The sequence below is a fragment of the uncultured Sneathiella sp. genome, assembly GCF_963973085.1.
Lineage (GTDB): Bacteria > Pseudomonadota > Alphaproteobacteria > Sneathiellales > Sneathiellaceae > Sneathiella.
In genome coordinates, this window is record NZ_CAXAXA010000004.1 from 400,213 (window position 1) to 457,883 (window position 57,671).

Sequence of the window (57,671 nt, forward strand, 5' to 3'; positions counted from 1 at the left end):
GCATGTCGCTCGCATCGCCGTTTGTCGGGGCATGCCACCCCGGAATTCCGCGGCGCCCGCGCCTCTTTACCTGCGGGCGCCTGATGCGAAGTTACCCGGCGGCCGGACCCCTGTTTCCCTTAATCGTTAATCCAATGCAAGAAAACGACTTTTCAGTTGAGTTTTTCGAAAGTATATCCGCTGCGCCACTCGCCGCCGCCATACATGGCCGATGCTTTATGCCAGGCTGGAGCGAATCTGATTTTGTCTCGACACTCAGCATTCCTGGGACTGTGCTTGAAGTGCTTAGCCTTGCCAACGCCCCAGTAGCAATTGCACTTTATCGGCAGGTTACAGACGAAGCGGAAATATTGACCCTGGGTACACTGCCTGCCCATCGCAGAAATGGAATAGCCGGCCAACTTCTCGAAAATGGCTTCAATTATTTACGCCATAACAATGCAACATGCCTCTTCCTGGAAGTCGGGACCGACAATATTCCTGCGTTGCGTCTTTACAGGTCAAACGGTTTTGTTGAAACCGGACGGCGCCCAAATTATTACAATCATGGCACAGGATATGAAGACGCGCTTATGATGAAACGACTACTTTAACCTATAAGCAGGCAAATAAACGTTAATTTCGAGACAAACGTTGATTTGCCGAATTTTTTTTCTTTATTCTATTTTACATTCTATTTTTGAACATATATTGACTATACACTATAAGACATTCAATTTTAATGGAGGTTTGTTCACGATGTCTGAGAAAATTGAAAAGCTGGAACTTCTCGCTCTGACAACGGACATTGTGACGTCCCATTTATCACGCAACCCTGTTGGGGCCGGGGAAATATCCACATTAATCAAGGATGTGTACGCAACACTTTCAACCGTCGGTGAAATGACGGAAGAGGAAGAGAAGCCGGAACCGGTTGTTGCGATCCGCAAATCCATCCATCCGGACTATATCATCTGCCTTGAAGACGGAAAAAAGCTGAAAATGCTGAAGCGGCACCTTAAAACTTCGTATGATATGACACCCGAGGAATATCGCGAACGCTGGAACCTTCCGGCAGACTATCCCATGGTCGCACCGAATTATGCCGAGCAACGGCGAAATCTGGCCAAGAAGATCGGCCTTGGCACCCGACGCAAGAAAGCTCAAAGCAAGTAATTTTTACTTTCGCTGGCCCCAGAAAAATTATTTGTATAAAATCATGACTGCTGACGGGAGTAACAGCAGCCATTAGACTATATTGAGGATCGTATGCCTACTCGCCTGGAACAGATCTGCCTTGACAAGGGCCTCCGCATGACAGAACAGCGCCGGGTTATTGCGCGCGTGTTATCGGAGTCGCAAGACCATCCGGATGTAGAGCTCGTATATAAACGAGCCTCGAAGCTGGACGACACCATCAGTATTTCCACTGTCTATCGCACGGTGCGTATGTTTGAAGAAAATGGCATATTGGAGCGGCATGATTTTGGTGACGGCCGGGCCAGATATGAAGAGGTATCCGATGAGCATCATGACCATCTGATCAATGTTCAAACCGGTCAGGTGATTGAATTCACAAGCGAGCAAATTGAGAACCTGCAGACAAAGATTGCCAAGGAACTTGGCTTTGAGTTGATTGATCATCGTCTGGAATTGTATGGAAAGCCTTTATCAAAGTCGTCGATGACAGATGTTCCACCTGAAGAATCTGTTGTAAATATAAAGCAGACAGCTCACAGCAAGAAAAGCTGATGAATGGAACCTAGTAACACGCGACGTAGTTTATGAGTAACATCAGACCTATTATCACCGTGATTGCCGTCCTCCTCTGGACGGCCTTGCTGGTGCCCGCGCAGATTATTATCCTCCTGTTCTTCAAACAGCACCGTTATTATATCCCGCAGATTTTTCACTCGGGCCTTTGCTGGCTTATGAGGGTCAAAGTTATCGTTTCCGGAAAGATCGAGACCCAGCGACCCACACTTTTTGTGATTAATCATATCTCCTGGCTTGATATACCGGTGATTGGAAAAATCATGCAGGGGAGCTTCGTTGCCAAGAAAGAAGTGGAAGGGTATCCTCTTGTCGGTGCCATATCTAAGCTCCAGCAGACAATCTTTATCGAGCGCACCCGGCCCGCGATCAAGGGACATAAGGGCGAAATGCAGGAGCATCTCGAAAACGGTGATAACCTGTTCCTTTTTCCTGAGGGCACATCCTCGAACGGAATCATTATCCAGAACTTTAAAAGTGCCTACTTTGGGCTGGCGGAACGGGAAATAGACGGGCGCCACCTGACAGTCCAGCCGGTGACGATTGCCTACAGCCGATTAAACGGAATTCCGCTTACCCGTGGAACAATGGGCATTGTCGCCTGGGTCGGTGACGAAGAATTGCTGGGTCATATCTGGTCCCTTCTGAAGCGCGGTACGGTTACGGCAGAGTTAAGATTCCATACGCCCGTGACAATCGATGACTATGATTCTCGGAAAACCATGGCGAGCGATTGCCAGCTTACCATCGCCAAGAGCCTGAGCCGGGCCCTTACCGGCCGGGAAGAGTCTTGATCAGGGCAAATTTGTCGATTCTAGTGATTTTTTCCATTTTTCCCGTGAATTGCATCGCAAGCTTCTCTATTTGTCATATAACTGCTAATTTAATCATGATATGGAACGATTTTCATATCCACGGGCAAGCCCCTGGATTTCGACGAGGTTAACTAGGAAGCGTGAGCAAAAAACTCTATATCTCAACATATGGCTGTCAGATGAACGTGTATGATTCGGCCCGTATGGCAGACCTGATGGCTCCCCTTGGCTATACCCTGACAGATAAACCCGCGAACGCCGACATGGCGATCCTGAATACCTGTCACATCCGCGAGAAAGCCTCCGAGAAAACTTTTTCGGAACTGGGCCGCTTGCGCAAAACACGCGAAGGGCGGCAATCCCGTAACGAAGGCGATATGATCATCGCCGTCGCCGGTTGTGTTGCCCAGGCCGAAGGGGCGGAGATCATGAAGCGCGCACCTTTCGTCGATATGGTGTTCGGGCCGCAGTCTTATCATAATCTTCCTCAGATGGTGGCCGAGGCCAATCGCGGAGTTGGCCATATTCTGGATACCAATTTCCCGATTGAACCCAAGTTCGATCATTTGCCCAAAGAGGCAATCGATACAAACCTGAGTGCGTTCCTGACGGTGCAGGAAGGGTGTGACAAATTCTGCGCCTTCTGTGTGGTGCCTTATACGCGCGGTGCCGAATTCTCCCGCCCCGCTGCCGCGATTATTTCGGAAGCGAAGCGCATGGTCGCCGGCGGCACGCGAGAGATCACACTGCTCGGCCAGAATGTTAACGCATATCACGGCGAAGGGTTCGATGGAAAGCCGGTCAGTCTCGCGAGATTGATCCACCTGCTTGCTGAGATTGAAGGGCTGGAGCGTCTGCGGTATACCACGTCCCACCCTCTGGAAATGACGGAGGAGTTGTGCAAAGCACATCGTGATGTCGATGTTCTGATGCCCTACCTTCATTTACCCGTTCAGGCGGGGTCTGATCGTATCCTTGCGGCGATGAACAGACGCCACACGGCGGATGAATATCGGCGTATTATTGACAAATTACGGCATTACCAGCCGGATTTGGCTCTTTCCGGTGATTTTATCGTTGGTTTTCCCGGGGAAACGGATCAGGATTTCGAAGACACCCTGCAACTCGTCCGGGATGTCAACTATGCGCAGGCCTACAGCTTCAAATACAGCCCGCGTCCCGGTACCCCCGCCGCCGCGCTGGGCGACGAAATGATAGACGAAGCGGTGAAATCTGAAAGGCTGGCACGGCTACAGGCTTTGCTGAATGAGCAGCAGCTTGCCTATAATCAATCTTTTGTCGGACGGGAAATAGACGTGCTGCTGGAACGCGAAGGGAAGCGCGACGGGCAGATCGTTGGTCGCAGCCCCTATATGCAGTCCGTTTTCGTTCCCTCTCCCGCGCACCGGATTGGGCGCATTGCAACTGTCATCGTACAAGAGGGAAATGCGAACTCTCTGCGTGGCGAACTGAAACCCGGTAGTGTCGCAGACGCGGCATAGGAACAAATGTGGCAAAAAATCAAACGAGTTCTAAAACACTGAAACCCGACACAGACAAGAACAACTCAACTATTCTCGAATTTGACGACAATCATCTCCTTGCCCAGCTTGTAGGGGAACATGACCGTTATCTTGCACGTATTGAACAGGCCCTGGATGTGTCCGTTGCGTCGCGCGGGAATAAAATGGCTGTTTCGGGCTCGAAATCGGCACAGGCAACGGCCAAGACTGTTCTGCTTGATCTTTATGAGCGCCTGAAAAAGGGACTTGATGTGACGGAAGGCGAAGTCGACGGTGCCATCCGCATGGCGGGCGACGCACCTGCGCGAGATGGCAGCCGTGGATCAGTCTCAAGCGGGGCAGATATGATTGTCACCAAGCGTCGGCGGATTACACCGCGCTCCACCAATCAGGCCGTTTACGTCAAATCGCTCCGGACACATGAACTCGTGTTTGGTCTCGGGCCTGCGGGAACCGGTAAAACCTATCTCGCCGTCGCCAACGCCGTCGCCATGCTGATTGAAAACAAGGTGGACCGGCTCATCCTGGCGCGCCCTGCCGTGGAAGCCGGTGAAAAGCTCGGCTTCCTGCCCGGTGACATGCGCGATAAAATCGACCCTTACCTTCGTCCGCTCTACGATGCCCTCTATGACATGCTCCCCGCCGAGGAAGTCGTCAAACGACTTGAGAATGGAGAGATCGAGGTGGCCGCTCTCGCCTTCATGCGTGGGCGCACGCTCTCAAATGCGGCCATTATCCTGGATGAAGCGCAGAACACGACACCGGTACAGATGAAAATGCTGCTCACCCGAATGGGCGAGAATTCCCGCATGGCCGTCACCGGCGACCTCAGCCAGATTGACCTTCCCCTTGGCATGCGCTCAGGATTGCATGAAGCCGTAGATATTTTACAAGGCGTGAAGGGCGTGGATTTCATCAATTTCGGGGAATCCGACGTTGTTCGCCATCCTCTGGTAACCCGTATCGTTCGCGCATACGGAGAGCATGATCGGGAAAAGCAACTCGCCCTAAAAGCGCGGAAATCATGACCCGCTAATGAGCAGTCAACCCTTTTCAATTGATCTCGCTATCCGTTTCGAGAACGAGTCATGGCATGACCTCATCCCCGGCATCGAACAGAAGGCCGAAGAGGTCGTGCGTTGCGCACTGGATAGAATAAATCAGGAACTGGATCTGGCTCTCATCGATAGGGACGCTAAGCCAATTGTGGAAATAAGCCTGCTTTTCACGAATGATGAGCAAGCTCGCGAACTGAACCGGAATTATCGAGGCAAAGACCAGCCCACAAATGTGCTGTCATTTCCCGATACGCCACTCAATCAGTCTGAGCTTGATGACGCCATGAGGATGTCGGAGCCATTATTGCTGGGTGACATCGTTCTCGCTTATGAAACAATGGTTCGCGAGGCGGAATCTCAAAACAAGGGCATCTGGAACCATGTCGCGCATTTGATCACGCATGGCGTTTTACATCTTGCCGGATTTGACCATATGGAAGAAAATGAGGCGGAAGAGATGGAAAAACTTGAAATCACAATATTGGACAGCCTACATATCGCTAATCCATATGAACTTTTTGACCCGTCGCGACAGGAGACCCTTGACTGACAATGACCGATAATGTGTCGAGCGAGGTCCTTCCCGAAACCCCGGAAGAACCGACATCACAAAAGCCATCAAACGGCGTTCTATATATCCTTAAGCGTGTATTAGGTATTGGGCAGCAAACAGAAGGAAGTGTTCGCTCAACGCTGGAAGAACTGATCGAAGAACATGATGATCCCGAGCAATCCATAAATGCCTCTGAAAAGCTGATGCTGACTAATATACTGAGTTTCAGCGAGCTTAGTATCAGTGACGTGATGGTGCCCCGCGCTGATATTGAGGCGATCTCGGCAAATTCAACTCTGGAGCAGGTGGTGGACCGTTTTAAGGATACAAGCCACTCCCGCATGCCGGTCTTCAACGAGACACTGGATAACGTCACCGGCATGTTTCACATCAAGGATTTGATTAATTTCTGGGGGGATAAGGATCATGGCGACTGGCAGAAATTCCGTCGCGAAGTTCTTTTCGTTCCGCCGTCCATGTCCGTTCCAGATCTCTTGCTTAAAATGCGGGCGACGCATATTCACATGGCAACAGTCGTCGATGAATACGGCGGCATTGATGGTTTGGTGACGATCGAGGACCTTGTCGAAGAAATTGTCGGCGACATTGAAGATGAGCATGACGAGCAGGAAGGCCCGTTGATTGTCGTCGCGTCCAACGGGATGATTGAAGTTGATGCCCGCGCCTCAATTGAAGAACTGGAGGCGCTGCTCGAAGTAGATCTGCTGCCCGAAGACGAGGATGAGGAAGTGGATACCGTTGGAGGGCTCGTTTTTCAGCTTGCTGGCCAGATCCCGGCGCGTGGCGAAATTATTTCCCATTCCGGCGGACTTGATTTCGAGATCATTGATGCCGATCCGAGAAAGGTGAAGAAGGTTAGAATTCATCGACGCTCTCCCGATTTGGATGAGGCTGAATGAAAGCCGTTAGCAGCTGGATTTCGGCCCTTTCATTTTTAAAAAAATCACTTCTCGCATTCGTGCTGGGCTTGGCCGTCGCCGCCGCGTTACCGCCCCTTCATCTGATATTCCTGCTGCCTGTAAGCTTCACCGGACTTCTCTGGATTTTAAGTTCCGTATCGACCCGCAAGCAGGCCTTCTTCGTCGGCTGGTGGTTTGCCTGGGGCCAATTTATTGCCGGGCTATACTGGATTGGTGTCGCCTTTACAATTGATGCAGAGACCCACGCGCTTTTACTTCCATTACCCATTCTTGTGCTTCCCGCTTTTCTTGCGATCCTCTCAGGCGGGTCTACATTGGCAACACATCTCACCCGTGCGCGATCTCTTGCCCGAATTTTTGTCTTTAGCGGGAGCTGGCTACTTTTCGAATATATCCGCGGTGTACTCTTCACAGGGTTTCCCTGGAACCTAATCGGCTATAGCTGGAGCGCGTTTCCTCCTGTTCTGCAATCTACGGCCTATTTCGGAATATATGGTTTAACCCTTTTTACTGTTTTCCTCGCAAGCCTCCCCGCCCTTTTTGGCGAGACAGAGACGCCAAACCGGACGGCTGGGATTTCCTTGATTACGTGTGTTGGCGTTTTACTTGCAATATATGGCGCAGGCGCCGTTCGTCTTCATACTTCCTCTGTTACCTATTTCGCGGATGCACCAATCCGGCTCGTTCAGCCCAATATTCGGCAGATTGACAAGTGGAAGCCCGATTTGCTTCTGGATCATCTTCGAAAAATTGTGGCTCTCAGCGTAATAGAGGAAGGAGAAAAGCCGCGGTATCTCATCTGGCCGGAAACAGCGGTTCCCTATTATCTGACAACTGCTCCGGCTCTGCAGAAAGAGCTGGCCAGGATTGTTCCGTCAAGTGGCGCCATAATAACCGGTGCACCGCGCCGCGATCCGGAAAGCAGCCGATACTGGAACAGCTTGCAGGTATTGGGGGAGCGAGGCGACATATTGGATATTTATGACAAGCAGCACCTTGTCCCGTACGGGGAGTATATGCCGTTTCGATCCGTTATGGTTGCAACCGGGCTTACAGATGTCATTCCGGCGCTGGATAGAATGTCGGATTTCGCAACACCCGATAAATCTGCAAGGAAAGTTGTGTCCGTACCAGGGCTACCACCGGCGCGAGTCATGATTTGCTATGAAATTGCCTTCCCATGGGAAGTTGCCCCGAAAACCGCTTTTTCATGGATCATCAATATCACAAATGACGGATGGTTCGGCAACACCTCGGGACCCTATCAGCATTTCGCGATCACCCGGACCCGCGCCGTTGAACAGGGTGTACCGGTTGTCCGGGCCGCGAACACGGGAATTTCCGCAATCATAGATCCCTACGGTCGCGTCGAACAACAGCTAGCGCTCAATAAAGCAGGTATAATAGATGGAGAATTGCCATTGCCGATTGCCGCGCGAACCGTCTATTCGCGATATGGCGAAAAAATCCCTGTTATGATGGTTTTGATGTTTATCGCAACAGGTGTTTTTCTGGCATGGCGGAGTTCGAAAACATAAGTATGACTTCTTGACTAGCATCATTCTTTGGCGATACTTATTTAAACAACTTGAGGGTTTAGACTGACTTGGCGGCAGTATGGTTATGGTTGATCTGAACAGCTAAAATGTACGAGGAATTTTAATGCCAAATCATCCGGTGGATGTGCATGTAGGAAGCCGACTCCGGATGCGTCGGACGCTATTGGGACTCAGCCAGCAAAAGCTTGGAGAAAAGCTCAACCTGACCTTCCAGCAAATCCAGAAATATGAACGCGGCGCCAACAGGATTGGCGCCAGCAGACTTTTCGAACTCAGCCGCATTCTGGATGTCAAACCGGCTTTTTTCTTTGAAGAAATGCCGTCCGGAAGTTTATTGCAGTCAGTAGGCCTTCAAGATCCTGTAGATGAGTTTGAACATGAATTCCTGGGTAAGCGTGAAACGCTGGAGCTCGTTCGTGCTTACTATAAGATTGACAATCTTGAAGTCCGAAAAAGGGTCTTTGACGTCATCAAGGCGTTGGCGGCCGAAGAACTGCAAAAAGAGGTTTCTTCACCGAAATAGAAGTTACGACGCAGATTTTCTTGACCCCTTAACCTATTTTGCTAGAGTGCGGCAGTTTTCAAATCAAACAATCGCCGCCTTTTGCAGGCAGTTTACCCGTTGCCAACAATTGAAATAAAGGGATGTTCGCGTGCCAGCAAATAATTATCTTTTCACCAGTGAATCGGTATCTGAAGGACATCCTGATAAGGTCTGTGATCGCATTTCAGACAGCATCGTCGATTTATATCTTTCCGAAGACCCCTATTCCCGGGTTGCCTGCGAAACACTGACAACGACCAATAGGATTGTTCTTGCCGGTGAAGTTCGGGGCCCAGCCAGTATCACTAAATCCCTGATTGAGGAAACAGCGCGGGCTGCCGTGAAGGATATCGGTTACGAACAAGACGGCTTTCACTGGAAAAATGCAGCGGTTGACGTGTATTTACATGCCCAGTCCGTCGATATTGCGCAAGGTGTGGATGCCGCGGGCAACAAGGATGAAGGGGCTGGCGATCAGGGGATTATGTTCGGTTTTGCGGTGAATGAGACGGACGTCCTTATGCCGGCTCCGATATATTATTCACATAATATCCTGAAGGCTCTTGCCGATGCCCGTCACAGCGGAGCCGAAAAGGGGCTCGGTCCGGACTCAAAAAGTCAGGTCACCCTGGCATATGAAAATGGCAAGCCGGTGCGCGCAACTTCTGTCGTTGTATCGACCCAACACACGCCGGATCTGGATACGGACGCGGTTCGCGAGATCGTGCGGAAGCATGTGATGGACGTGCTTCCGGAAGGGTGGATGTGCCCGGAGGAAGAATTCTACGTCAACCCGACCGGTAAGTTCGTAATCGGTGGTCCCGATGGAGATGCCGGCCTGACAGGTCGTAAAATTATCGTTGACACATATGGAGGCGCCGCGCCGCATGGTGGCGGGGCCTTTTCGGGGAAAGATCCGACGAAGGTCGATCGCTCTGCCGCCTACGCGTCCCGCTATCTCGCGAAAAATGTCGTCGCGGCCGGTCTCGCAGAACGTTGCTGTATTCAGGTTTCATACGCGATTGGCGTCTCCAAACCTCTGTCGCTATATGTCGATCTGTATGGTACAGGAAACGTTGACGAAGACAGGCTCGCCGAGGTTTTAATGCAATCCATGGATTTGAGTCCGCGCGGTATTCGCGAACATTTGAAGCTCAACAAACCCGTGTATGCACGAACGGCGGCCTATGGCCATTTCGGTCGAGAGCCGGATGCGGACGGCGGGTTCTCGTGGGAAAAGACTGATCTTGTTGATAGCCTGAAGTCCGCTTTTTGATAGATTGATTTATGTCGGAACGGCACGAGAGGGAGGGGCGCATTCTCTATGGGCGCCGCCGTGGCAAGGCGCTTCGCAAAGGCCAGCAGCGCCTGATTGAGACGCTGTTGCCTGAACTTGCCATTTCTCTTGATACAGATCGGGTCGAACTTTCATCCCTGTTTCCTGAGAATTGCCGGGAATACTGGATTGAGATTGGCTTTGGCAGCGGTGAACATCTCGCCTGGCAGGCCGACCATAATCCGGAAGTTGGGATTATCGGCTGCGAACCTTACTTGAATGGCGTGGCCACATTGTTGGGAAAGCTGGAGGAACAGTTGGCCAAGAATGTCCGGCTTCACAATGAGGCCGCAGAGTTGTTGACTGAAAAGCTACCGGACGCCTGTCTTGACCGGGCTTTCATCCTTTTTCCCGACCCATGGCCCAAGGCCAGCCATAACAAGCGGCGATTCGTTTCTACGTCAAACATAGCCGCCCTCGCCCGTGTTCTTAAATCGGGAAGCGAGCTGCGCATAGCGACGGATCATACGGATTATGGCGCATGGATCCTCTGGCATATGCTGCAGTCGGAAGAGTTTGTCTGGGAAGCTGAAAAACCGGAAGACTGGCGGGCCCGCAGTCGGGATTGGCCATCGACCCGCTATGAAATGAAAGCAATCGAAAAAGGACTTCGTCCTGTATATTACCGGTTTCGTCGCCGTTAGGGTAATATTCATAAGCCGTTTTTGAAAGAAAAGGCTTGGCTTTGCTGGCATCTCGGCTATTATATACAGCATACATACTGTTCGCTCACCGTCAGGATGAGCATTTTGAACGGTGGGCCTCTGGCCCGCTGTTTTTTTATGGTTTGTTTGGTTAAGCGAGAAGTACCCTGAGCGCAGTCGACAGAATAGAAGCACTTATCACGCCGTCCCTGGCAGATATGGGATACGAATTGGTGCGCGTGCGCTTGACGGGAAGTGAAAAGAAAGTGCTTCAGATCATGGCTGAAAAAGCCGACGGCACAATGACGATCGAGGGGTGCACAGAAGTCAGCCGGATGGTTTCGGCACTGCTGGACGTGGAAGATCCTATTTCAGGCGCTTATGATCTGGAAGTTTCCTCTCCGGGGATTGACCGACCGCTGACCCGGCTCAAGGACTTTGATCGCTGGGCCGGATTTGAAGCTAAAGTAGAATTGGAGCAGACCGTTGAAGGTCAGCGCCGATATCGCGGGAAGCTGTTGGGCCTCAAGGACGATAATGTCCTGCTGCAGGCTGATGATGGTAACCGACTTGAACTGCCTTTTTCCGGTGTGAGAAAGGCGAAATTAATTTTGACAGACGAGTTAATCGCTGCGAGCTCACGTAGCGGTTAGATTCGCAACTATGTTTTTTGGACGGACATTTGGTCATGGAAAACGCTGCTAGTTTAAACCGCCTGGAATTGCTGCAAGTCGCGGATGCGGTTGCACGAGAGAAAGTCATCGATCGCGACATCGTACTGGAGGCTATGGAAGAGGCCATTCAGAAGGCGGCGCGCGCAAAATATGGTCATGAAAACGACATTCGTGCCAATATCGATCGGGGAACTGGCGAGATCCGCCTTGCCCGTATTCGCGAGGTTGTCGAGGAAGTCGAGAATGAATCGACGCAGATTTCTCCCGCCAATGCCCAGCATGAAAAAGAGGGCGCCGTTGTCGGCGACTTGCTGGTGGATCCACTGCCGCCAATTGATTTCGGCCGGATCGCCGCGCAGACCGCGAAACAGGTGATTGTGCAGAAAGTTCGTGAAGCAGAACGTGAGCGTCAGTACGAGGAATATAAGGACCGCATTGGCGAGATCGTCAACGGTATCGTCAAGCGTGTTGAATATGGAAATGTCACCGTTGATCTGGGCAAAGCGGATGCTGTTGTCCGACGCGATGAAATGCTGCCCCGCGAAACCTTTCGCCAAGGAGATCGCATTCGGGCCTATATCTATGACGTACGGCAGGAACAGCGCGGGCCGCAGATTTTCCTTTCTCGTAGCCATCCGCAATTCATGGCCAAACTGTTCGGGCAGGAAGTACCGGAAATTTATGATGGCATTATTGAAGTAAAAGCGGTTGCCCGGGATCCTGGAAGCCGCGCAAAAATTGCCGTCATCTCGAATGATTCGAGCATAGATCCGGTTGGCGCCTGTGTCGGTATGCGTGGATCACGCGTTCAGGCTGTCGTCAACGAACTGCAGGGCGAGAAAATCGATATCATTCAATGGTCGCCGGATCAGGCAAGCTTTATTGTCAATGCATTGGCCCCGGCGGAAGTCGCCAAGGTTGTTCTGGACGAGGACGCCAGCCGTATCGAGGTTGTCGTGCCCGATGACCAGCTGTCCCTCGCCATTGGCCGGCGCGGTCAGAATGTTCGCCTCGCGTCACAGCTCTCCGGTTGGGATATTGATATCCTGACGGAAGAAGAGGAAAGCAACCGTCGCCAGGCCGAATTCACGGAACGCACACAAAGCTTTATGAATGCCCTTGATGTTGACGAGACGATCGCCCAGCTATTGGCATCGGAAGGCTTCACTTCTGTTGAAGACATCATGTATGTGGATGTTAGCGAGATCGCCGAAATCGAAGGATTTGACGAGGAAATCGCTGCAGAATTGAGCAGCCGGGCGCAGGAATATGTTGAGCAGACAAATTCCGAGCTTGAGGAGAAACGCCAGGAATTGGGTGTTAGTGATGACATCGTGAATTTGCAGCTTCTGACTCCAGCGATGGTTGTTGCGTTGGGTGAGGCTGGCGTCAAAGAACTTGATGATCTTGCTGACCTCTCAGGGGATGAACTGACCAGCGCGGAAGACGGCATTCTCCGCGAATTCGGCCTCTCGGCAGATGACGCAAGTCAAATTGTCATGGCCGCGCGGGCGCATTGGTTCGAGGATGAGGAGAGTGACGCCAACGCAGACGCTGAAGAAGAAATTTCAGCGGATTGAGACCCGATACGGAGAAGTAGACTTGAGTGATCCGCAGCGCCGGTGTATAGCCACAGGGCAGATACTGGAAAAAGAGCAGCTTCTTCGCTTTGCGGTTTCGCCTGGCGGTCAGTTGGTTCATGATATTGGCATGAATTTGCCGGGCCGAGGCATCTGGGTTAGCTGTGATGCGGATGCGATTGAACTGGCGGTAAAAAAGCGCTTGTTTGCAAAGGCGGCAAAACAGGCGGTTGTTGTTCCGGTGGACTTGATCACAGAGGTTGATCGTTCGCTAACCCAGCAATGCCTCTCGTTATTGGGGCTGGGTCGCAAGGGCGGACAGGTTACAGTCGGGTTTGCCAAGGTTGAAAGGGCGCTGAAATCGGGCAAGGCGACATTGCTTGTCGCCGCCTCGGACGGTGCGGCAGATGGTCGGCAAAAACTCAAGCGGATCGCCGGGTCGCTGCCCGTAATAGATATATTCAGCGGCGCTGAATTAAGTCAGGCTTTGGGTCGTGAAAATGTTATACATGCCGGCTTGACAGCCGGTGCGCTGAAGAGAAAAATTTTAGCTGCGGTCTCCCGACTTACACAATTCAGGGGCCGGAGCGGGTTAAATACCGAAGTGTCGGAGTAAGAATGACTGAGACAAATGACAAGGATGGGCGTAAATCGCTTAGCCTGAACAAACCGTTGGAAGCGAAAAAGTCTGCTGGCGGCAATAGTCAGGTCCGTCAGAGCTTTACCCATGGTCGCTCCAAGACCGTGCAGGTGGAAGTGCGCAAGAAGCGCAGCACATTGGGCCTTGGTGGACAGAAACCTGCCACAGCTGCCCCTGCGACAACAGCAGGGCCGAAGAAAACCCTGCATGTGGCAAAAACTGCGACGGACAATAAGGATAAGGCGACCAAAGCGCCGAAAGCCGCGGATAAGAAAGATTCGAAAATTGTCCTGACGAGTGACGAAAAGGCAGCACGTGCCGCAGCGCTTGCCGGCGCGCGCGAGCAGTCTATTCGCGACGCTGAAGAGCGAAAAGTCCTGGAAGAGGCCAAAGCCAGGGAAGAAAAGCTTAAAGCCGCAGAAGAACCGCAAGAAGAAACTCCGTCACCTGCAGAGCCCGCAAAGACGGCAAAGCGACGCTCTCCCGAAGAACGGCGTAAAGCGGAAGAAGAAGAAGCCCGCCGACTGATGGAAGAGGCCGACGCGACCAAGAACGCCCAAGTTGCGGTTCATCGTGAGAAGGTTAAGTCTTCAACGCGTGAAGAAGAGCTCCGTCGCGAAGCAAGTGCGCCGGTTCCAAGAAATCTGCGAGCCGTAGGTGATGACGACCGGCCTGGTGAAGACAACTCCGGGGGCCGCAAGAAGGCGCCCAAACATGCACGCGGTGGTGATGAAAAATCTGCACCGGTTCGCAAACCCGATGAGCAGCGCCGCCGTTCGGGCCGCTTGACCATTGGTGAAGCGCTCGATGACAGGGGACCAAAGCAACGGTCGCTCGCCTCTATTCGACGTGCCCGTAAGAAACAGCAGCAATCTGCAGAACCACCTCAGAAGATCTTCCGTGAAGTAACCATTCCGGAAGTTATTTCTGTGCAAGAACTTGCAAACCGCATGACGGAACGGTCTGTTGATGTCATTAAGGCGTTAATGAAACTTGGCATCATGGCGACAGCCAATCAGACTATAGATGCGGACACCGCAGAACTTGTAGTGGAAGAACTTGGCCATAAAGCGCGCCGTATTGCTGAATCCGATGTGGAAATTGGTCTTGGCGGTGAAGTTGAAGATGCACCGGAAGAGCTGCAACCTCGTGCACCGGTTGTCGCGGTCATGGGCCATGTCGACCACGGTAAGACGTCGTTGCTCGACGCCCTTCGTAAATCGGATGTTGTTTCGGGTGAAGCCGGAGGTATTACTCAGCATATTGGTGCTTATCAGGTGACGCTCGCTTCGGGCGAAGTTATTACGTTCCTAGACACGCCCGGGCATGAAGCCTTTACGGCCATGCGGATGCGCGGCGCGCAAGTGACAGACATCGTTATTCTGGTGGTCGCGGCCGATGACAGCGTGATGCCGCAAACGATTGAAGCTATCAAGCATGCAAAGGCTGCCAAGGTGCCGATTATTGTCGCCATCAATAAATGTGACAAACCCGCAGCCGACCCAAACAAGGTTCGTCAGGAACTGCTTCAGCACGAAATTTTCGTGGAAGACATGGGCGGCGATGTACTTGATGTGGAAGTGTCCGCAAAAACCGGCGACGGTCTTGATAAACTCCAGGAAGCGATCCTGCTGCAGGCAGAACTGCTAGAGTTGAACGCCAACCCCAACCGCTCGGCCCATGGCACGGTTGTTGAGGCGAAGCTGGAAACCGGCAGAGGTATGGTCGGGACCGTTCTCGTGAACCGCGGAACGCTGCATGTCGGTGATTACTTCGTGATGGGCACGGCAATGGGCAAGGTACGTGCATTGCTCGACTATCGCGGCCAGAATGTTGAAGAAGCAGGTCCGTCCGTTCCGGTCGAGGTATTGGGTATTCAGGGCACACCTGCGGCAGGTGATGATTTTGTCGTCACCGAGACGGAAGGTCAGGCCAAGGAAATTGCGACCTATCGACAGCGCCTTGATAAAACGAAGAAAGTCACAGCAACGGCTCGTGGAACGATTGAACAAATGTTCACCGCGATCAAGGAAGGCACAGCCGATGAGTTGCCTGTTGTCATCAAAGCAGATGTCCAAGGCTCGGCCGAGGCGATAACCAGTGCACTGGAAGGTCTCGGTACTGACGAAGTGGCGGTGAAGATTCTCCTCTCAGGTGTGGGTGGTATTACGGAATCCGATGTGGCCCTGGCGGCGGCATCGCGAGCCATCATCATTGCCTTCAACACCCGTGCTAACAAGCAGGCGCGAGACGAAGCCGCGCAGCAGGGCATTGATATTCAATATTATTCAGTGATCTATAATGTCATTGATGATATGAGGGCGATGCTTTCTGGCATGCTGGCTCCGACTTTGCGCGAGAATTTCCTCGGTTATGCGGAAATCCGCGAAGTCTTCAATATTTCGAAGGTCGGAAAAATCGGCGGCTGCATGGTAACGGAAGGCAACGTTAAGCGAGGGGCGAAAGTACGCCTTCTGCGCGATGACGTCGTGATCCATGAAGGGACGCTTTCAACCCTCAAACGTTTCAAGGATGAGGTGAAAGAGGTCAAGTCGGGCATGGAGTGCGGCATGGCGTTCGAAAATTACCATGACCTGAAGGTCGGTGATTTTATTGAATGCTTCGAAGTTGAGGAAGTTGCACGTCAGCTCTAGTCCCGTTTAACGAAGGCATCGCATTTAATCGCGGGAGAATTCCCATGGCACATTCCAAACGAGGGCCTCGGCCCGCGAGCAAACGGCAGTTGCGTGTGGGGGAGGAACTCCGCCACATTATCGCCGGTGTGCTGGCGCGCGACCTGATCCATGACCCGGATGTTGCGGGAGCTTCCGTCACCATTACGGAAGTCAAACCGAGTCCCGATATGCGGAATGCCACCGTTTATGTGACCACTCTTGGCGGCATTAATGAAGATGTAGTCATTGCCGGCCTTAATCGTACCGGTGCCGTCATACAGGCGGAGGTGGGGCGTCAGCTTACAATGAAATTCACGCCCCGGCTGGCGTTTAGAAAAGATGATTCCTTCGACTACGGCGATCACATAGACGCGCTCATTCGAAAAAACAGACCCCCAGAAGAGTCGCAATAATCCCGGATGGCAAGAAAGCGGCGTGGCACCCCCATTCACGGATGGTTAAATATTGACAAGGATGCAGGGCTCAGCTCGGCGCAGGTTGTCGGGCGCATCAAGCGCATTACAAATGCACAAAAAGTCGGACATGCCGGCACCCTGGATCCTTTTGCAACCGGGATTTTGCCAATTGCCCTTGGCGAAGCGACCAAGACCGTCGGGTATATTGTAGATGAGACAAAAGAGTATCGCTTTACTGTCCGTTGGGGCGAAGCGCGCAACACTGATGATATTGAAGGCGAGGTTGTTAGAAGTTCTGACATCCGGCCGGCGACGGATGAAATCCAGAAACTCCTGCCAGAATTTATCGGCACAATCCGACAGCAACCGCCCGCCTTCTCAGCCATCAAGATCGGAGGTGAGCGAGCCTACAAGCTGGCGCGCGCCGGTGCTGATCTTGACATGCCGGTAAGGGATGTGCACATAGAAAGCCTGAGCCTGATCAGGGTCATTGATAATGATCATGCCATCTTTGAAGTTTCATGTGGAAAAGGCACCTATATCCGCGCTCTTGCACGAGATATGGCCATCAAACTTGGGACTGTGGCACATTTGTCAACTCTTCGCCGAGTTCGTGTCGGTCCTTTTTCAGAAGCAGATGCGATTTCTCTGGATAAGTTGGCAAAGCTGTGGCAGTGTCCCGCCAAATTTGTGGACTTGCTCCCCCTTACGACCGCGCTGGACGACATCCCGGCACTGGCCGTGACGGAACCGGAAGCTTTTCGCTTGCGGCACGGCAATGACGTGGCAGTCCCAAATCAAGCAGACGGAGTTGTCTGCGCCATGGAAGGAGACATTCCGGTCGGTATCGCGAAAATCGAGTCCGAGCGTTTGTATCCTGTCCGTATTTTTAATTTGTAACCTAGGAGACACCGATGTCGATCACTGCAGAAAGAAAAGCAGAACTGATCAAGGAATATGCCACGAACGAAGGGGACACCGGCTCCCCGGAAGTGCAGATTGCCATTCTGACCGAACGGATCGGCAACCTGACAGACCATTTCAAGGAACATAAAGGCGATGTGCATTCGCGACGTGGTTTGCTGAAAATGGTTAGTCGTCGTCGCCGTCTGCTCGATTATCTTCGGAAAGTCGAAGAAACACGTTACCAGAAGACGATCAAGGCTCTTGGTATTCGTAAGTAAAAAAGATGCATTGGCTCGAAAATCGGGCCGCATTCCCAACAAACGCCGGTGCTTGCTCTGGGCTTGTCCCTTTGCACGTCGGCGTTTGCCGCGTTTTGGAAGCACGGCTTGTCAAAACGAAAATAACATAAGTATATGAAAATGGCTGAGACACAGGGTCTCAGATTTGGCAGGACGGCATGGGGTCGTTCCTGCGTTGGAAGGAAAAAAAATGTTTGAAGTACATCGCAAGGAAGTGATGTGGGGCGGACGTCCGCTCGTATTGGAAACCGGAAAAGTCGCTCGTCAGGCTGACGGCGCAGTAATGATCACCTACGGCGGCACACAGGTTCTTTGTACGGCAGTCGCCCAGAAAACCAAAAAGCCGGGGCTGGATTTTTTCCCGCTCACCGTCAACTATCAGGAAAAAGCATTTGCCGCCGGCAAGATTCCAGGTGGTTTTTTTAAACGCGAAGGCCGTCCGAGTGAAAAAGAAACTCTGACGTCGCGGCTGATTGACCGGCCATTGCGCCCGTCCTTCGTAAGCGGTTTCAAGAATGAAACCCAGGTTATCTGCACCGTGCTGGCCCATGATATGGAGAACGACCCAGATGTCGTCGCCCTCGTTGGTGCCTCTGCTGCTTTGACAATCTCCGGAATTCCGTTCCTGGGTCCGGTTGGCGCCGCACGTGTCGGCTTCGTCAATGGGGAATATGTTCTTAACCCGGTCGCCGCACAGATGGCTGATACCAAGCTCGATCTCATAATTGCGGGCACTGAAGAAGCGGTCCTGATGATCGAATCGGAAGCGCATGAGCTCAGCGAAGAAGAAATGCTGGGCGCTGTTATGTACGGCCATCGTGAAATGAAGACCGTCCTGAACGCGATCATTGAGCTTGCCGAAGCCTGTGCAAAAGAACCATGGGACTTCGCGCCGGAAGAGACAGACAAGGATCTGGAAGCGAAGGTGAAGGCCGCAGCTGAAACAGCCCTTACGGATGCATACAAGGAACAGGTAAAACAAACCCGTACGGAAAAAGTGGCCGCCGTAAAGGATGCCACAATTGCGGATCTTGAAGAAGATGAACGCGAAGAAGCTGCCGGAATCCTTAAAAAGATCGAGAAAAAGATTGTTCGCGGCAATATTATTGCGACAGGTAGTCGTATTGATGGTCGCGATACAAAAACAGTCCGACCGATCATCGCGGAAATCGGCACCCTGCCCCGTAGCCATGGCTCTGCACTTTTCACCCGAGGTGAAACTCAGGCACTGGTTGCGGCCACCCTTGGTACCGGACAGGATGAACAGATCGTCGATGCGCTGGAAGGTGAATATCGTGAGAATTTCATGCTCCATTATAACTTCCCGCCCTATTCTGTTGGCGAAGTCGGTCGTATCGGCTTTACCGGACGCAGGGAAGTCGGCCATGGCAAATTGGCCTGGCGGGCTATCCATCCAGTGCTACCGGCAAAAGATAAATTCCCCTACACTCTACGGATTGTCTCGGAAGTAACTGAATCAAACGGTTCTTCCTCTATGGCAACTGTATGTGGAACGTCGCTTGCGCTGATGGATGCGGGTGTCCCGCTCGATCGTCCGGTGGCCGGTATCGCCATGGGGCTGATCCTTGAAGAGGACGGTCAGTTTGCTGTCCTTTCAGATATTCTGGGTGATGAAGATCACCTGGGCGACATGGACTTCAAGGTTGCCGGTACTGACAAGGGAATCACCTCGCTGCAGATGGATATCAAGATTTCCGGAATTACAGAGGAAATCATGCGTATCGCGCTCGCTCAGGCGACTGAAGGACGCCTGCACATCCTGAAAGAGATGGGCAAGGCAATTGACAGTGCCCGTGATGGCGTTCGTGACGGAGCACCGCGAATTACGCAGCTGCAGGTCCATAAGGACAAAATCCGTGATATCATCGGAACAGGCGGCAAGGTCATTCGCGAAATCTGTGAAGTGACAGGCGCTAAAATCGATATCGAAGATGACGGGACCGTCAAGGTTGCCGCGACAACTACGGAAAGTGCCGATGCGGCCATCAACTGGATCAAATCTATTGTTGACGATCCCGAAGTTGGCGTTACCTATACAGGTAAAGTAGTGAAAGTAGTCGATTTTGGTGCTTTTGTGAATTTCTTTGGCAACCGCGATGGTCTTGTTCATATTTCTGAACTTGCGCCGCAGCGCGTCGGCAAGGTAACCGATGTTGTCAACGAAGGGGATGAAGTCCGCGTGAAAGTCCTTGAAATTGATGGTCGCGGCAAAGTCAGACTGTCGATGAAAGCCGTTCTCGCGGATGAGGAAAAAGCCGACGCGAAAGACTAGGCTGACAGCCTCTGGCAAAACCCGATTTTTGAGGGCGGTTGCGGATGTTTTTCCGGCCGCCCTTAATTTTAGTTGTCTCTTGATGCTTGGGCCTCCATGCCTTAAGTGTTAGGTTAATGCTTTCGTATGCAGACGTGGGAATAATCTTGTGAAGCCGTTGAATTCGATAATGCTGTCCGGCAAGGAAGTCCTGCCCCTGATTGAAGGGGGTAAAGGAATTGCTGTGTCTTCAGGACAGAGCTCCGGCGCATGGGCTGCCGCGGGCGGAGTCGCTACTTTTTCCGGCGTTAACGCTGACAGTTTTGACGAAGACGGGAATATCATTCCACAAGTCTACCACGGACGTACACGGCGAGACCGGCATGACGAGCTGGTCGCATATGGTATTCAGGGCGGGATTACCCAGGCCAAACTCGCCCATGAACTTTCAGGTGGAAACGGCCGCATCCATATGAATGTTCTCTGGGAAATGGGCGGTGCAGAGCGCATACTTCACGGCGTACTGGAAGGTACGAAAGGCCTCATTCACGGGATAACCTGCGGTGCCGGTATGCCCTACCGGATTGCGCAGATTGCAGCCGACTACAAAGTCCACTATTATCCGATTATCTCCTCGGCACGCGCTTTTCGCGCGTTGTGGAAACGGGCCTATCACAAATTCTCTGACTGGCTTGGCGGCGTTGTATATGAGGATCCCTGGCTGGCGGGTGGTCATAACGGCCTGAGCAATGTCGAAGATCCGCTCAAACCAGAAGATCCGTATCCCCGGGTTGCTGAACTTCGCAAGTTGATGAATGAAATTGGCCTCAACAATGTACCAATCATCATGGCTGGCGGTGTCTGGCATATAGAGGATTGGGAAGACTGGCTCGACAATCCTGAAATCGGACCTATCGCCTTTCAGTTTGGAACACGGCCCCTTTTGACCAAGGAAAGCCCTATTTCGGACGCCTGGAAGAAAAAGCTGGGAACTCTGAAAAAGGGCGATGTTTTTCTCAACAAATTCAGCCCGACAGGCTTCTGGTCCTCCGCTGTACGCAATGATTTTCTGGATGAGCTGAAGGCCCGTTCAGAGCGCCAGGTCGCTTTTTCAAATGAACCGATTGGCGCTCATGATACCTCCTTCGGCATTGGCGCCCGCAAGCGCGAAGTCTACCTGACAGCGGAAGACAAAGGCCGGGCGGAAGGTTGGGTTGCGGAAGGCTTTACAGAAGCTCTGAAAACGCCAGATTCGACTCTCATTTTCGTGGCACCGGAGAAAATGGCGGAAATCCGGAAAGACCAGATAGACTGCATGGGTTGCCTGTCTCAATGCAAGTTTTCGAACTGGGCAGAAGGTGAAAAGGGCAACACGGGGCGCAAAGCCGATCCGAGAAGCTTCTGTATTCAAAAAACCCTTCAGGATGTTATCCATTCAGAAGCAAACATAGAGAATAACCTGATGTTTGCCGGGCATGGCGCCTATCGGTTCGCCAATGATCCTTTCTATGCGAATGGCTTCATTCCAACCGTAAAACAGCTTATTGACCGGATAATGACAGGAAAATAGCGAAAAACCCCTATTGCAGATTTGAATTATTAAAATAAGTACTATATATTGCTGTTGATGCCCTTCAGCGGGAAGGCCAAATATAGAGTATTGTCTTATGTCACAATCAGAACTGGTCATTTTAGAGAAAAAGCTAAGAGACGCGCAATTGCGTCCGACGAAACAGCGTCTGGCACTCGCTCAGTTGCTTTATTCACGAGGAAACCGGCATATAACAGCAGAACGCTTGCATAGCGAAGCGATGGATGCCGGTGTCTCTATTTCCCTAGCAACGATCTACAACAACCTGCATCAGTTTACGTCCGCAGGCCTGTTACGGGAAGTCGTAGTGGATTCCAGCCGTTCCTATTTCGACACAAATATTACTCCGCACCATCACTTCTTCCATGAAGAAACCGGAACGCTGGAAGACATTGAAAAAAGTGATCTCAAGGTTGATAATATTCCGCCCCTACCGCAAGGAATGGAAATCAGCAGTGTCGACGTTATCGTAAGGGTCAATTCAGTCCGCAATTAAAGGCCCGCGGCCTTTTGCAATTTTCTTGTTTAGAAGAATTCTAATCAATTGACAGTCTATTTTCCAGGACCTATATTATTGGAGTAATCCTGTTCAGCTTGAACAGATTCATTCCAAAATTTCATTCCAGGAGGACTTCATGTCTCTAGCGGGAAGCAAAACTGAACAAAATCTGAAAGATGCCTTTTCCGGTGAATCCCAGGCTAATCGCCGTTATCTCTACTTCGCGCAGAAAGCCGATGTTGAAGGTTATAATGATGTAGCAACGGTTTTTCGCTCGACTGCAGAAGGTGAAACCGGTCATGCCCACGGCCATCTGGAATATCTCGAAGCCGTCGGCGACCCCGCAACCGGCCTTCCGATCGGCGGCACGGACAACAACCTGAAAGCGGCTATCGCTGGCGAAACGCATGAATACACGGATATGTATCCGGGTATGGCGAAAACCGCCCGCGAAGAAGGCCATGATGAGATCGCGGATTGGTTCGAAACCCTCGCCAAGGCCGAGAAAAGCCACGCCGGCCGCTTCCAGAAGGCGCTTGATACTCTCGACACATAAGACGCCCCTCCGGCTTCCAAGTCATGCAGGGTAGCGGGGGAACGACCTCGCTACCCTAAACAAACCAACTATATTCAGGGGAATATTATGCGCGAAGGAAGTCTTGACGCGCCGACACGGCATAACATCGACTGGAACAATCCTGATTTTTATGATGAACAGAAGCTGGACGAGGAACTCCGTCGCGTATTCGACATTTGCCATGGTTGCCGACGTTGTTTTAACCTTTGCGACTCTTTCCCCAGACTTTTCGATCTAATCGATGAATCGGAAACCGAAGAACTTGATTCTGTCGCTTCAGAGGATTTCAAGCCTGTCGTAGATGCCTGCACACTTTGTGACATGTGCTTCATGACAAAATGCCCCTATGTGCCACCTCATGAATTCAACCTCGACTTTCCGCATCTGATGCTGAGGTACCGGGCGGTCGAAAAAAAGAACGGCGAGGATAGCTTCGTCAGCCGCGAACTCTCAAAAACTGATCGGAATGGCAAACTGGCCGCGCCGGTGGCACCAATCGCGAACTGGGCAACCAAAACGTCAAACGGCTTGACCCGCGGTATTATTGAAACAACGCTTGGAATCGATAGACATGCGGCCTTGCCGAAATACCAGTCGAAACCTTTTGAAAAATATGCCCGGGAAAACCCCATTGAAATTAACAAAGATGCCCCGGCCTTTGGCCGTAAGGCGGTGATCTATGCCACTTGCTTTGGCAACTACAATAATCCGGATATCGGTGAGGCTACGCGCAAGGTTCTTGCCAAGAACGGAGTGGAAACGGAAGTCGTATACCCCGGCTGCTGTGGAATGCCTTTGATGGAGCAAGGTGACCTTGCAGGCGTTGTGGCCAACGCGGAGAAGGTCTCGACTGAGCTCGGAAGCTGGATTGACCAGGGGTATGACGTTATCGCCCTCGTCTCTTCCTGCGCCTTGATGCTGAAATTCGAATGGCCCCTCCTTGCGCCTGGTAATCCTGCTGTGGAAAGACTGTCAAAAGCCACTTTCGATGTGTCTGAATATGTGATGGAATTTGCCAAGAAGGAAGGCATTGCACCGGGTATGACGCCGATCGGGGACAGCGTGGCGGTGCATCTCGCCTGTCACGCGCGCGCCCAGAATATGGGCGCAAAGGGAGCCGAAATTCTCCGCCTTATTCCCGACGCCGACGTCAAGATTGTTGAACGGTGCTCTGGCCATGGTGGCTCCTGGGGTATCATGAAAGGGAATTACGAAATCGCCTTGAAAGTCGGAAAGCCCGCCGCAAGAACGGCCATGACGACAAATGCAAAATATATCGCGTCAGAATGCCCGCTAGCGGCTGAACATCTGATGCAGGGAATTGAAAGACTCGATTCGGATGCAGTTAGCACAAGAACCGCGCTGCATCCTATTGAATTGCTGGCCAAAGCCTACGGCCTCTGAAAGGAATAATGATCATGACTGCCTTGAAAAAGCGCGAGATCACACCGGACGATATTCTGCCCATCGCAGAGTACAAGAAGATTCGAAAAGAGCATAAGCAGAAGCTTATTCCGATAAAGAAAAATCGTCGGCTGGAAATCGGTCCCTTTGCAACGCTGTACTTTGAAAACTACGACACGATGTGGTCGCAAATTCAGGAAATGCTGTATATCGAGCAAGGTGGCGACGAACAGCTTCAGGACGAACTATCGGCATACAATCCGCTTATTCCAAACGGATCGGAGTTGGTCGCCACCTTCATGATTGAAATTGACGATCCGGTGCGCCGGGATTTCATGCTGCGGAAGCTCGGTCATATCGAGAAGACGATTTACCTTGCAATCGGCGATGAGAAAATCGCCGCAGTCGCTGAAGATGACGTAGAGCGCACGACGGACGATGGTAAAGCGTCATCCATACATTTCCTCCACTTCCCAATGACCGACGCTCAGAAGAAAGCCTTCAAGAACCCTGAGCTTGACGTCCAGATTGGCGTTTCCCATGACAATTATGGACATATCGCCGTTATAAAGGGAGCAACCAGAGGCGCTCTTGCCGAAGATCTGGATGACTAACTAGGTCTTAACGGATTTTCTCATTGGCGTAGACACCATAGAAATGCGAGGCCAACAGCCAGCCGGTTAGTCCGGCAACTTCTATTTCGCACCAGCGGCCATCGCATTCATCCAGCTTGCCAACGACGCCAGGCTCCGCGAGCAGCACAACCGGACTGCTCTCGTCCGGCTCTTCATAGACCGCACGGACATCTTCCGTGATTATGAGAGTCCGTCGGTTACTGACCAGATTGCGATGAACCCAGCCAATCGCCCCCTCGATATCGCGGATCTGCCGCCACAACTCATACTCTTCAATAACCTCTACCGGCCAGCCCTGACGGACAAAAACCCATTTGATCGGATACCGGGTTCCGGGTCCGGCACGAACATTCACCTTGTCGGAGGAAAGAGAGACAAACCGGGGCAAAGGTAATCCTGTCTCGACTCCGGTCGGCCCTGCGATGGCGGGCGTGGTGAGAAGAAAGGAAATAATAATCCCAATTAATACGATACTGCGTTTCAAGATGGTGATACTCTCAGATTTAACAGGAAGCCGCTCATCTTATGCCGTGCAAGAGGGTAGATGGTCAAGTGCGCAAAATCCATGTCCTTTTCCCCAAGGTCGCAATTGTATCCGCTAACGCTATCTGCTAGATAAAGTCTGTTGGTCATGCCAAAATCCAGAAACAAGTGAGTCGCCAAATGCCCCAGAAGAAACCAGTCGTTGTTGTTACCAGAAGGCTTCCGGATGTCATCGAAACCCGCATGATGGAGCTTTTCGATACCAGGCTGAACCATGACGATACGCCGATGACCCAAAGTCAACTGATCGAGGCAGTTAAAACGGCGGATGTTCTCGTGCCAACCGTGACCGACAAAATTGATCTTGGTGTCCTCAGTCAGACCAACCCCAATCTGAAGCTGATCGCTAGTTTCGGCACCGGTGTCGACCACATCGACCTCGCGACCGCCCGCCAGAGCAATATTACCGTCACCAATACGCCCGGCGTATTGACCGAGGATACGGCCGACATGACCATGGCTCTAATTATGGCTGTCCCGCGCCGCCTGACAGAGGGAGAGCGGTTGATGCGTTCCGCAAGTTGGAAAGGCTGGTCGCCGACAGGCATGCTCGGTCACCGGATCTGGGGAAAAAGACTGGGTATTATCGGAATGGGCCGGATTGGTCAGGCTGTCGCCCGTCGCGCACGCGCCTTCGGACTTTCCATTCATTACCATAATCGTAACCGCTTACCTGATTATATCGAGAATGAACTGGAAGCGACCTATTGGGAAAGCCTTGATCAGATGCTCGCCCGGATGGATATTGTTTCGGTGAACTGTCCGCATACCCCGGCGACATTCCACCTCCTGAATGCACGCCGCCTGGCCCTTCTGCAACCAAGCTGCTATGTGGTCAATACCTCACGCGGCGAAGTTGTCGACGAGAACGCCTTAACCCGCTTGCTGCGCAATGGAAAGATTGCCGGCGCCGGCCTTGATGTGTTCGAGCATGAACCTGCTGTCAATCCGCGCTTGTTGGAACTCGACAATGTCATCCTGCTGCCACATATGGGGTCGGCGACAGTCGAAGGGCGTATCGACATGGGAGAAAAGGTGCTGATCAATATCAAGACCTTTATCGATGGCCACACGCCGCCAGACCGGGTCCTGCAGGCGATGCTTTAAGCTGCATTCCTGCGAACTTGCGCTTTCCCCCGTTCTGACGGACACTGCGCCTTTCTGATCGGGGGGCGAGATGTTTGCTGAATTCATTATCATTCTGGACTTGATCGGTGTCGCGGTTTTCGCGGCAACCGGAAGCCTTGTCGCCAGCCGCAAGGAAATGGACCTGATTGGTTTCGGCATGATGGCCACCTTTACCGGGATCGGCGGCGGAACCCTGCGTGACCTGATCCTGGATCGCCCAGTATTCTGGATTGCTGATCAACGTTATCTGATCGTATGTCTGGTAATCGCCCTAGCCATATATTTCTTTGCCTCCCGAGTTCAAAGGCGATATGTGCTTCTGATCTGGGCGGACGCCGCCGGGTTGGTCGCCTTCGCAGTGTTGGGCGCCGAAATAGCGCTGGCCAGCGGCATCAGTCCTCTGGTTTCGATTGTCCTTGGCATGATAACGGCTACATTTGGAGGATTGATCCGCGATTTGGTTGCCGATGAAGCGCCTTTGCTATTAAAGCAGGAAATTTACGCGACGGCCGCTCTTGCGAGTGCGGCAGTTTATGTTTTCGCGGTCACCGCGTTCGAGGTTTCGCCGCTTATAGCCGCCTGTGCGGGTATTTTCGTCGGATTTTCTCTTCGTGCGGGAGCAATTCTTTTTGCCTGGTCCCTGCCCCGATACAAACAAAGACCTGGCCGGATTTATAAATAGATACGTGTGAGACCAGAAGGGCGGTTTGAACAACCGCCTTTCCTAATGATTACGTTGCGATTCCAGCGGCTTTACGGCGCTTGCGCCATCCAATAAAGCCGATGAGGGCAAGGCCTGCACCATAAAGCGGAAATGCCGCCGGGAGTGGTACGGCCGAAACCGTCAGATTTGCATATTCAAAGGCATTGCTTCCCGATGTAAAGCGTACCTCGTCAAAGACGCCATTGGCGATAACGGAAGCGACAATAAAACCGAGGCCCTTATTAACCCCATCAAGCGCGGCATCGTCCCCATAAAGCGCATCAACCCAGCTGCCCTGATAATAAAACTCAAGGCCATTATAATTGTCGACGGAGCCCCACATGAACTCAACCGAGGAATGCCCTTTATCGAGTATGTATGACGCGTAAGAGGATTTCTGAACCGATGTGTAGGAACCAGTCCCGTCAAGCACGGCCCCCTGCCAGGGAGAACGATATTTGTTTTTAACTGAGGTGGTCAGATTTTCATAAACGGTGCCCACAGTGGTTGTTGGGGAAAGAACGCCGGTATCAACCGTTGGTAAATCCGTTGTCCAAGTCATGAACGCTGATTGCGCAGGCGCAGCAATAGCAATCGCAAGTACCGCACTGGCAGCAAATGTCTTGGCGAGTTTGAGCATGACCCTCGTACCTCTATTAATGTTCCGGCTTCATCGATATATCGGATTGTAGAAGCAAATACTTACCAATCGGTATATATGGGGAAAGACGGTAATACTCGCTCAACCGAGAAGCCCGCTGTCCCGAATACCGTTGAAAATAAACTGGACGGCCAACGCGGCAAGCAGGACACCCACAACACGGGAGATCACGTGAAGGCCTGTGATCCCCAACAACTTTTGAACCTGAGATGCAAGCAGCATCAGAACCAGGGTCAGCAAGAGCATGCCGAGCAGAACACCAACCACTATCGAAATTTCGACAGTATCGCCCTTTGCGTCCGCGACCAAAAGGATTGCTGCACCAATGGCGCCCGGCCCGGCAATCAGAGGCGTTGCGAGCGGGAACACCGAAACATCCGTTTTTCCCTGAGCCTCGACATTTTCCTCTTCCGTCGTGGTCGTACTACCGGACGATCGGGCAAACACCATATCAATTGCAATCAGCAGCAATAATATCCCGCCGGATGCCTGCAACGCTGGCAGGGTTATGCCGAAACTCGTCAGGACCGCCTTACCGAACAATGCAAAAAACAGCAAAATTCCGCCGCCAATCAAGGTCCCCTTGATGGCCATCTGGCGACGCTCGCGCGGTGTCGAGTTAACCGTCAGAGCTGCAAATAGCGCCGCTATGTCCAACGGTCCGATAGTCGCAAAAAACGTTGTAAAGGCGATAAGAGCCGTTTCGAGCATGAAAGCCTACTTTCAGGAAACTAAAGTTCCACCACCCTACCTGCCAACGAATGACGGAGCAACTTGTTGCTGAAATGGGTCTTAGTGAGCTTCACCCCAGTTATCGCCCACACCGGCATCCGCAATCAGCGGCACGGAAAGCTCGATCGAAGGAAGCGACGCCTTTTCCATCACCGATTTAACCAGAGTTATCGTATCGTCCACCTCGTCCTCCACAACTTCGAAGATCAGTTCGTCATGTACCTGCAGAAGCATTCGGGCCGAGAGCTTCGCGTCATCCAGCGCGCTTGGCACATGGATCATGGCGCGCTTGATAATATCCGCCGCGGACCCTTGAATGGGTGCGTTGATGGCCGCCCGCTCAGAGAAGCTGCGGCGAGCCCCATTCTTGTCATTTATTCCCGGTAAATGTACTTTCCGGCCAAAAATGGTTTGCACGAAACCATGCTCGCGACAGAAAGCTTTGGTATTTTCCATATAATCCTTGATACCCGGATACTGGACAAAATACTGGTCGATATAGCCTTGCGCTTCCGTACGGGAGACACCGAGCTGCCGAGCGAGACCAAAAGCGCTGATGCCGTATATTATACCGAAATTGATGGCTTTGGCAGATCGGCGCATCATCGGATCCATGCCTTCCATCGCCACGCCAAATACCTGCGAAGCTGTTTTCGCATGGATATCAAGTCCTTCGGCGAAGGCTTCTTTGAGCGAATTGATATCCGCAATATGGGCGAGCAACCGAAGCTCAATCTGTGAGTAATCGGCGCTTAGCAGCTTGTTGCCCGGCTCCGCGATAAAGGCCTGACGCAGTTTACGCCCCTCCTCCGTTCGCACCGGGATATTCTGCACATTGGGCTCACTCGAAGCCAGACGCCCGGTGGAGGCAGCCGCCAGCGAGAAGGATGTGTGTATACGACCGGTTTTTCCGTTTATCTGACCTTGCAAGGCGTCTGTATAAGTACTTTTCAGCTTCGAAAGCTGCCGCCAGTCGAGCACTTTCTGCGCCAGCTCGACCCCATCTGCCGCCAGCCCTTCCAGCACATTTACGTCTGTCGTATAGGCGCCGGTTTTGCCCTTCTTGCTGCCAGAAAGTCCCATCTTGTCAAACAGGATCTCCCCGAGCTGTTTTGGAGAACCGACGTTAAATTCCTCTCCTGCGAGATCGTGAATCTCCTTTACCAGCCCCTCCATACGGTCACCGAAATCGGTTGAAAGCGTGCTGAGCAGCTTGGCATCAACCTTGATGCCCTCCTGCTCCATTTTCGCGATAACCGGGACAAGCGGTCGCTCTATTGTCTCGTACAAATCAACGGCTTTGGCCTGAACCAATTTTCGTTTCAAGACCTGATGCAGGCGCAGGGTAATATCCGCGTCTTCCGCAGCATATTCTGTCGCTTTGTCGATAGGGACCTCGGCAAACGTAATCTGAGACTTGCCCGTACCGGCCACTTCCTTGAACGGTATCGGCTTGATATTGAAATGCAGCTCCGACAGCTCATCCATACCATGGCCATGCAATCCGGCCTCCTGGCAATAGGAAAGCAGCATCGTGTCGTCGATCGGCGCGACATCAATTCCTTCCTGCGACAGTATTACCATATCATACTTGATGTTCTGGCCGATCTTCAGCACACCCGGATCTTCCAAAAGAGGTTTTAAAGCTGCCAGCACATCCTTTTTTGGAAGCTGCCGGGGCATATCGTCCTTGTCTTTCTCCGCCGCACCATCAAAATCGAAACCGGCCTGTTCTCTTGCCCCCACATGGCCAACAGGAATATAGCAAGCCCGCCCGGGGTGTATGGAAAGAGATATGCCGACAAGCGATGCCTGCATGGCATTCAACGAGGTCGTTTCCGTATCCACCGCCACCTGCCCGACTCGCTCGGCTTCTTTTATCCAAAAATTGAGCGTTTCCATATCAAGGATCGTTGTGTAGTGAATATCCTCAACCTTCGGCGCCCCAGTGCCCGTCTCTTCTGGTACATCGTCAGGAAGGGCTGCCGCTTCCTCCCTGAATGACTCCCCGAAAAACTCCATTGCCCGACCGGTAAGCTGCTTGAATTCATTTTCTTTGAGGAACGCAATCAAGTCGGCCGCGTTCGGCATTTGCACCGTTAAATCCATAACGTCGATATCAAGATCAACATCATTTTTGAGCGTCACCAGATCACGGCTGACCCGGGCCATATCCGCATTTTCAAGCAGCTTTTCACGGCGGCCCTTTTGCGGAATTTCTCCGGCTCTTTCCAACAGAGTATCAAGATCACCGAATTCATTGATCAAGAGAGCTGCGGTCTTGATACCAATTCCCGGCACACCCGGAACATTATCGACACTGTCCCCGGCGAGGGATTGAACGTCTATCACCCGGTCCGGTCCAACGCCGAATTTCTCCAGCACTTCATCAGTGCCAATCATCTTGTTTTTCATCGGGTCAAGCATCATGACATCTCCCCCGACAAGCTGCATCAGGTCCTTATCCGATGAAACAATGACACATTCCATATCCTTGGCCCGCGCCTGCGCCGCGTAGGTGGCAATGATATCGTCCGCCTCAAACCCTTCTTTCTCGATCGCCGGGACGTTAAACGCGCGCGTCGCATCCCTTACCAGCGGAAACTGCGGGATCAGGTCTTCGGGCGGCGCATCGCGATTGGCTTTATAGTCAGGGAAAATTTCGGAGCGAAATGTCTTGCGGCTGGTGTCGAATATCACGGCAAGATGACTGACCCGTCCATCGGCTTGCGTATCCTGAATTAGCTTGAACAGCATGTTTGAAAAACCGAGAACCGCCCCCGTTGGGGTGCCATCAGACCGAGACATCGGCTGCCGACCGCGAATCATCGCAAAGTAAGCGCGGAAAATATACCCCGATCCATCGACCAGATATATTCTGTGCTTTTGGTTCGGATCGCCCGTGACGTCAGGTTCGGTCATGCCGCTTCTCTGCTTTTTACTTTATTTGCCGCCGGTATCGATGAGGGTTAGTGCCCGCCGGAAACTTTTGCACCCGCCTTCAAAACGTAATAACGGCTGCAGTAAGGGCACTCCACCGCGCCTTTATCCCCCATATTGAGAAAAACACGCGGATGACCAAGCGGACCTTTGCCGCCGTCACAGGCAACTTTGGGGCTATCTACTTCAATCGTCTCAATAGCTTGCATAAGCCGTCTCACTTCTTCGTCTGATTAACGCTGGTTATCGATTTTATCAGTAGCAATCATTCCCCGCTACTTTCAGTAACGCATGGATGATATCGATTGGGGACAAGGACGCAACCGAGAAATGGCTCGGCGCGAACGAATGGTTACACTCGGCTATACGCTTACTACTCTTCGCCCCAAAGGGATCATCATTGGCAGCTATCTTTCCGTCTTCCATATTGCCATGGCATCCGGGGTTGCCTATATGATTGTGTGGCTCTTTGGTTTTGAAGGCACAACGCGCGGCGTTTTCATATTTATGTGCCTGATGCCCGCTTCCGTCGCAACCTATCCTTGGGTCGAGCGTTACCAGAATGGACATGCTTCCGATGTGGCAAGTTACATCATGGCATCCACACTGCTGACTATCTTGGTTATACCACTTGCGCTCACTTTCTGGATTTAGGACAACACTGAAAACAAATGTATGCTGAAGAATATAACAGAATGACTGAAACTCCCTCACCGATTCCGGCCCTGCAAGTGCAGGATCTGAAAAAGACATATAAAATCAAAGGACCGACTCCGGACAAGGTCGCGTTAAAAGGTATCGACCTTGAAGTTGCGCGGGGATCATTCTTTGGTCTTCTCGGACCCAATGGCGCAGGAAAATCCACACTGATCAATATCATCGCGGGTCTGGTCAACAAGACAAGCGGAGAGGTTCGCATATGCGGATTCGACACTGAAATGGACATGCGCGCCGCAAGAAGTGCCGTCGGTGTCGTACCGCAGGAACTCAACCTGGACGCATTTTTTACACCGCGAGAAGTTATGGAGTTCCAGGCAGGGCTTTACGGGGTTCCTAAATCAAAAAGACGTACTGACGAAATTCTGGACGCTATGGGATTGGGAGATAAAGCCGATGTCTATGCGCGTACCCTCTCTGGCGGGATGCGGCGGCGGCTCCTCGTTGCAAAAGCCATGGTTCATAGTCCGGAGGTCCTGATCCTTGATGAGCCCACAGCAGGCGTGGATATTGAACTGCGGCAGCAACTTTGGACCTATATCAAAAAACTGAACGAAGACGGAACAACAATTATCCTCACTACGCACTATCTGGAGGAGGCAGAGGAGCTTTGCGATACCATTGCCATCATCAATCATGGTGAAGTCGTCGCCTGCGAACCGACGGGTAGCCTCCTAGGGAAACTCGACATGAAGAATGTCTGCCTTCTCCTTGGCCAAGACATTACGGAAGTCCCGGAAAATCTCAAAAAATTCAATGCGACCCTGTCTCATGGCAGGCGGATTAATATTAGCTTCCGACCCAGCGATACGAAAATGGCGAAGATCCTGAAAGCTGTGACAGATGACCAGTTGGATGTTATCGACTTGACAACCGAAGAGCCTGACTTGGAGGACGCTTTCCTGCAAATGACGTCAGGCAAGTAATTTCCATTGAAAAATAATTTGCGAACCATGGCCGACCAAGTGGTCTTCGCACCCTTTTTTATTGGTATTTAGCTCCCTCTTCATGGCATGATTGATTGAAAGAAAACAATAATAAGGACGAACAGAGATGACATCCATTTTGTATAGTGGCGGCGACATTTTCGACGGTACAGGCGAGCTGCTGAAAGGCCATGCCGTCCTGGTAGATGATGATACAATTAAGGATGTGGCACCTGCGGAGAAATTTTCCGATTATCAGGGCGAGCGGGTTGATACCAGCGGCGGCACTCTAATGCCCGGAATTGCGGATTGTCACGTCCATCTGGTCTATAAAGGGGAAGCCGACCCGCGCAGTAGTATTGAAGGCGTGAATCCTGGCGAGATCACACTGCGCGTACTCGAAAACGCCCAGCTGTCCCTCAAGTCCGGCATCACGGCTGTACGCGATTGTGGTGGCCGCGAGTATCTGGAATTCCCGGTCCGCGATGCCTGCAACAGCGGCAGATTTTTTGGCCCGAATATCATGGCATCCGGAAAAATGATCTGCATGACAGGCGGCCACGGCAACAGAAATGGCCGAATTGCCGATGGATGCGATGAAGTCGTTAAAGCCGTGCGCGAGCAAATTCATGCGGGCAGCGATCTGATCAAGATCATGGCCACCGGCGGTGTCATGACGCCACGCGTCAATCCTGAAGACGCGCATTATTCCGCTGAGGAAATGAACGCGGGCGTTAGCGAAGCCAAACGCTTCCACAAAACGTCGGCCAGCCATGCGCAAGGAGCAGAGGGAATAATGAACGCTGTAAAAGCCGGTATCACCTCGATTGAACATGGCATTTTCATGGATCAGGAGTGCCTCGATGCAATGATGGAACGCGGGACCTATCTCGTGCCGACACTCGCGGCTGTCCAGAACATCCTCAACAATGCGGACAACGGCATCGCCGACTATGTCGTGGAAAAATCACGGCGTGTCTTTGAAAAGCACAAGGAGAGTTTCAAGATGTTTTATAAAGCCGGTGGCAAAATTGCCATGGGCACGGACGCTGGAACACCCTTTAATCTTCACGGCGAGAATGCCATGGAAATGGCTTATATGGTTGACTGCGGCATGGCACCGGTTGACGCCCTCAAGAGCGCAACATCCGTCGCACATGGGCTCATGGAACTTAACGATCGCGGCCAGATAAAGCCGGGATTTAAGGCCGATATGCTGATCGTGAATGGAAACCCGGCTCAAGACATATTGATGGCAGCAGCGAAGAAAAATCACCGGATGGTTGTCAAGAATGGCCGAAAAGTAGATTTTCCATAAGTTTATTGGCGGTTTTTTTAAGATGGCTGGTTGGCATATGCACTCGTCCGAACTAAATTATGAATTACCAAAGCATAATGTTCAGAAAGGAGTGTTCCATGCCAATGCAATCGGATATTGAACGCCTGCAGAATATAAAGCAGCGGCGACACCAACGTGTGGAAGGAGAGAAAGCTCTAAAAAAGGGGACTTCCGATCCTCATGGCAGTGATCTTGCTACAACAGTCACCGCAAACCGCAAAAAGGCTGGACATAAAGCGTCAATTGACCAGTTGAAACGCAACCGCTGACCCCACGAGCTTTTCGACACCAGCTGTAACCTAAAATCGTTGCAACATGGGCACGCTTGGGCTATAGCAAGGGCCTCATCTCAGCACCCGTAGCTCAGCTGGATAGAGCGCTGCCCTCCGAAGGCAGAGGTCACACGTTCGAATCGTGTCGGGTGCGCCAATCTTTTCAATGAGTTATAAAAATTAAATATTAACCGCTCATTGTAAGGTAAGCATTAGGTAAGCACGAACTTACAGATTACGGCGTATATAGTCTCCGTCGTGAGACAAAGAATGCTTCGATATATGCTGTGCAGCCAGACATGCCGACAAGATTGAATCCACATAATTATGAAAGTTAGTGGCGAGCCCGCTGTTACTAGGACCATAGCTCAATAGGGAGAGCTCTTTAATGTACTATATTCTAGCATTAAGACTGACCAAAAGATATGTGTTGTACTACAATACCCTCTTCGTAAGGGCCCCCGCTGCATCCATCCCTACAGCTGTAGTCCTTCCAGGACTTTAAACCACACCATAGCCAAGAGATCGTATTGTCGAACCATCACTCGCAGGGCTTGGAGTCAGGTCTCTCCACCTGCACCGAACCATGCACAAACAATCGCGTACCTGACAGCCGCCGGTAGGGCACCAGAGTTGAAAAGCACTACCAATGATGTTGAAACTGTAATCGCCACGACTTAGCATGCAGAGTTCCTCGGCAAGAAATTTAACAAAATTATCAAAACACTACACAAACGTGTGCCCCTTGGTTACACTATCGTCCAATGAAAGAAATAATGCTTCGTATCCATGTTATGTGTGAATTGCGGGAGAGCTTTTTAGACGCCTGCATGGTTGAGGACAAGCCCGCCGTGCAGGTCATCCGAGAATTTATACGTGACTATATACATAAACTTAACAACACAATGGGGACGGATGCAGACGCAGAGTCAGGAAGCAATGTGTCGATCGGACGGCGGACAGACGATCAGAAGGTTAGGCCGAGAAGATAGAGAACCGCATCAACGATCTCGTCGCCGGCGGCGCTCGTGGCGAGTCTTTCCAAACTATGGTCAACCGCGAATGGCCTTTTGGTCAGAATGAGCAAAATGACCAAATCCCGATACAAGGCAGATATCGCGGGTGGTTCTCTAAAACTTCAAGAGAGCCGCATTGTGGCCGCACTCTTGCTGGACAAAGTTTCAGCGGAGGAGTGGCGCCAAGCGATTGAAGAGCAGAACGTATTGCAAAAACGGTCGCCAGGCACGGCGATGCGCCAAGCGTCACTTCTGAGGGCGAGACTTCAAACCATGGGGCCGGGTCTTTGGGAGATCGTGCGGGGTGGATCAAAAGAGGCTGCCTCGCACGCGCTTTTTGCGGCTGCCATCAAGCACAGCGCTATTCTTGCTGCATTCCTAGATCGTGTTGTCAAAGAACAATTCCGTACGTTCAAGCACGATCTGCCGCGTAAGCTATGGCTCGAATTTGTCGAGCATCTTCGCAACGAAGACGAAGCTATGCCGGCCTGGAATGACGCAACGACCAATAAGCTCGGTGACAGCATCTTCCAGATTCTGAAGGAGGTTGGATTCATCACTGATACGAAGACCTACCGGCTGCAGCCCGTCCAGATGTCATCCGAGGTGCTGGCCTATTTGCGTGAGCAAGATGAGCGGTACGTGATTGAGAGAATGCAGGTGGCACTATGACTGATCTCGACGAGCGCCTGAACAAGATTCTCGACAGAGTGACCTCCGACGACTTCCTCTCTGGTCGAAAGTTGTCTGGAGAAATCCCGTTCTACGCGTTCGACTACGATCCCAAGGAGGAGCTAGTTGTACGTGAGCACATCCAGTTTGTCCTCTCCCAGATCGCTAAACGGCGTCCCGAGCTGCGTGTTCAGCACGTGAACCTGTGGAAGCTTGTCGTTGACTACCTAAAGAATCGAAAGCTCTATGATCGGGCAGTCGAGATGCAGCGAACGAAGGGCGGCGATGCCGCCCTCAAAGCACTCAAGGCGCCGCTGGACGCCACCAAGCTGGCAAAGGCACTCGTCGAGAAAGCACTTCCCTCAGAACATGACCTGATTATAGTATCGGGTGTTGGTGCCGCATACCCGCTCGTCCGCACCCACAATCTGCTTAATAACTTGCATTCGCTCATGGGGGGCACGCCGCTGGTGCTGTTTTACCCAGGCAAATATGATGGGCAGAGTTTGCGGCTCTTTGGCCTCCTAAAAGACAACCCTTACTACCGTGCCTTCCGGCTGGTGGACTGAGGAGAAAAGTAAGACATGGAAATTAAGTCACTATTTGAAAGACAAATTGACCGACCGATCAATGGCGTGATCAAAGCCGAGCAATTTGATGCTGAATCTGTCTGGCAGGAGCTCGAAGAGTATGTCGTTACCAAAGAGCTCGACATGCACCTTAGAAAATTCTTCGAGGCATATCTGAACGCCATCGATAATACGCGCGACCCCGACATCGCCAGTAAGGTTGGCGTTTGGGTGTCCGGGTTCTTCGGCTCGGGTAAGTCCCACTTCATCAAAATTATCTCATACCTTCTCGAAAACCGCGAAGTCACCAAAGAGGGGCTGACCAAGCGAGCGAGCGATTTCTTTCAAGACAAGATTCAAGACCCAATGCTCGCTGCCGACATCAATCGTGCCGTCCGCAGCAATGTCGATGTGATCCTGTTCAATATCGACAGCAAGGCCAGCAATGCAGACGGGCGAGACGTCATCCTGCGCGTCTTCCTGAAAGTGTTCAACGAGCGGCTGGGTTACTGCGGAGATCATCCGCACATCGCCCATATGGAGCGCTACCTTGACAAGAAAGGTAAATTCCAAGCTTTCAAGGACGCTCTGATGTCTGATCATGGGTTGATCTGGGAGGACGAGCGCGATGCATACCAGTTCCATTCGGATGCGATGGCAGGCGCGCTGTCCAAGTCGCTTGGCGAGAACATTAAGGATGCCGATGTCTGGCTCGAAAGGTTCGAGCAGGACTTCTCGCTGTCGGTCGAAAGCTTCGCTAGGTGGGTAAAGGAGTATCTGGATAGCCGCGGACCCGATCACCGCATCATCTTCCTCGTTGATGAGGTCGGTCAGTTCATCGGCCAGGACACTCATTTGATGCTCAACCTTCAAACGATCACCGAGAATCTCGGGACGACGTGTAGTGGTCGTGCGTGGGTGTGCGTCACTTCCCAAGAGGACATGGATGCCGTCCTCGGCGAGCTGCGCGCTTCTAAATCTAATGACTTCTCCAAGATTCAGGGGCGGTTCAAAACGCGCTTGTCGCTGTCGGGCGCCAATGCCGATGAAGTCATTCAGAAGAGACTTCTTTCCAAGGTGGAGAAAGCCAAAGACGAACTGGGCAAGGTTTACGACCAGAAAGCCGATATCCTTAAAAATCAGCTTAGCTTCAAGAACGTCGGCATGACTTTGAAGCCCTATGCCGACAAGGAAGACTTCATCGCTGTGTATCCATTCGCGCCTTATCAGTTCCAGTTGGTTCAGAAAATCTTCGACAGTAGCCGCCGCTATGGTGCCGCTGGCCTGCACCTTGCCAAGGGTGAGCGCTCAATGCTGGACGCCTTTCAAACCGGAGCGATGGATGTTGCGGATGAAAAAATTGGCGTTCTCGTCCCCTTGTACCGCTTCTATCCGGCCATTGAGAGCTTCCTGGAAGGCGTGGTTCGCAGGGCGATTGAGAGCGTCAAGAATAATCCCAACCTCGAAGAGTTTGACGAAAACGTTCTGAAAACGCTCTTCCTCATCCGCTATGTCGATGAGATTACCGGCAACGTCGATAACCTCGTCACGCTTTTCGTAGATGAGATCGATGCTGACCGCTTGGAGCTCCGAAAGAAGATCGAGACCAGTCTTCAGCGTCTGGAGAAGGAAACGCTGGTCAACAGGAACGGCGAAGACTACTTTTTCCTGACCAATGAAGAGCGCGACATCAGCCGCGAAATTAAAGATGTCGATTTGGGTTCCGGCGAGGAGACCAAACTTCTAGGCGATATCATCTTCGATGAAGTGCTCGGAAGTCTGCGCAAATACCGCTACCCCGAAAATAACAAGGACTTCGGCATCTCGCGGCTCGTGGACTTGCATCCATATGGCAGCCGTAGCGAAGGTGATCTTTCACTTTCTGTGGTGACCCCTCTCTCAGAAGAATACGACCGTTTCAATGAAGCGTACTGCATTACCCAGAGCACAATGGAGGATGGCCAAGTTGTCGTTAGGCTCGATGATGACAAAGCGCTCGCCCGTGAGCTTCGCACCTATCTCCAGACAGACAAATACATCAAACGGAAGAATGATGGCACGGCCACGCCGACGACGCTGAAAATCTTACGCGAACGGCAGGAAGAGAATCGCGAGCGGAAAGACCGTCTAAAGGCGATCATTGAACGCCTGATGAAAGAGGCAAAATACTACGCGGCAGGTCAGTCGCGTCCGGCGCCGACGGGGTCGGTCGGTGCCGCCATTGAGGACTCACTGGGCTACCTCGTCAAGAACACATTTCCGAAGCTGGGCTATCTCAAGCACACCGTAACCAATCCGCAAGCTGAGATCAAAGCGGTATTAAATGCTCCAGCAAACGAGGGCCTGAACCTTGGTGACGGTGGGATCGCCAATGAAGAAGCACTCAAGGAAGTGCTTAACTTCGTTGCCCTGAAGAATGCGCAGAACCATCGCGTTGTCCTTTACGACCTCGTCGAGGACCGCTTTGGACGCCGTCCCTTTGGCTGGAATGACTGGGAAATTGCTCTCTTGGTCGTGCGTCTTGTGACGATGGGTGAGATCAGCCTCGTCGCCGACGGTGATAACACGCTCACCCCTGACGCCATATTCAGTGCGATTGACGGTCCGAACAAATGGCGCCGGATCAGCGTCGTCAAACGGCAGACCGTTGATCGCGACAGCCTTCAGAAGGCACGCGCCATTGCCAAGGATGTGTTCCATGTCATCGCACCAGACGGCGAGGATGCCCTCAACGCGCATGTGCGCTCCCAGCTGGGTGGCTGGCAAAACGATCTGAATTCATGGAAACCTCTTGCGGATACGGGCAACTACCCAGGCGCCTCGGATATCGCTGACGCGAATGGCGTGATTGCCAAGGCGCAGAGTATTCAGGATAGCTACCAATTCTTGAATCACCTAATCGAGTACAAGGATGATTTCCTTGATCTCACTGACACGGTCTCAGAACTTCGCAACTTCTACGAAAGCCAAAGGCCTGCGTGGGAGAAGCTGAGAAAGGCCAAACAGCGCTTTGATCTCAATCGTTACGAGCTTTTGAAGGATGACGATGCCGCAAGGGCGCTGAAGCGCATAAATGGCATTCTATCGGCTGAGAAGCCATATGGGATGATCAAGGATGCGAATACGCTAATCGGCCGCGTTCAGGAGGTCAACAATGCGCTCGTGAAGAAACGTCGCGATCATGCGATTGAAAAGATCGAGGAGCACATGTCCAAGATGAAGGCCGAGCTTGACGAGGTCGGTGCCGCGCCGGAGCTACGCAATCACTGCCTTCACCCCATCCAGACCATACGATCCGGCATCGAGGCCGAAGAGAGTATCGCCCACATCTTCCAGATGCAGACGGCCTCTCGCGACGCGGCCGATGAGGCCTTTATCGCGATTGAGCAAGCTGCAAAGAAGGTCATACCCGCGTCTTTCGGCGGAGACGCGAAGGTATTGCCGTCCGAGCCGAGCAACGAGCCCGCTGTCCAAAAGGCACCGTCCAAGAAACGGCGCATTGTCGAACCCAGCCATATCGCCGGCGCCACATATCTTGAGACCAAGGAAGACGTGGACGGCTTCCTAGACTCACTCCGCAAGGAGCTCGAAGAGGCCATCGAAAACAATGAACGCGTGGAAATACGCTGAGGACGACGAGCAGAATGACAATCAACACGAATGCGCTCAAAACCTATGCTCCCAAGGCACGCAAGGACTTCATTGCTGCAATGGTCTCGCGAGCCGCGAAGTTCGGGATCACCAAGAAAGAGATTGTTGACCAGCGCGAGCATGGCGACGTCGTCATTGTCGGCTCGGACGCACTCCCCAAGAAAGTCGGGGAGCAGCGCAAGAAGCTCATCAGTCGTATCAAAAGGAACGGCTTTGAGCAGGCGATGGAGGCGGTGGCCTACACATGGTTCAACCGCCTTGTGGCCATTCGCTACATGGAGTTCCACGGCTTTCTCGATCACGGTTACCGCGTTCTGAGCCACCCGTCCGGTAAGGAGCTCCCTGAAATCTTGGAGCACGCCGAGCACCTAGATTTTCCTAGACTCGACAAGAGCAAAGTCATCGAATTGAAGCTCGATGGAACCAAGGATGCCGAGCTCTATCGAATGCTTCTCATCGCTCAGTGCAACGCGCTGCACCGTGCCATGCCGTTCCTGTTCGAGCGCATCGATGACGAGACCGAGGTGCTCCTACCCGACAATCTCCTGCACTCGGATTCCCTGATCCGAAAACTTGTCGCCGCCATAGACGAGGCCGACTGGCAGGACATCGAGGTCATCGGCTGGCTCTACCAGTTCTACATTTCCGAGAAGAAGCAGCAGGTCTTCGATAGACCCAAGAGCGAGAAGATCACCGCTGAGAATATCCCCGCGGCAACCCAGCTGTTCACCCCGCACTGGATCGTTCGCTACCTCGTCGAGAATTCGCTCGGGCGAATCTGGCTCCTGAACCGGCCGAATTCACGGCTCGCTGAGCAAATGGACTACTACATCGCGCCCGAAGAGCCTGAGACCGACTTCCTGAAGATCGGCAAGCCCGAAGAGATCAAGGTCTGTGATCCCGCCTGCGGCTCGGGGCATATGCTGACCTATGCGTTCGATCTTCTCCACGCGATCTACGAAGAAGAGGGCTACGACCCAAAGGAAATCCCAGCTCTCATCCTTAAGCACAACCTGACCGGCATCGAGATCGACGACCGCGCAGGCGCACTAGCGGCCTTTGCACTTTCGATGAAGGCCGCAGAGAAACTGGGTCGGCGACGGTTCCAGCGGATGGAAGTGAAGCCCGACATCGTCGTGCTCCAAGACGTCGCTTTTTCATCCGAGGAAATGACAGATGTGCAGGCTCTCGTCGGGCGCGACCTTTTCACAGACGAGCTGCGCGAAACCCTCTCGCTGTTTGAGCAGGCGAAGAATTTCGGCTCGCTGATCGTGCCGAGGCTGCGCGACCCGGCTGAGACGCTTCGAGTGGTCGAGGCACGGGACTTCCGCTCTGACTTGCTGTTGAAGGAGGTTCAGGGCCGTGTGGTGGCGGCTCTGCGCATGGCCGAGGCTCTTTCGCCCAAGTATCATGTGGTGGTGGCTAATCCGCCCTATGCGGGCAGCTCCGGTCTCAACGGTGCAATGCAAGATTATGCGAAGAATAACTATCCAAATAGCAAGTCCGATCTCTTTGCAATGTTCATGGAGCGGACGCTGGCTATGACAAAAACACTCGGCATGTCCTCCATGATAAACATGCAAGCTTGGATGTTTCTTTCATCGTATGAGAAACTCCGTGGCAAGATTTTGTCTATGGGCACAATTTTGACAATGGCCCACTTAGGGGAACGAGCTTTTGACACTATTGGTGGGGCAGTGGTTTCAACGACAGCTTTTGTTATCAAGAAGATTGCGGCACCGTCTTATAAGGGTGTCTTTCTTCGTCTGATCGACGGCAGAAACGAATCTGAAAAATCTCAGATGGCAATTGACGCAGCGCAGACTCGACAAGGAATTCTCTTCTTTGTGGCATCTGGAAGCGATTTTGAGCAGATACCGGAGTATCCTATTGCATATTGGATTACTCCGGCAGTTCGATCGGCGTTCGCTAACACTAAGAATTCTGAGTTTTTCGATATCAAGGAAGGTTTGGGCACCCGGGACGATCCGAGGTTTCTCCGATCATTTTGGGAAGTTTCTTTTCCGAAACTTAGGCTTGAAAGCGGTGGCAGTCAAAAGTGGATCCCGGTTGATAAGGCAGGTGGCTTCAGAAAGTGGTTTGGCAGTAACGAGACGGTTATGAATTGGGCGAGCGACGGATCAGAAATAAGAAATTTCGAGAAGTCTGTTCCCCGAAATACCCAATACTTTTTTAAGCCTGCGGTTGCTTGGGGTAAAGTGGCTACCGGGCGCCCATCTTTTCGTTACAGGTCCGATATATTCGCGTTTGTTGATGCCGCGCCCTCTGCGTTTGGGAAAAGTCTTCATAAACTACTGGCTTCCTTAAATAGCAACACAATGGCTCAATTTCTGAAGATACAAGGCAGTACAGTTAACGTTACTGTTGGCACTGCCAAAAATTTGCCATTTTTGGCAGTGGACGTTGACGAGGCAGCGATGCGATGCATCGAACTCGCTAAGTCCGACTGGGACGCCTACGAAACCTCTTGGGATTTCACGACGCTCCCGTTGCTCGCGCCCGATCACAGGGGGGACACACTTGAGTCTATATACGCCGGCCTCCGCACCCATTGGCAGGGCATGACGGACGAGATGCAGTGTCTCGAAGAAGAAAACAACCGCATCTTCATTGACGCTTACGGTCTGAAGGATGAGCTGACTCCCGAGGTGCCGATTGAAGAGATCACGCTGACCTGCAACCCAGACTATCGCTATGGCTTGAAGGGCAAGGCAAAGGAGCGCGAAGAGCGGCTGCGCTCTGACACGATGAAGGAGCTGATCTCCTACGCGATAGGCTGCATGATGGGGCGTTACAGCCTCGCCGAGCCCGGCTTGGTCTATGCGGATGCAGGGAATGAAGGCTTTGATGCGGCGCACTATGGCGACTTCCCGGCTGACGATGATGGCATCGTGCCGATCACCGAAGTGGAGTGGTTCGACGATGATGCCGCGCTTCGGTTCGAGGAGTTCCTGAAGGTTGCATGGTCTCCAGAAACCTTGCGTGAGAACCTGCGCTTTGTGGCGGAAAGCCTTACCGCCAACGGCGGCAATGATCCGCAAAAGACGACCCGGAACTACATCTCGAAGAGCTTCTTCAAGGATCATACGCAGACCTACAAGAAGCGGCCGATCTACTGGCTCTTCTCAAGTGGCAAGCTGAGAGCCTTTGAGTGCCTGGTCTATCTCCATCGCTACAACGAGAGCACGCTCTCGCGCATGCGGATGGAGTATGTCACGCCTCTTCAAAGCCGAATGGCCGCGCGGATCGATAGCCTCGACGATGACATTGCTGCGGCCTCGTCTTCTGCTGCCCGCACAAAGGCACAGAAGGAGAAGGACCTGATGTCCAAGCAACTTGAGGAGTTGCGAACTTTTGACGAGGAACTGCGGCACTATGCCGACCAACGTATCACGCTTGATCTCGATGACGGGGTGAAGGTCAACTACGGCAAATTCGGTAGTCTCCTTGCGGAGCGCAAAGCCATCACAGGGGAGAAGTGATGGCTTTGGAAAAGGGTAAAGCGAAGGCACAGGAAACGGCGTCATTCAAGGCGGTGAAGCGCGAGTGGGACAGATGGCGACGGGACAAAACCCATATCACGACGAAGCTTCACAAGACCTACATTCGAAAATCGGATTGGTTTTTAACCACTCACGCAGCAAGCGAGGCTGCGCTGCGGCGTCTTATTTTCATCGGTTTGCGACAGAAGAAAGTTCCGTATGACTCGGTCCAAACGTGGATGGACGGGCACTCCATTACCTACGGCAAACAGCACGGCCATGGCACGTTCATTGTCTATTTTGATCGGCTCTACGCCCGAAGTTGGGCGGACACAATGAAGGCAGGCGCCGATCTTGAGGAGCTATGGAAGCTCTGGAATGACTACTCAAAACCTGTGCGAAACGGTTTGGCGCACGGTGCGCGAAAATACTCTGACGACTGGCTTGATGTAGCTCTTTCAATCGACCGACTCTTCATGATGCGGTTAGATCATGTGATTTCTCCGGTCCTTGGCGGTACTGCATTTGCAGATCTTCGGAAACTTACGCCTCGATTAGGCCGCGGCAACTCAAACATATCTGCCGAGGCGATACTCAACATCCAACCAAATCGTGTTCGTGAAACGGTTCCACTCGACGAAGCCAGCAACAGACTGGACGCGGTCGTGAAATTGCCAAATCCCGGGGATGCTGATGGACCCTAATCAAATCAAATCAAACCTGGATCGTCTCTTCGCAAAAGGTGTGCGGATCGTCCTCTGGCGCGATGAAGATGGCGAGTTCGAGGAGATGCTGCCATCTTTGGGGCTCGATGGAGTTGAGTTGCGCCAAATCGGTGAAGAGCCTGCGCTGGTGCTGAAGACGGAGCTGGAGCTCGAAAAGAGCGACACGCCATTCCTTCTTTATGAGAAGGGAAGTGCGCCTGATCCCGAGAGGGACTGGCTTCTTGATGTCCGCTTGTATGCCGAGCCCTTTGCCGCCGACCGTTCAACAATGATCCTGCGCGAGCTTGGCATCATGGAACATGCGCTCCGAGATCATATTGCCGCACGGGGTAAGTTTTTTGCCAGCAAAGAACGCCTTGTGAAAGCGCAGAAGTTCATAGAGCCGTCTGATGATGAGGACGCGATTGATCGTGCGTTAATGGCTGCCATTCTTCGTACAGAGCAGACTGACATTTTCTCGCTAGTGCGCGCTCTTCTACACACGATCGACCCGGATAATCTCGATGCCGCGCCGTCGGCATGGTCGGACATCGAGAAGTTTGATCTGGCCGAGAGTTTTTGGAATCAGGCGCGGGATACTTTCGGCTTAGACGATGCCGAGCCGAGCCTCAAATCCTTCCTGATGCGCCTATTTATCACTGACTTTGCGCGTAGTCTCGACGGCGCGTGTCCGAAGGGGCTCGCGCATCTCGTTCTGCCAAGTAAGGGCGCTTCCAACGCCGTGGTCTGCGTTGGCCAATGGCGCGACAGCGCAAGGCTTCACGAAAGCTATGACGCACTGTCTGCGGCTGTCGCTGAACTGGCAAAGCTGGGTGACCACCTTGATTATCTTGATATCGAGGAGGTGGCGGAAGCGCGCACCTTCCTTCTGACCGAGAAGTATATCGCAAGTCGCCTTCGTGACCGGATCGTTGATACTGCCGAGACGATCAACCTTGAGGTTATAAGAGATATCGTCACGCGGCGGCAGAACGGCTATTGGGCAAATAGCAAGCTGCCGTCCAGCCACAATGCACCGCGCCTGGCTCTCGACCAAGTCTATTCTGCGTTGAAGTCTGCTGCAGAATTCCTTGATCTTCGGGGTGGGTATCCGGCGGGGTTTAACTACAAAGACGGAAAAGCATTCTTCGATGCCTATGTTTGCGAACTCTATCGGTTCGATCAGCTTTACCGCCATTTTTGCGACGCTGCGGATACAGCAGAAGCCGAAGGTTGGGACATACTCAAGGCGCTGCGCGACAAGATCGAAGATGCATACGGCAATTGGTATCTCAGTATTCTTGCCGTGCGATGGGGCGAGGTGCTGGAAGGGGGCGCTTTGCTTGAGCACTGGCAGCTTCCCGACGTGGATCGCCAACAGAACTTCTTCAGACGCAATCTGCAAGCCAGGCTCGATGAGGCCGATGATCGTCGCGTCTACGTGATCATCAGTGATGCTTTTCGTTACGAGGCCGCGCACGAACTCCTGCAGGAACTGAACGGACGTTACAGATTCTCGGCGACACTCAAGCCACAACTTGGCGTGCTGCCATCCTACACTGCGCTCGGCATGGCTAGTCTGCTACCGCACAGGACGCTGAGCTATACCGATGCGGGGGCTGTTCTGGTGGACGATATGCCAACCAGCGGACTCGCCAACCGGCAAAAGATTCTCGCTAAGGTAGATGGTACAGCCATAAAAGCCGATGACTTCATGGCGATGAACAAGACTGATGGCCGTGAGTTCATCAAGCCTTACAGGGTCATCTACATCTACCACAATCAGATCGACCAGACGGCTGACACCGGCAACGAAGAAAAGACCTTTGCCGCTGTGCGCAACTCGATAGCCGAGCTTGGAAGCATTGTGGCCAGGATCGTCAACAGCCTGAACGGCAACTATGTCCTCGTCACGGCCGACCACGGCTTCCTATTTCAGGAGAGCGCACCGACGGCAAGTGACAAGAATCCGATCACGGACAAACCTTCTGGAGCTGTTATCTCCAAGAAGCGCTACCTGCTCGGAAAGTCTCTACCGGATCACGCAGGCGCCTATCATGGGAGAACCAAAGTCACCGCAGATGCGGATGGGGATATGGACTTCTGGGTGCCGCGCGGCACAAACCGCTTCCACTTCGTTGGCGGTTCCCGCTTCATCCATGGTGGCGCAATGCCGCAAGAGGTCGCCGTGCCGGTCATCCAGATCACGCAGCTGAAAGGCAAGAGTGCGGTCAAGACTCGGACAAGAACCGCCGGAATTAGCGTGCTCGGATCAAGTCTGAAGATCACAACTAGCCGCTACCGTTTCAAGTTCATCCAGACCGAGGCGGTATCCGAACGCATCAAGCCTCTCAAGGTAAGAGTAGCGATCTACGACGGAGATGACCCCGTCTCCAATGTTGAAACTCTCTCCTTCGAGAGCGACTCCAGCGATATGAATGAGTGGCGCAAGGAGGTCTGGCTGACGCTGGCGAGCCGAACCTTCGACAAGAAACACCGCTACCAATTGATTGTCCGCAACGCCGAGACCGACGTCGAAGAGGTGCGGATTGACATAACAATAGACCTGGCATTTGACAATGACTTCTGAACTGACAATTGACATGGGGTTAGATGAGCAGCTGAACCGATCTTTTGCGGGTAAAGTCGTTCGGAAAGACCTCACCAAACTTCTGAAAGAAGGAGCGAACGTCCCTGTCTACGTTCTTGAGTACCTACTCGGGATGTACTGCGCCTCCGACGATGACGAGATCATTCAGGAAGGCCTGAAAGCCGTGAAAAAAGTGCTTTCCGAAAACTATGTGCGCCCGGACGAGGCTGAAAAAATCAAATCGAAGATCAAGGAGCGCGGAAGCTTCAAGGTCATCGACAAGGTAACTGTCAGGCTCAACGAGCGCCGCGATGTCTACGAGGCGCTACTGTCCAACCTTGGAATTAAGGACGCAGAGGTTTCCGCGAGCGATGTGAAACGTTTCGAGAAGCTGCTCGTGGGCGGCATCTGGTGCATCGTCACAGTTCACTACTACCACGAAGAAGGCCAAAAGGGCTCACCGTTCACTATCGATGATCTGAAGCCGATCCAGATGCCGAACATGGACATGGAGGAATTCTTCGAAGGCCGGAAGGCATTTAGCGAAGAGGAATGGATCAACGTCTTGCTCCGCTCTACCGGTATGGAGCCAACAGTGCTTGACGGGCGCGTGCGGTGGCACTTGCTGGCACGAATGATCCCCTTCGTCGAGAACAACTACAATGTCTGTGAACTGGGGCCGCGCGGCACCGGCAAAAGCCATATCTACAAAGAATGCAGCCCGAACAGCATTTTGATTTCGGGCGGTCAAACAACCGTTGCAAACTTGTTCTACAACATGGGCCGCCGCCAAGTCGGGCTTGTGGGGATGTGGGATTTGGTCGCTTTTGACGAAGTTGCAGGTATTTCCTTCAAGGACAAGGATGGCGTCCAGATCATGAAGGACTACATGGCATCCGGATCGTTCGCACGAGGTCGCGATTCGATATCGGCGTCGGCCAGTATGGTCTTTGTCGGCAACATCAATCAATCTGTCGATACACTTGTGAAGACCAGCCATCTTCTTGCTCCGTTTCCCGAGGCGATGGTCGACTCTGCATTCTTTGATCGCTTCCATGCCTATATTCCTGGCTGGGAGATACCAAAGATGCGGCCGGAATTCTTCACGAACCGGTATGGGCTCATCACTGACTACCTGGCCGAATTCATGCGCGAGATGCGCAAAAGCACATTCGCAGATGCAATCGACCAATTCTTCAAGCTCGGCAACAACCTAAATCAGCGCGACACGATTGCCATACGCAGGACAGTATCTGGTCTGCTGAAGCTTCTCTATCCCCATGGCGATTTTGACAAGGAAGCTGTGCGCCGTTGCCTTGAGTACGCGCTTGAGGTGCGACGCCGCGTGAAAGAGCAGCTCAAGAAGCTTGGCGGGATGGAATTTTATGACGTCCACTTCTCTTACATCGATAACGAGACCCGTGAAGAGCGCTTTGTTGCCGTGCCTGAGCAGGGTGGTGGAAACCTCATTCCCGCGGGCCCGCTGAAGCCGGGTGTTCTTCACACTGTTGCCACAGGAAGTTCCGGCCATTTGGGGCTCTATCGCCTCGAAACGCAGACGACCGCCGGCAACGGCAAACTTACTACATCGGGGCTTGGCTCAAACGCGGCAGCCAAGGAAGCGCTCCGCGTCGCATTTGATTACTTCAAGGCCAACATTTCACGCGTGAGCGGAATGTCGAAAGCTGGTGATCATGACTACCATGTTCACTTGGTGGAACTTCACAATACCGGTCCGACGAAGACAATGACACTGCCAGGCTTCATTGCCTTTTGCTCGGGACTGATGCAAAAGCCCGTTCAGGATCAGCTCGTCGTGCTTGGCGACATGAGCCTCGGAGGAAGCATCGTTCCTGTCGAAAACCTTGCGGAATGTCTCCGGGTTGCATTCGACGGCGGTGGCAAGCGAGTCTTGCTGCCAATGGCGAGCGTCGGCGACATCCCGACGATCCCAGGCGAGCTCTTTGCCAAGTTCCAGACATCCTTCTACGCCGACCCTGTCGACGCGGTTTACAAAGCGCTTGGCGTGGAATAGCGACCTTGGTTGCTACGAAAGAAGACATACTTGAGCAGATTGTTAAGGAGTATCTCGTCCACAAAGGCTACTTCGTGCATCACAATTTCAAATTTCTGCCGCGCAAGGAACATCCAGACTATATCCAAACCAGGACTCAAGCCGACACTAAGCCCAATTCATATGACGATGGACAGCCTCACTGCAGACATTCAATCCAAAGTGTTTTTAATTAGTACTACATTCCCCTAGAACAGTTATTTCCGCAATTCCTTAAGAAATTCCGAAATTAGCTGCCGTTCAACAATTGCTGTATTGGTATAGTATCCATGCCGAAAGTTTCGGTTGCGCGACCCATTCGGCGCAGTTAAGGAGAAATTGTTGGAACTAAAATGTTTTAAAATGGCTCATTATTATCCTCCTCGTATTCAAAGTAATCATCCTCCGGCGAGTATTATTCCGCAGCATCGTATCTTTGTGTATTCACAAACCTATCCCCTAAACCAATTGCGTTTAAACGCGAGAAACCAGATATTTTAAGATTGCAAGCTACACATTCAAATTGTGCGGGCAGGTATTCTTGTTTTTCAATAATAATATCATTATCCAGTTCTTTTTTTGGTGCGGAAATAGCTTCTCCTTGCAGCAATGATATGGAATTACAGGCCGGGCAATCCACTCTGTGGCCATCTTGTCTAGTTGCCCAAATTAGAGCGGACTGGTTGAGTTTGTCGCGCTCGTCTTGACTCTTAGCCATCCACACCTGTTTGTGTGCATCAACATCGCCTTGTACAGCTTTTGCTTTCTTATCAGCCTCCGCTGCAATGAGTTTTTTGCTGTTGCTGCTTCGGTTTCACCGATTAATTCATTGAGTTCCATGCTCATTGAAGCCAATAAAATCTCGACAGCTTTATAAAATTTGGGATGCCAAGCGGAAACAGCAACACCGTCAAAAGGGTTTTCTCCAGAGTGGAGTTCACCATTCCTCATTCCTGTATGAGCCTTGCAGAAGTTTTCGATTTCTTTATTAAAATTTGGAAGTATCTCACCAAGTCGACGCAGAACTTCAACGATGGAAATCGATCTTGGCGAAAATTTTGGCTCGGTAGGCGTAAATCCTAATGAGTGAAGTAAGCTACTCCAATTTCTGTCACCGTAATCCGCAAGCAACGCTGGACTAACATTTGATAGCGCCGCGCGAGCTAAAAGTTCCAACCTAGGCTCGACCAAAGTGCATGTTCCCAAGTTGAGCTTTCTGCATGCGCCATATTTTCAAAATACCTTTGAGTTTTAGCTAATAGAGCATTAGAGCTCCATGTGTCGGGCGTCTCATTGGGCTTAATCGTCTGTTTTAAAATATCTCCTCTAAATAGGCGCGTGAAATTCTTCTGTCCAAAAACTGCTGACCAATATGCGAACGACCATGTAACATGCGCCAGTTATCCAAAACTAATGTATCACCCTTTTTTTGAAGTGGTATGTTTACGGAGACGGATTTTTGAACTGCGGCTTTAAAAGCTTCCATTCCGTCTTGCCCTGCTTTACTGGATGCCGTTAAAAATACTTCGTCCCACCGTAAAAGCATTTCTTTCTCATTTTCATCCAACACTCAGTAATGAGAGCTTACCGCCTATAGGCCGCCTTGGCTGAACTAATGCGGGAGAAAGTACAATAGAACCTGCATTTTTTACAATATCTAGTCCATCCAAAATTAGGGTATGCACTTCTTTGAATCCCGTTACACACCTTAAAAACAAATATCGTGGCGGACGTTTCCAATGTGCTAAATCTGAGTGGAATGGGAAATTTCTGCAGCCAAATATTCCGCTGTATGTATTAAGGGTAGGCGCACTCGATGGACAAGGAGTCAAATGATGTACTGATTCAGTATTTTGAAAAGAGCTTAGTTTCCCAAGTTTTTTCGCTACGTCTATGTCTGAATCATTTGCCTTATACTCACTAATGAATATATAGCCGTCTCTCTGAATTGATTCTTGGAGTTTCATAAGGAGAATCTTATTCTTCTATCAAAGTAGGTTCTATCAGGAAGAATATAGAATCGCGTGGCCTGTGAATACAATTCGATTTCGTCTTTGTTGTCATGAATAACTCACTGTTTGAATGTGTCTGTTGTTCTGTCGATCTATTCGCGTGTTCTTATTGCATAGAGTGGTAATTATAGGCACTCCCCAGATGGGACCATGGAAGTACCAAAATTAGGGCCTGACGGTTACTCAGGTGGAACATAATTTTACCCTTCGTTTCCGAAATGGGACCGTCAATCAGCGAACATGTCCCGTGCCAGGAGCGACTTCTGTTTTTTTGAGGCTCATTCCGGCTTCCATTTCCTCCAATCATTGGTCGGCGGATGACCCTTATAAGAGCGATCTGTGGCCCGCCATTCAGAAGCTTTGCGTCCGTACCAGTGGCCTTCTTTTGTCAGATCGATAAACCCCCTCGCCTCTAGCTCTTCAAAAGCAGCGGCGATAGTTGAATTGCCGAGGTGTAGTTTTTTTCGGGCGTTCGCATAGGCCAGCGATAACTCGCCGTTATTTCCGCCATTGAATTTCGACCGCAGCTCTATGTAGACCTTAATAGACGCGGGCCTAAGTGTCAGCCAGGCTTCGCTGTTAACCATCGCATAGGGGAGCGGAACGAATTGGTCATTCTTGTTCCGTCCGTTGGATAATACTTTGCGCGTACGTGACATCAGGCAGCCTTTTCTAGCTTAAACGAGATAATTTCGATTTTACCAATCGGTGTTTCAGGCACATACCAGCCGCAAAATTTGCAATCATGGTTCGTCCTACCCGTTCGGATGGAAAATCCGCGCTTGTACTTAAGGTTAAATCATTTAGTCCAGAACATTAGAGCCCGGCCTAAAGCCTCTAAAGCCTGGACCTCCGGTGTTTCCGAGAGGGCCAAAGGAATCATCGTTATCAGCTTAATTCGACAGCTTTTTTTGGTCATTACCCATCTTCGCCGTGATCTGAGGTAGACCGCCTCAACGGAGACAGAATGGATTGGGCCCATTCGTCCAGCTCAGGCTCAGGATAAAGCGGCACTCTGCCTGCCGACTCGAACCGAGGGCCGCCACCTAAGCATGCATATTTCGCAAGCGTCGAAGGGGCTCGCTCTATTCCCCATCGATCCTTTAAGTATTCGGATGCGGCTTTTCGGCGATAACGTTTAAAGTAAGATTTCATATTACACCTCGTTTACCTAGTGTTCCGGTCATTTCCGGCTAATGAGGTCTATTCTACGCCGTTGAAAAAGTGCAGTCTAAGGACAGAAACTAGCGTAAAGCCGCTTAGGTTTCGTCCTTAAGGGCACGGCGAATTAATCCGCCAACGGACGAGTTTGTTATTTTCATATCTGGAATATGTTGTTTTTTTATCGAATTAAAGACTACCCATACAAACTGGAAAAACGGGCCATCTTCCCTATTCGTATCTTCATACGAATTATGTGTAACTTTATGCTTATCACCACCTGCCGCCAGATAGATTTCCCTCAATTGCCAGACTAAAAATTTCTGATATTCTCCGATACCGTGGCGGCCAGGTTTGGATAAGCGTTCTAGTTGATACTCTGCAGATTTCTCTAGTTTCCTTGCACTACTTGCGACAGTTTCCGGATCGGCCGCGGCTAGCAAATCGAGTGCTGAAAATGCCACTGGGTCGTGAGGATTGTTAATTGCCTTTATTATACTTGACAGTTTTCCGGCTGCTTTAATTATTGACTTAAGGTGGTTTTTGACACCTGGGTTTTTCAGGGTTCCTTTCTCTCGGGGGCGTTGTCGCTTAATAGCTACATTGTCGAGAAACCAGCTACCGCACTCATTTACTTTTTCCACGACTCCCTTTGAGTGTTTTACATACTCATTGATTTCCTCAATGTCAGAGTCACTCAGTCGAAAATGCTCGGAATCTACGGCATACGCACTAAGTTCGGGTCGCATCAGCCCATCCCACCCATAAATTCCACGATGTCTGCGGTTTCTTTAGCATCGCTCATCGACGCAGAAATATGGGCAGCTATTCTGTCGGCCGCCGCTACAAGCGCGGTATCCACTTGATGAATATAACGACCTGTCACAGTTCCAGTAGCATGACCCAAGATCGCCGCAATAGTAAGTTCTGTCATGCCGAGATTTGCTGCCGTGCTCGCGAAGGCATGGCGCAATCCATGTGGCGTTAATCCTTTAATAGCCATTGCATAGGCATCTGCCGAGTTCAACAGCCCTCCCTCTCGCTTGTCTTCAATACACTCCTCTGCTAACCGCAGAATGCGGAGCCATGCTTTAGGTAGTCCCGTAAAATGCCGGTCTGGCATTTCACCGGATTCTATCTCAACCTTTTTTCGTAAAATACCGGGCAGAACAAACTCGCCGTCCTTTGGCAAGTCATTCAATACGTTGATTGCGGCGGCCCCTAAAGGGCGGACGCTCTCACCTGTTTTGCTTTCGGACAATCGCAGACATCGGCCTGAAAAATCAACTTCCGCCCAGCGCAATTTTTCTATCTCACCACGACGGCAACCCGTCAGTGCGAGCAAACGTATCCCAGCAATGACTTGCCACTGTTCGCCTCGGGTTTCGGCCAGTTCAAGTGCCGCTCCGAGGGATTGATACTGTTGTCTCGAAAGCAACACTCTGCGCCGCTTGTCCGCCTCACGCTTTACTCCTTGGACGGGATTAGTCGCAGTTACTCCCTCCGATACGGCATAGCTCAGAATGCCGCCTAGAAGCCCCACCGTTCGCGCAGCAGTCCCCTTCCCGCCCTTGACAATGGCGCGGCCCTGCTTCTTCGTCTTTATGTCCACCGCCGTTTTGCCCATTGTAATGTCGCGCATAAAGCGGTTGATCTCTGGGGTCGTGAGATTGCGAACCTTTCGATTACCCAAAAGAGGAAGTATGTGTCGTTCAATACGGCCACGGTCGATATAAATCGTTGAAGGTTTTTTCGGCCTGTTGCGCTTCCCAAGGATCAAACCCCGCTCAGCGGCCGCTAGATAATCCTTACAAAGCTCACGCACCGTTATGGCTTTTCGCTCCTCTTGCTTTGCATCCGCCGGGTCACCACCATGAGCCACATCGCCAAGTTTTCTCTTAGCCAATCGGCGAGCCTCATCGGGTGTCAGAATCCCCATTTTACCCAAGGTCAACCGGCGGCTTCTTCCCTCACTGTTACGATACTGCACCATGAAGGATTTCACACCGCTCGGCTTCACCCGGAGACCAAAGCCAGGCAGAGACTCATCCCAAACGACTACATCGCGACCGGCGTCGGCGACAATAGTTTTAACGGTGTCGAGAGTCAGTTTCATCAGTAATTTCCCGAGGTAAGCATTGGGTAAGCATGAGTAAGCAATGATCAGTAAACTACAGAGATTACTGTACATCCCCGAAACGCCATTTTCAAGGTAGATTACAATCGATTAGTAAAGTTTAGTAAAAGTGGAAAATTACGGGAAAAGGTGAATCCATTACCCTCCGAAGGCAGAGGTCACACGTTCGAATCGTGTCGGGTGCGCCAATTTTCTTAGTGTTTTCAATGGTATATTGAGCATTAAGGAGACCAAAAAAGCCATGAATATCAGTCTGTCACACCTGTGTCACAGTGACGGAGATGCAAATGGCAACTATTCGAAAGCGCGGAAACCGCTGGCAAGCTCAGGTACGCCGCAGAGAACACCCACCAATCTCGAAGACATTTAATGTCAAATCAGATGCTGCCCGATGGGCTAGAACCGTCGAGATAGCTATTGATCGTGGAGAAATTCTATCCCACTTAAACTCGCCTCAAACTATTGAAACTTTAGCAGATCTAATGGTGCAATACAGGGATCGCGTAACTACTAAAAAACGAGGCTCGAAAGTTGAGACCCTGCGTATAAACAAGTTTCTCTCACACCCTTTATGCAAAACTAAAGTTAAGTTCGTTACTCCATATCTCATAGCTGCATATCGCGATGAAAGACTAAGAGCGGTCAAGGGCGAAACTGTTAGGCGCGACTTAACTATCCTGAGCCATGCGTTCAACATTGCAATTAGAGAATGGGGGTTGCCGATCCTAAACAATCCAGTCTCGAAAATAGAAAAGCCGAAGCCAGCGAAAGGTCGAGAAAGAAGAATTTCAAAGGAAGAGCTAGATGCATTACTCAGAGGCTGCGAACAAGGACGAAACAAATATCTAAGATACGCGATACAACTTGCTGTTCTTACCGGAATGCGGCGAGGTGAGTTGCTTAAAATGAAATGGGAGCATTTAGATAGAAAGAAAAACCTCCTTTTATTACCAACAACGAAAAATGGTTATTCCAGAGTGATACCATTATGTGGAAACGCAATTAAAGTGCTTAATATTATCGGTGTCAGAGAGGAAGGTTTCGTGCTCGATGTATCCGAAAATGCCCTTAGGCTTTCATGGGAACGACTACGAAACAGAGTTGGAATCAAAGACATTCGATTTCATGATTTACGGCATGAAGCAATTAGCAGGTTCTTTGAGATGGGCTTAAGCCTCCCTGAGGTAGCTCTCATCAGCGGGCACAAAGAACCACGAATGCTTATGAGGTACACACATATTAGTGCTTCCAGTATCTCACCAAAACTACGGTCCTAGACGCCAGTATACGAAATACCTCTATGCCATGATTATTACATATCCTATATAGCCACTTTGTCGGGCTTAGCTGTGTTGGGTACAATAAGAATGGCTATTGCATTTGCCAAAATATAACAGAATAAAGTCATAAGATTACTATGGTTGACCTTGTACATTCAGAGATAAATCAACGCGTCTGAGAGAGGTACTAGGTCTAACGAACAAAACCTCATACTAGTTCTGAAGGCTAAAAACCTCATACTAGTATTGACGAAGGTAATAGCCTAGAAACCTAAATAAGGCCGTTGGGCATACTTTCCTCTCAATCAATTAATCAACTTAAAATTAACCCGGCTCGCTAGCTGATCACCAGCTAGAGCTGAACTCGCCCTGCGCTCATCGGTTCATTTCTGATGATGAGTGTGGGGCGTTTTGATTCAGAAAGGTTCTAAAATGACTGTATGTCCCATTAAATTCGCATCCAGGATGCAAGATCGCTGGAAAAGCCTCGGAAATATTTATTCTCCAAGCTTGGGGGAGCTTTGGATGGAAATCGCAACAATCTTCAATGATCAGATTGAGGCTAGTCTCTCAGGCAATGAAACTCGTATCAAAGTTGTTCAGGCTGAGACGGGAACCGGCAAGACGCAAGGCTTGGCATTATATTGCTCCATGTTGCCCGAGGATGTCGGTGTTTTGATCATCACAAGAATGAAACGACAGGCAGATGATCTAGCTGATCTTATCAATAACTTTGCAGGGAAGGAAATAGCTGTCGCCCGTCATGGAGACAACAAACTGACTTCCGAACAGACCAACGATTGCCAAGTTCTCGTAATAACACATAAAGCGTTTGAGATGTCTCTGGACCTTATAAACCAAGGCCGGGAAGCCGCGTTATCAAGCACCATGACTTGGGCTGAAGGCGAGCGAATGTTTACAGTTATTGATGAGGCTTTAGATGTAATCCGGATTTCTCAGGCTGAACTTGATGAACTCACTCGAGTCATCGGGTGTATTCCTTCATCTATTCGAAAGGATTTCCCTAAACAGATAAATGCTTTAGCACAATTGCAGGAAAGTCTTGAGGAAATAGCCGATGCGCAAGAAAACGAACACAGGAAAGGCGCAATCTTACGTGAACATGCACGAGAAGATTTAGAAGATTTTGATATGACAGAGCTGAGGCGAGCGGTTAAGGGCGTAGAATGGGACCGGATAATCGGATGCAGTAGAAGCCTCAGGGAAAGACAAAAAATTGCCACCCGGATAGATAAAACCTTACAATCTGCTCAAGCATTAGCAGAAAGTTGGGCCTACTATGCCAAAGAAGGAGTTCAGCATTCACTTAGCACCTCTTCATGCATTATCCCGGATGAATTTAGCAACGTCATAATTCTCGACGCAACTGCTTCATCTAATCTGATTTATGATCTACTTGGTTCTGTAGACATACCAGCGCTTCCAAAGGCAAGAGACTATTCTAACGT

The 57,671-nt window shown here is 51.4% G+C and carries 52 protein-coding genes and 1 tRNA gene (2 of these 53 only partly in view); 42 read left to right on the forward strand and 11 right to left on the reverse strand.

All coding sequences use genetic code 11. The features are described 5' to 3' along the window. From tsaB to AACZ19_RS12785, 26 genes are all read left to right on the forward strand, one after another. Positions 1–130 carry the 3' end of a tRNA (adenosine(37)-N6)-threonylcarbamoyltransferase complex dimerization subunit type 1 TsaB gene (tsaB, locus tag AACZ19_RS12660; protein ID WP_339634457.1) on the forward strand. It extends 581 nt beyond the left edge of the window, so only the last 130 of its 711 coding nucleotides appear in the window; its start codon lies off the left edge, out of view; it ends in the stop codon at positions 128–130. A 4-nt stretch (positions 131–134) separates the two neighbouring features. Further along, a complete protein-coding gene (locus tag AACZ19_RS12665; protein ID WP_339634459.1) occupies positions 135–593 on the forward strand; it encodes a GNAT family N-acetyltransferase in 459 nt (152 codons plus the stop codon). Positions 594–738: 145 nt separating this feature from the next. Then, positions 739–1,155, forward strand: a complete 417-nt coding sequence (locus AACZ19_RS12670) for a MucR family transcriptional regulator (protein ID WP_339634460.1) — start codon at positions 739–741, stop codon at positions 1,153–1,155. 138 nt (positions 1,156–1,293) lie between these two features. Further along, on the forward strand, positions 1,294–1,731 hold the full coding sequence (locus tag AACZ19_RS12675; protein WP_339634462.1) for a Fur family transcriptional regulator: 438 nt from the start codon (positions 1,294–1,296) through the stop codon (positions 1,729–1,731). 32 nt (positions 1,732–1,763) lie between these two features. Next, positions 1,764–2,546 carry a lysophospholipid acyltransferase family protein gene (locus AACZ19_RS12680; RefSeq protein ID WP_339634464.1) on the forward strand — a complete coding sequence of 261 codons (783 nt, stop codon included), beginning with the start codon at positions 1,764–1,766 and terminating at the stop codon, positions 2,544–2,546. A 161-nt stretch (positions 2,547–2,707) separates the two neighbouring features. Further along, a complete protein-coding gene (gene miaB, locus AACZ19_RS12685; RefSeq protein WP_339634467.1) occupies positions 2,708–4,069 on the forward strand; it encodes a tRNA (N6-isopentenyl adenosine(37)-C2)-methylthiotransferase MiaB in 1,362 nt (453 codons plus the stop codon). An 8-nt stretch (positions 4,070–4,077) separates the two neighbouring features. Then, on the forward strand, positions 4,078–5,118 hold the full coding sequence (locus AACZ19_RS12690; RefSeq protein WP_339634469.1) for a PhoH family protein: 1,041 nt from the start codon (positions 4,078–4,080) through the stop codon (positions 5,116–5,118). A gap of 7 nt (positions 5,119–5,125) precedes the next feature. Beyond that, entirely contained in the window at positions 5,126–5,698 is a 573-nt protein-coding gene (gene ybeY, locus AACZ19_RS12695; protein WP_339634471.1) for an rRNA maturation RNase YbeY, read from the forward strand. 2 nt (positions 5,699–5,700) lie between these two features. Beyond that, a complete protein-coding gene (locus AACZ19_RS12700; RefSeq protein WP_339634473.1) occupies positions 5,701–6,621 on the forward strand; it encodes a hemolysin family protein in 921 nt (306 codons plus the stop codon). After that, positions 6,618–8,180 carry an apolipoprotein N-acyltransferase gene (gene lnt / locus AACZ19_RS12705; protein WP_339634474.1) on the forward strand — a complete coding sequence of 521 codons (1,563 nt, stop codon included), beginning with the start codon at positions 6,618–6,620 and terminating at the stop codon, positions 8,178–8,180. Before AACZ19_RS12700 ends, lnt begins: the two co-directional genes overlap by 4 nt. Positions 8,181–8,304: 124 nt before the next feature. Further along, positions 8,305–8,724, forward strand: coding sequence for a helix-turn-helix transcriptional regulator (locus tag AACZ19_RS12710; protein WP_339634475.1), 420 nt, complete (start codon positions 8,305–8,307; stop codon positions 8,722–8,724). Positions 8,725–8,854: 130 nt separating this feature from the next. Continuing rightward, positions 8,855–10,021, forward strand: a complete 1,167-nt coding sequence (metK, locus tag AACZ19_RS12715) for a methionine adenosyltransferase (protein ID WP_339634477.1) — start codon at positions 8,855–8,857, stop codon at positions 10,019–10,021. Positions 10,022–10,032: 11 nt separating this feature from the next. Continuing rightward, complete coding sequence (locus AACZ19_RS12720) at positions 10,033–10,725, forward strand: tRNA (guanine(46)-N(7))-methyltransferase TrmB (protein WP_339634480.1); 693 nt, start codon at positions 10,033–10,035, stop codon at positions 10,723–10,725. 185 nt (positions 10,726–10,910) lie between these two features. Then, positions 10,911–11,378, forward strand: a complete 468-nt coding sequence (gene rimP / locus AACZ19_RS12725) for a ribosome maturation factor RimP (RefSeq protein WP_339634589.1) — start codon at positions 10,911–10,913, stop codon at positions 11,376–11,378. A gap of 35 nt (positions 11,379–11,413) precedes the next feature. Beyond that, positions 11,414–12,979 carry a transcription termination factor NusA gene (gene nusA, locus AACZ19_RS12730; RefSeq protein ID WP_339634482.1) on the forward strand — a complete coding sequence of 522 codons (1,566 nt, stop codon included), beginning with the start codon at positions 11,414–11,416 and terminating at the stop codon, positions 12,977–12,979. Positions 12,980–13,001: 22 nt separating this feature from the next. Next, positions 13,002–13,595, forward strand: a complete 594-nt coding sequence (locus tag AACZ19_RS12735; protein WP_339634484.1) for an RNA-binding protein — start codon at positions 13,002–13,004, stop codon at positions 13,593–13,595. A gap of 2 nt (positions 13,596–13,597) precedes the next feature. Further along, positions 13,598–16,273: a translation initiation factor IF-2 gene (infB, locus tag AACZ19_RS12740; protein WP_339634486.1), complete on the forward strand. Its 2,676-nt coding sequence runs from the start codon at positions 13,598–13,600 to the stop codon at positions 16,271–16,273. Positions 16,274–16,317: 44 nt separating this feature from the next. Then, entirely contained in the window at positions 16,318–16,707 is a 390-nt protein-coding gene (gene rbfA, locus AACZ19_RS12745) for a 30S ribosome-binding factor RbfA (RefSeq protein WP_339634488.1), read from the forward strand. A gap of 6 nt (positions 16,708–16,713) precedes the next feature. After that, on the forward strand, positions 16,714–17,610 hold the full coding sequence (gene truB / locus AACZ19_RS12750) for a tRNA pseudouridine(55) synthase TruB (RefSeq protein WP_339634491.1): 897 nt from the start codon (positions 16,714–16,716) through the stop codon (positions 17,608–17,610). Positions 17,611–17,624: 14 nt separating this feature from the next. Further along, complete coding sequence (gene rpsO / locus AACZ19_RS12755) at positions 17,625–17,894, forward strand: 30S ribosomal protein S15 (protein ID WP_339634493.1); 270 nt, start codon at positions 17,625–17,627, stop codon at positions 17,892–17,894. 211 nt (positions 17,895–18,105) lie between these two features. Beyond that, positions 18,106–20,208, forward strand: a complete 2,103-nt coding sequence (pnp, locus tag AACZ19_RS12760; protein WP_339634495.1) for a polyribonucleotide nucleotidyltransferase — start codon at positions 18,106–18,108, stop codon at positions 20,206–20,208. Between the two features lie 148 nt (positions 20,209–20,356). Further along, a complete protein-coding gene (locus AACZ19_RS12765) occupies positions 20,357–21,757 on the forward strand; it encodes a nitronate monooxygenase (protein WP_339634497.1) in 1,401 nt (466 codons plus the stop codon). A gap of 97 nt (positions 21,758–21,854) precedes the next feature. Continuing rightward, the gene (gene irrA / locus AACZ19_RS12770; protein ID WP_339634498.1) at positions 21,855–22,274 is read left to right on the forward strand and encodes an iron response transcriptional regulator IrrA; all 420 of its coding nucleotides are present in this window, start codon (positions 21,855–21,857) and stop codon (positions 22,272–22,274) included. Between the two features lie 139 nt (positions 22,275–22,413). After that, positions 22,414–22,833 (forward strand): rubrerythrin family protein, encoded by a 420-nt coding sequence (locus AACZ19_RS12775; protein ID WP_339634499.1) that lies wholly within the window; start codon positions 22,414–22,416, stop codon positions 22,831–22,833. An 87-nt stretch (positions 22,834–22,920) separates the two neighbouring features. Beyond that, entirely contained in the window at positions 22,921–24,258 is a 1,338-nt protein-coding gene (locus tag AACZ19_RS12780) for a heterodisulfide reductase-related iron-sulfur binding cluster (protein WP_339634501.1), read from the forward strand. Positions 24,259–24,272: 14 nt separating this feature from the next. Further along, positions 24,273–24,872, forward strand: coding sequence for a DUF3501 family protein (locus AACZ19_RS12785; RefSeq protein ID WP_339634503.1), 600 nt, complete (start codon positions 24,273–24,275; stop codon positions 24,870–24,872). Between the two features lie 7 nt (positions 24,873–24,879). Here the strand turns inward: AACZ19_RS12785 and AACZ19_RS12790 are convergent, their stop codons facing one another. Next, entirely contained in the window at positions 24,880–25,377 is a 498-nt protein-coding gene (locus AACZ19_RS12790; protein ID WP_339634505.1) for an SH3 domain-containing protein, read from the reverse strand. 179 nt (positions 25,378–25,556) lie between these two features. On the opposite strand from AACZ19_RS12790, the gene AACZ19_RS12795 reads away from it, so the two are divergent. Both AACZ19_RS12795 and AACZ19_RS12800 read left to right on the forward strand, forming a co-directional pair. Continuing rightward, positions 25,557–26,543: a D-glycerate dehydrogenase gene (locus AACZ19_RS12795; RefSeq protein WP_339634508.1), complete on the forward strand. Its 987-nt coding sequence runs from the start codon at positions 25,557–25,559 to the stop codon at positions 26,541–26,543. A gap of 70 nt (positions 26,544–26,613) precedes the next feature. After that, on the forward strand, positions 26,614–27,246 hold the full coding sequence (locus AACZ19_RS12800; RefSeq protein WP_339634511.1) for a trimeric intracellular cation channel family protein: 633 nt from the start codon (positions 26,614–26,616) through the stop codon (positions 27,244–27,246). 49 nt (positions 27,247–27,295) lie between these two features. Here the strand turns inward: AACZ19_RS12800 and AACZ19_RS12805 are convergent, their stop codons facing one another. The 4 genes from AACZ19_RS12805 to AACZ19_RS12820 all read right to left on the reverse strand — a co-directional run bounded on the left by AACZ19_RS12805 (position 27,296) and on the right by AACZ19_RS12820 (position 31,809). Further along, positions 27,296–27,907 carry a hypothetical protein gene (locus AACZ19_RS12805; RefSeq protein WP_339634514.1) on the reverse strand — a complete coding sequence of 204 codons (612 nt, stop codon included), beginning with the start codon at positions 27,905–27,907 and terminating at the stop codon, positions 27,296–27,298. Positions 27,908–28,009: 102 nt separating this feature from the next. Then, a complete protein-coding gene (locus AACZ19_RS12810; RefSeq protein ID WP_339634517.1) occupies positions 28,010–28,639 on the reverse strand; it encodes a MarC family protein in 630 nt (209 codons plus the stop codon). Between the two features lie 81 nt (positions 28,640–28,720). Next, positions 28,721–31,582, reverse strand: coding sequence for a DNA polymerase I (polA, locus tag AACZ19_RS12815; protein ID WP_339634519.1), 2,862 nt, complete (start codon positions 31,580–31,582; stop codon positions 28,721–28,723). A 47-nt stretch (positions 31,583–31,629) separates the two neighbouring features. Further along, a complete protein-coding gene (locus tag AACZ19_RS12820) occupies positions 31,630–31,809 on the reverse strand; it encodes a zinc-finger domain-containing protein (protein ID WP_339634521.1) in 180 nt (59 codons plus the stop codon). A gap of 121 nt (positions 31,810–31,930) precedes the next feature. On the opposite strand from AACZ19_RS12820, the gene AACZ19_RS12825 reads away from it, so the two are divergent. From AACZ19_RS12825 to brxL, 12 genes are all read left to right on the forward strand, one after another. Beyond that, positions 31,931–32,254 carry a hypothetical protein gene (locus AACZ19_RS12825; protein WP_339634523.1) on the forward strand — a complete coding sequence of 108 codons (324 nt, stop codon included), beginning with the start codon at positions 31,931–31,933 and terminating at the stop codon, positions 32,252–32,254. Between the two features lie 41 nt (positions 32,255–32,295). Next, entirely contained in the window at positions 32,296–33,243 is a 948-nt protein-coding gene (locus AACZ19_RS12830; protein ID WP_339634525.1) for an ABC transporter ATP-binding protein, read from the forward strand. 127 nt (positions 33,244–33,370) lie between these two features. Further along, a complete protein-coding gene (locus AACZ19_RS12835; RefSeq protein WP_339634528.1) occupies positions 33,371–34,561 on the forward strand; it encodes an amidohydrolase family protein in 1,191 nt (396 codons plus the stop codon). Between the two features lie 104 nt (positions 34,562–34,665). Continuing rightward, positions 34,666–34,851 carry a hypothetical protein gene (locus AACZ19_RS12840; protein ID WP_339634530.1) on the forward strand — a complete coding sequence of 62 codons (186 nt, stop codon included), beginning with the start codon at positions 34,666–34,668 and terminating at the stop codon, positions 34,849–34,851. Positions 34,852–34,934: 83 nt separating this feature from the next. Beyond that, positions 34,935–35,011: transfer RNA gene (locus AACZ19_RS12845), tRNA-Arg, on the forward strand. A gap of 922 nt (positions 35,012–35,933) precedes the next feature. Beyond that, positions 35,934–36,542 carry a DUF1819 family protein gene (locus AACZ19_RS12850; RefSeq protein ID WP_339634533.1) on the forward strand — a complete coding sequence of 203 codons (609 nt, stop codon included), beginning with the start codon at positions 35,934–35,936 and terminating at the stop codon, positions 36,540–36,542. Continuing rightward, positions 36,539–37,111 (forward strand): DUF1788 domain-containing protein, encoded by a 573-nt coding sequence (locus AACZ19_RS12855; RefSeq protein WP_339634536.1) that lies wholly within the window; start codon positions 36,539–36,541, stop codon positions 37,109–37,111. Before AACZ19_RS12850 ends, AACZ19_RS12855 begins: the two co-directional genes overlap by 4 nt. A 15-nt stretch (positions 37,112–37,126) precedes the next feature. After that, the gene (gene brxC / locus AACZ19_RS12860; protein WP_339634539.1) at positions 37,127–40,741 is read left to right on the forward strand and encodes a BREX system P-loop protein BrxC; all 3,615 of its coding nucleotides are present in this window, start codon (positions 37,127–37,129) and stop codon (positions 40,739–40,741) included. A gap of 14 nt (positions 40,742–40,755) precedes the next feature. Further along, the gene (pglX, locus tag AACZ19_RS12865; RefSeq protein WP_339634542.1) at positions 40,756–44,265 is read left to right on the forward strand and encodes a BREX-1 system adenine-specific DNA-methyltransferase PglX; all 3,510 of its coding nucleotides are present in this window, start codon (positions 40,756–40,758) and stop codon (positions 44,263–44,265) included. Next, complete coding sequence (locus AACZ19_RS12870; protein ID WP_339634545.1) at positions 44,265–44,969, forward strand: hypothetical protein; 705 nt, start codon at positions 44,265–44,267, stop codon at positions 44,967–44,969. The genes pglX and AACZ19_RS12870 overlap by 1 nt, the downstream gene beginning before the upstream one ends. Then, positions 44,959–47,559, forward strand: a complete 2,601-nt coding sequence (gene pglZ, locus AACZ19_RS12875; RefSeq protein WP_339634548.1) for a BREX-1 system phosphatase PglZ type A — start codon at positions 44,959–44,961, stop codon at positions 47,557–47,559. The genes AACZ19_RS12870 and pglZ overlap by 11 nt, the downstream gene beginning before the upstream one ends. After that, complete coding sequence (brxL, locus tag AACZ19_RS12880; RefSeq protein WP_339634592.1) at positions 47,549–49,594, forward strand: protease Lon-related BREX system protein BrxL; 2,046 nt, start codon at positions 47,549–47,551, stop codon at positions 49,592–49,594. Before pglZ ends, brxL begins: the two co-directional genes overlap by 11 nt. Before the next feature lie 433 nt (positions 49,595–50,027). Here brxL and AACZ19_RS12885 read toward each other — a convergent pair whose 3' ends face one another. The 6 genes from AACZ19_RS12885 to AACZ19_RS12910 all read right to left on the reverse strand — a co-directional run bounded on the left by AACZ19_RS12885 (position 50,028) and on the right by AACZ19_RS12910 (position 54,901). Beyond that, entirely contained in the window at positions 50,028–50,330 is a 303-nt protein-coding gene (locus tag AACZ19_RS12885) for a hypothetical protein (RefSeq protein ID WP_339634550.1), read from the reverse strand. After that, on the reverse strand, positions 50,282–50,788 hold the full coding sequence (locus tag AACZ19_RS12890) for a hypothetical protein (protein WP_339634552.1): 507 nt from the start codon (positions 50,786–50,788) through the stop codon (positions 50,282–50,284). Before AACZ19_RS12890 ends, AACZ19_RS12885 begins: the two co-directional genes overlap by 49 nt. A gap of 136 nt (positions 50,789–50,924) precedes the next feature. Continuing rightward, positions 50,925–51,182 carry a TauD/TfdA family dioxygenase gene (locus tag AACZ19_RS12895; RefSeq protein WP_339634555.1) on the reverse strand — a complete coding sequence of 86 codons (258 nt, stop codon included), beginning with the start codon at positions 51,180–51,182 and terminating at the stop codon, positions 50,925–50,927. 720 nt (positions 51,183–51,902) lie between these two features. Continuing rightward, positions 51,903–52,283 carry a hypothetical protein gene (locus AACZ19_RS12900; RefSeq protein WP_339634558.1) on the reverse strand — a complete coding sequence of 127 codons (381 nt, stop codon included), beginning with the start codon at positions 52,281–52,283 and terminating at the stop codon, positions 51,903–51,905. A 600-nt stretch (positions 52,284–52,883) separates the two neighbouring features. After that, the gene (locus tag AACZ19_RS12905) at positions 52,884–53,534 is read right to left on the reverse strand and encodes a hypothetical protein (RefSeq protein WP_339634561.1); all 651 of its coding nucleotides are present in this window, start codon (positions 53,532–53,534) and stop codon (positions 52,884–52,886) included. Beyond that, positions 53,534–54,901 carry an integrase arm-type DNA-binding domain-containing protein gene (locus AACZ19_RS12910; protein WP_339634563.1) on the reverse strand — a complete coding sequence of 456 codons (1,368 nt, stop codon included), beginning with the start codon at positions 54,899–54,901 and terminating at the stop codon, positions 53,534–53,536. Before AACZ19_RS12910 ends, AACZ19_RS12905 begins: the two co-directional genes overlap by 1 nt. Positions 54,902–55,209: 308 nt before the next feature. Here AACZ19_RS12910 and AACZ19_RS12915 point away from each other — a divergent pair, with 308 nt between their 5' ends. Beyond that, positions 55,210–56,199, forward strand: coding sequence for a site-specific integrase (locus AACZ19_RS12915; protein WP_339634566.1), 990 nt, complete (start codon positions 55,210–55,212; stop codon positions 56,197–56,199). A 528-nt stretch (positions 56,200–56,727) separates the two neighbouring features. Beyond that, a protein-coding gene (locus AACZ19_RS12920; protein ID WP_339634568.1) for a hypothetical protein crosses the window boundary here: on the forward strand, positions 56,728–57,671 show its 5' portion. 748 nt of this gene lie beyond the right edge of the window; only the first 944 of its 1,692 coding nucleotides appear in the window; it begins with the start codon at positions 56,728–56,730; its stop codon lies off the right edge, out of view.

What these genes read in the sequence shown, in the direction of transcription:
- AACZ19_RS12720 (WP_339634480.1), top strand. Translation starts at nt 10,033, where the DNA reads ATGTCGGAACGGCACGAGAGGGAGGGGCGCATTCTCTATGGGCGCCGC.
- ybeY (WP_339634471.1), top strand. Translation starts at nt 5,126, where the DNA reads ATGAGCAGTCAACCCTTTTCAATTGATCTCGCTATCCGTTTCGAGAAC.
- polA (WP_339634519.1), bottom strand. Translation starts at nt 31,582, where the DNA reads ATGACCGAACCTGACGTCACGGGCGATCCGAACCAAAAGCACAGAATA.
- AACZ19_RS12885 (WP_339634550.1), bottom strand. Translation starts at nt 50,330, where the DNA reads ATGGCTAAGAGTCAAGACGAGCGCGACAAACTCAACCAGTCCGCTCTA.
- lnt (WP_339634474.1), top strand. Translation starts at nt 6,618, where the DNA reads ATGAAAGCCGTTAGCAGCTGGATTTCGGCCCTTTCATTTTTAAAAAAA.
- AACZ19_RS12775 (WP_339634499.1), top strand. Translation starts at nt 22,414, where the DNA reads ATGTCTCTAGCGGGAAGCAAAACTGAACAAAATCTGAAAGATGCCTTT.
- nusA (WP_339634482.1), top strand. Translation starts at nt 11,414, where the DNA reads ATGGAAAACGCTGCTAGTTTAAACCGCCTGGAATTGCTGCAAGTCGCG.
- AACZ19_RS12810 (WP_339634517.1), bottom strand. Translation starts at nt 28,639, where the DNA reads ATGCTCGAAACGGCTCTTATCGCCTTTACAACGTTTTTTGCGACTATC.
- AACZ19_RS12710 (WP_339634475.1), top strand. Translation starts at nt 8,305, where the DNA reads ATGCCAAATCATCCGGTGGATGTGCATGTAGGAAGCCGACTCCGGATG.
- AACZ19_RS12670 (WP_339634460.1), top strand. Translation starts at nt 739, where the DNA reads ATGTCTGAGAAAATTGAAAAGCTGGAACTTCTCGCTCTGACAACGGAC.
- AACZ19_RS12830 (WP_339634525.1), top strand. Translation starts at nt 32,296, where the DNA reads ATGACTGAAACTCCCTCACCGATTCCGGCCCTGCAAGTGCAGGATCTG.
- AACZ19_RS12840 (WP_339634530.1), top strand. Translation starts at nt 34,666, where the DNA reads ATGCAATCGGATATTGAACGCCTGCAGAATATAAAGCAGCGGCGACAC.
- brxL (WP_339634592.1), top strand. Translation starts at nt 47,549, where the DNA reads ATGACTTCTGAACTGACAATTGACATGGGGTTAGATGAGCAGCTGAAC.
- AACZ19_RS12805 (WP_339634514.1), bottom strand. Translation starts at nt 27,907, where the DNA reads ATGCTCAAACTCGCCAAGACATTTGCTGCCAGTGCGGTACTTGCGATT.
- AACZ19_RS12835 (WP_339634528.1), top strand. Translation starts at nt 33,371, where the DNA reads ATGACATCCATTTTGTATAGTGGCGGCGACATTTTCGACGGTACAGGC.
- AACZ19_RS12855 (WP_339634536.1), top strand. Translation starts at nt 36,539, where the DNA reads ATGACTGATCTCGACGAGCGCCTGAACAAGATTCTCGACAGAGTGACC.
- AACZ19_RS12800 (WP_339634511.1), top strand. Translation starts at nt 26,614, where the DNA reads ATGTTTGCTGAATTCATTATCATTCTGGACTTGATCGGTGTCGCGGTT.
- AACZ19_RS12665 (WP_339634459.1), top strand. Translation starts at nt 135, where the DNA reads ATGCAAGAAAACGACTTTTCAGTTGAGTTTTTCGAAAGTATATCCGCT.
- AACZ19_RS12680 (WP_339634464.1), top strand. Translation starts at nt 1,764, where the DNA reads ATGAGTAACATCAGACCTATTATCACCGTGATTGCCGTCCTCCTCTGG.
- pglZ (WP_339634548.1), top strand. Translation starts at nt 44,959, where the DNA reads ATGGACCCTAATCAAATCAAATCAAACCTGGATCGTCTCTTCGCAAAA.
- rbfA (WP_339634488.1), top strand. Translation starts at nt 16,318, where the DNA reads ATGGCACATTCCAAACGAGGGCCTCGGCCCGCGAGCAAACGGCAGTTG.
- AACZ19_RS12870 (WP_339634545.1), top strand. Translation starts at nt 44,265, where the DNA reads ATGGCTTTGGAAAAGGGTAAAGCGAAGGCACAGGAAACGGCGTCATTC.
- AACZ19_RS12905 (WP_339634561.1), bottom strand. Translation starts at nt 53,534, where the DNA reads ATGCGACCCGAACTTAGTGCGTATGCCGTAGATTCCGAGCATTTTCGA.
- AACZ19_RS12795 (WP_339634508.1), top strand. Translation starts at nt 25,557, where the DNA reads ATGCCCCAGAAGAAACCAGTCGTTGTTGTTACCAGAAGGCTTCCGGAT.
- brxC (WP_339634539.1), top strand. Translation starts at nt 37,127, where the DNA reads ATGGAAATTAAGTCACTATTTGAAAGACAAATTGACCGACCGATCAAT.
- rpsO (WP_339634493.1), top strand. Translation starts at nt 17,625, where the DNA reads ATGTCGATCACTGCAGAAAGAAAAGCAGAACTGATCAAGGAATATGCC.
- infB (WP_339634486.1), top strand. Translation starts at nt 13,598, where the DNA reads ATGACTGAGACAAATGACAAGGATGGGCGTAAATCGCTTAGCCTGAAC.
- AACZ19_RS12850 (WP_339634533.1), top strand. Translation starts at nt 35,934, where the DNA reads ATGAGCAAAATGACCAAATCCCGATACAAGGCAGATATCGCGGGTGGT.
- AACZ19_RS12825 (WP_339634523.1), top strand. Translation starts at nt 31,931, where the DNA reads ATGGCTCGGCGCGAACGAATGGTTACACTCGGCTATACGCTTACTACT.
- pglX (WP_339634542.1), top strand. Translation starts at nt 40,756, where the DNA reads ATGACAATCAACACGAATGCGCTCAAAACCTATGCTCCCAAGGCACGC.
- irrA (WP_339634498.1), top strand. Translation starts at nt 21,855, where the DNA reads ATGTCACAATCAGAACTGGTCATTTTAGAGAAAAAGCTAAGAGACGCG.
- truB (WP_339634491.1), top strand. Translation starts at nt 16,714, where the DNA reads ATGGCAAGAAAGCGGCGTGGCACCCCCATTCACGGATGGTTAAATATT.
- AACZ19_RS12900 (WP_339634558.1), bottom strand. Translation starts at nt 52,283, where the DNA reads ATGTCACGTACGCGCAAAGTATTATCCAACGGACGGAACAAGAATGAC.
- AACZ19_RS12820 (WP_339634521.1), bottom strand. Translation starts at nt 31,809, where the DNA reads ATGCAAGCTATTGAGACGATTGAAGTAGATAGCCCCAAAGTTGCCTGT.
- AACZ19_RS12700 (WP_339634473.1), top strand. Translation starts at nt 5,701, where the DNA reads ATGACCGATAATGTGTCGAGCGAGGTCCTTCCCGAAACCCCGGAAGAA.
- AACZ19_RS12785 (WP_339634503.1), top strand. Translation starts at nt 24,273, where the DNA reads ATGACTGCCTTGAAAAAGCGCGAGATCACACCGGACGATATTCTGCCC.
- AACZ19_RS12780 (WP_339634501.1), top strand. Translation starts at nt 22,921, where the DNA reads ATGCGCGAAGGAAGTCTTGACGCGCCGACACGGCATAACATCGACTGG.
- AACZ19_RS12910 (WP_339634563.1), bottom strand. Translation starts at nt 54,901, where the DNA reads ATGAAACTGACTCTCGACACCGTTAAAACTATTGTCGCCGACGCCGGT.
- AACZ19_RS12675 (WP_339634462.1), top strand. Translation starts at nt 1,294, where the DNA reads ATGACAGAACAGCGCCGGGTTATTGCGCGCGTGTTATCGGAGTCGCAA.
- pnp (WP_339634495.1), top strand. Translation starts at nt 18,106, where the DNA reads ATGTTTGAAGTACATCGCAAGGAAGTGATGTGGGGCGGACGTCCGCTC.
- AACZ19_RS12915 (WP_339634566.1), top strand. Translation starts at nt 55,210, where the DNA reads ATGGCAACTATTCGAAAGCGCGGAAACCGCTGGCAAGCTCAGGTACGC.